The following is a 57,671-nucleotide window of genomic DNA, read 5'->3' as shown; positions in this document are numbered from 1 at the left end:
GGTTCTAAATCGCCAAAAGAATCTGCTAACCAAGCAGTGAAAACCATAAAAGAAGCGATTGAGCAAAAATATTAAAAGTAACAAAGCGATCTCTATTCACGATCAAATGGATATTTTTACTAGATGTGGTGATAGTAGACCACTAAATCTCATTTGGTCAACCAAATCATAAAACAAGTCATGGATCAATAGGTGAAACAGTTGAACGGTGTATTTTCTTTAACTGTTTCACATTGATTCGTGTGAATAACATCTACGAGCAGAGTTTTTTATAGCAACTGAGTGAGGACTACAAATGAATGGAAAATGGTTTTTGATAGCAATTATTGATGACTGTCATGAATAGCTACTATTTATAGTTACTATGTATAACTGCTATGAATAGTTACTTATAGATGGCTATTATGGATAGCCGACTGATTCATTTCCTTGCGCAAAGAATAAAATAGTAGTACTGGGGGTATCGTTATGCAAGACGAACAAAATAATATCAATGTAAGAAAAATTACACTTATGTCTCTCATACCTGGCTTAGGGCAATTTGCTAATGGTCAAGCGTTCAAAGGAATCGTATTTCTAGGTATTTTCGTAGCATTTATTCTACAACTGATAGTTGGTGGCTTCCACTCTTTGATTGGCTTAGTCACACTGGGAACGGTTCCGATGGAGGATCACTCCTTATTTATTTTGATTCAAGGAACGCTGCAACTAATCATTACGGTTATTTTTTTTATTTTCTATGGACTGAATCTGTTAGATGCCAAACGTGTCGCAGTTTTACGCAAAGAAGGTAAGAAAATCAACCGAACGATGAAGGAAGTTATACATAATATTGGTGATGAGGGTTTTCCTTATTTGCTTACACTTCCAGCCTATCTTTTGATGATTTTTACGATTATTTTTCCAGTTCTAGTCACATTATTTACAGCATTTACCAACTATGATTTCAAACATATCCCACCTGCTAGTTTGATTGATTGGATCGGAGTAAAAAACTTTTTTAGTATCTTCTTCTTAAGTTCTTACCGTAATACCTTTTTCTCTGTGTTTTCTTGGACTGTTATTTGGACACTATGTGCAACGACACTTCAAATCACATTAGGTATTTTTACAGCCGTTATTGCTCACCAAAAATTTATTAAATTTAGACGTTTTTTTGGTATTATTTTCCTTTTACCATGGGCGGTACCAGCATTTATAACAATTATGAGTTTCTCTAATATCTTCAATGATAGTGTGGGGGCGATCAACACCCAAGTGATTCCTTTTATCAATCATCTGCCATTCGTAGACATTAGCGCGATTTCATGGAAAACAGATCCATTTTGGACGAAAGTTGCGATCATTATGGTTCAAGGGTGGTTAGGATTCCCTTATATCTATGTCATGGTAACAGGTATTTTACAATCCATTTCTGAAGATTTATATGAAGCAGCAAAAATCGATGGTGCAAATGCTTGGAAACGTTTCTCTAATATCACGTTACCGGCTATTTTTCTAGTAGCAGCGCCAACGTTTATTACTCAGTATACTGGTAATTTCAACAATTTCTCGATGATTTATTTATTTAACAACGGTGGTCCTGGAAGTGTAGGAGGGGGCGCAGGTTCAACAGACATCTTGATTTCTTGGATCTATAAACTAACGACGGGAACCTCGCCACAATACTCCATGGCTTCAGCCATTACACTAATTATTTCTGCAATTGTCATTTGTGTTTCTTTACTTGTGTTTAAAAAGACTAATGCATTTAATATGGAGGACTAAGCGATGAAACAATTTAATTCAAGTGCTAAATTCCAACGAAGATTGTCACAATTCTTAACCTATGTTTTTTTGATTCTTTTGTCGATCATCATTATCTATCCATTGTTGATTACAGCCAGTACAGCATTTAAATCAGGTAATATCGCTGCTTTTAGTCTGGATTTATCCAGTGACTGGACACTAGAAAATTTTAGACGGCTATTCTCAGAAACGTTATATGGTACTTGGTATAAAAATACCTTGATTATTTCCATTTTAACAATGGTTATCCAAGTGACTGTTGTAACATTGGCTGGTTACACTTATAGTCGTTACCGTTTCATTGGGCGCAAATCAAGCTTGATGTTTTTCCTGGTGATTCAAATGGTTCCAACGATGGCTGCATTGACCGCTTTTTACGTCATGGCTTTTCTACTTAACGCCTTAGATCGATACTGGTTCTTAACAATGATCTATATTGGTGGGGGAATTCCGATGAATACTTGGCTAATGAAAGGTTATTTTGATACTGTTCCACTTGATTTAGATGAATCTGCTAAATTAGATGGAGCTGGTCATTTCCGGATTTTTCTACAAATCGTTTTACCGTTAGTTAAACCAATGATTGCCGTTCAAGCATTATGGGCCTTTATGGGACCGTTTGGAGACTTCATGCTCGCTAAATTTTTACTACGCACACCAGAAAATCAAACAGTGGCAGTTGGTTTGCAAACATTCATTTCTGATGTGACAAATCAACGGGTTTCATTATTTGCCGCAGGAGCGATCCTCATTGCATTACCGATTTGTTTATTGTTCTTCTTTTTACAAAAAAACTTTGTCACTGGTTTGACTTCTGGTGGCACAAAAGGTTAGGAGCAGGTTTTGATGCAAACATTTCCTTTGAATTACTTTTCTCATTTAAATAGTCCTAGACGTCTATTTGCTGGTAGAAGACAGTTGTCATGGCCTAAATTGAGTCTGATCTTTCTTTTCTTGGTCGCGTTGATGGTTATGCCGATTACCATGTATTATACCAATCAGGTAAAAGCAATCCCTATGGAGCAATTTTTGACAGTTCACCAACTAATTGATCAAGATGGAGTAAATAAATTTTCAGAATTACCCATGGAGAATGGGCAAATAAATCACTCACCAATAACGATTTATCAGAATAACGAAATACTGATTGGGTCAGGATTGACGAAAGAACAAAAAAACGAAAAAAACGCCTTTATTGATTTCGCAAAAAATCATTGGACAATCCAGCAAAAAGAACAGGGGCGTATAAGAACCTATCAAATGAATTACCAAGCGTCTTTCAATCCCGAATCAGTCCGAACGCCACAAGAGTTTCAAGCATTTTTAGAACAGGAATTTTACGCCAGTAATCGTCCAATGATTATTTTATCTTATAGTATGAGTTTAGGAATCATCTTATTAATAATGACTAGCTTCATTTTATTTGGTGCTTCTTTCTTTTTATGGCTAACTAGAAAGAGTCGTTTTTCTTCCATCCAAACATTCAAAGAAAGTGCCAATTTAATGTTGAATGTGATTGGAGTTGGCTCCATTATTGCCACGATTGTTGGATTCTTTTATTTTGATTTTGTTTTGATGTTAGGTATTCAATCAACTGTTTCAGTTCTTTTATTGCTATGGATTTTTGCTAAAACTGGCTTTAAAGATGAAGTCAAGGCCTAAAATCATCAACTAATTATGAGAAATTAAATGTGAAAATAATGAAAATTTGATAGGTAACAAAGATTTTTTTCTGAAAAATACCCTTCTGAGTTGATTCTTTTAATTTTTAGTATTAACGTTAAATAGTAGCAATTCTAAGGAGGAAAATCATGTTAGAAAAAACAGTATATAATCAATTATTTTCACGTTCTTTCTCCCTTCCAGTCGAAGTTACTTACTGGGATGGTACGACAAAACGCTATGGAGATACTGACAATCCTCCCCAAATCAAAATTAAGATCCATGAAGAAATACCAATGAAAGAAATCACAAATAACGCCTCTCTAGCTCTAGGTGAAGCTTACATGGATCATCGTATTGAGATTGAGGGAAGTATTCAAGCGTTGATCAACGATGCTTACCAACAAGCAAACAGCTTTTTAAGAGGGAGCGACTATTTAAAATGGCTTCCTAAAAAGCAAAAACACACAAAAAAACAAAATCAAGCAGATATTCATGCACATTATGATCTAGGAAATGATTTTTATGAAATGTGGCTAGATCCAACATTAACCTATTCTTGTGCTTATTTTGAGACACCTGAAGATACATTGGAACAAGCCCAAATCAATAAAGTTCACCACATCTTAGATAAACTTTTTATCAAGGATAATGATACGTTATTAGATATCGGTTGTGGTTGGGGAACCTTGATGTTTACAGCTATCAAAGAATACAATGTAAAAGCAACTGGTATTACCTTGAGTGAAGAACAATATAACCATATTACTAATCGGATCAAAGAAGAACATCTGGAAGATAAATGTCGGGTCTTATTAATGGATTATCGTGATCTAAAAGATGAAACGTTTGATCATATTACAAGTGTCGGGATGTTTGAACATGTGGGAGCAGACAACTTAAAAGAGTATTTTGGTGTCATCAAAAAATTACTAGCTCCTAAAGGAACAGCGTTGATTCACGGTATTACTCGTCAGCAAGGTGGGGCAGTTAATGCTTGGATCAACAAATATATTTTCCCGGGTGGATACATTCCAGGATTAGCAGAAATCGTAACAGATATTACGGATAATGATTTACAGTTAATTGATTTAGAAAGTTTGCGCCGGGACTATCAGCTTACTTTAGAACATTGGACAAATAATTTCCATAAAGTACAAGACAAGGTAACAGAAACTATGGGCGATTCCTTCTATCGAATGTGGGATCTTTACCTTCAAGCTTGTGCAGCATCTTTTGAATCAAGTAACATTGATGTTATCCAATACTTACTTGTTCAACCAAGTAATAATGATCTTCCAATGCATCGTGCATAAGGGGAGAAACCTAATAAAAAATATTAATTAAGATTCGCATGAATAGAGGCTTTGAAAGAAGCAACTCCTCCCTTATTATTGAGGAGTTGCTTCTTGAACGCCGTGAATCAGAGGTCGTAAAAACATCGGGTAGCTCTGATGACAATAAGAAAGAATTTTTTGAAACAGCTTCTCATGTTTTGAAAAATTCAGGCTTATTTCAAGGAGCTGATGTTTGAACACCGTTTATTCGTTTTTAGAGATACTAGAAGAGACTGAGACAACTTTTGTCCCAGTCCCTTTTTTATTGTGAAAATGTCTATTGCTCTCTAACATATTTTTTTGATTTTTTATTAGCTAAAAAATGAGATGATTATCGAGCTGATTTTGCCAATAGAATAGAACAGATATTGAAAGAGCAACCGTGCTAAACTGTATTTTTTGATGAATGAAAATGAAAAAATTATGATAATCAAAATTGCATAGACTATATGTGTCGTTCAATAAAGTGAAAAAAGATTTTCCATCAGTTCTCACTCTATGTATATAATCATTAAGTACATGTTGTTATTTTTTATCTATATTTAAATAAAAAACAATACATATATTTTCGTTGTTATAAAAGCATTTATAGAACTATAAATAACAATTGTTTATAAATAAATCGTTCATCAAACCTCCATATTGTGATATTATAAACATGAGCTGTGGGTGGCTAGTTTACTCAAGTTCAAGTAAAACGAGGGAGGTGAAAAGAGTGGAAAAAATTCTTATACCATTAAAACAACATGTAGGCGCTTCATCAAAGAGTATGGTAAAAATAGGCGAATATGTGCAACGTGGACAAAAAATTGCTAAACCAGATGGATTAGGAGCAAATATTCATTCTAGCTTTTCAGGCGTTGTATCAGAAGTAACCAACGATCAGATTGTGCTAAAGATTGATGAAAAGCAAAATTTTTCAAGTTATCTTCCTATTCCAGAAACATCCTCTTATATTCAAGCAATCAAAGAAGCCGGAATTGTCGGAGCTGGTGGAGCTGGGTTTCCGACAGATATAAAATTATCTTGTGAAATACCAGAAGGCATCTTTATAGCAAATGGTGCAGAATGTGAAGCTTTATTACTTCACAATGTAAAGCAAATGAAAAGTCAAATCAAACAATTGATTCGTGGAATAAAGTATTGCATGAGCATTACGAAAGCACCCAAAGGAATCATTGCCGTTAAAGGAAAACATCGAGAGTTAGTCATACAATTGTTAAAGTTTACCAACAATGAACCGACAATAGATGTTTACCAATTACCTGACATCTATCCTGCAGGCGATGAACGTGTAGTGATTCGTGAAGTGTTGAACATCACTTTAGACCCTGGTCAACTGCCAATCGAAATCGGAGCAGTAGTGGATAATGTTGAAACAATTAAACGCATTGTCGAAGCGATTGAACAGCGAAAACCATTTATTGATAAAGATCTTACGGTATCTGGTCGTGTAAAACAAAAGAAAACAGTCTTTAAAGATGCCCCAATTGGAACACCTGTCAAGCAATTAATTGATCAAGTTGGAGGATTTATTGAGCCCCATGGAGAAATTGTGATCGGTGGACCAATGACTGGTCATAGCGGCACGGAAGAAACCCCCATTACGAAAACCAGCGGAGGGGTATTGGTTGCTATGCCATTTCCTCAAGAACATCGAAAAATAGGACTATTACTTTGTGAATGCGGCGGTTCAGAAGAAAGAATGACTGAAATAGCTGAAAACATGGGTGCTGAAGTTGTTGCTACACAACGCTGTAAGCGAATGGTAAAAGTGAATGGAAGATATAGATGTACCTTGCCAGGTATATGTCCAGGACAAGCACAAACAGTCTTTGCTTTGAAAAAAGCAGGTGCTGAAGTTGTGATGACTGGAACTTGTTCTGATTGAACGAACACCGTTATTGGTGTAGCTCCTAGGTTAGGAGTTCCGGTTTATCATCATACAGATCATGTACTTCGGGCAGATGGGCACAGACTATATCGTAAATTACCTACAACGAAATAAATTTAAATTTTAGGAGGATTTAACGAATGTCTATTACGGCTGAAACTGCCCAAGAACATGCAAAAGATCTAGCTGTACTCTGTTGTCGTGCGGAAGCAGGCACAGTGATTACGCCAGAAAATCTAGAGGACCCCGCAATTTTTCTTGATCTAGAAGAATCAGGGTTGCTTGAATTTTCTGAAGATGTGTTAACAATTGAACAAGTACTTGGTACAACATTAAAAGAAACAACGGATGCGTTGATTCCATTGACAAAAGAATTACTGGAAGGTGTATCTGAAGGAATGAAAGAAGTTCATTTAAATGAAAAAAAAGAAGTTGAGACTTCTGAAACAATTGCGACGCCAATTCAAACTGCTTCATCTTCTGTAACAAGTGGTCAGACTATTAAAATTCATATTGCTGAAGGAAAAGGAATTGATTTAGAGCTTCCTTTAATGATGGCTGCTCAGTTAACCGAAACGGTAAATCCTGCACCGGAATCAATGATTCCTGAGCAAGTAACGCCAGTAATACCATCACCGGTTTTGGAAAACTCAAATCAGGTGAAAGAAAAAGTGATTCGTTCTGTACGACATGATCATCTAAAAATTGATCAGGTGATTTTTGGGGAAGAAACAAAAATCGAAGGAACAACTTTAATTTTACGAAAAATGACAGAAATTTGTGCTGAAGCAGTTGAACTGGAACAGCTCGTTGAAGATATGACTTTAGAAATCATTACACCAGATAAATACACTGAATATAGTGAAACGATTATGGACGTTCAGCCAATTGCCGCAAAAGTTGAAGGCGATCTTGGGCATGGAATTACCCGAGTACTGGATGGTGTCGTCATGGTTGTTACAGGGACGGATGCTAATGGAGTTCAAATCGGTGAATTTGGTTCTTCTGAAGGAGAATTAGATCGTAACATCATGTGGGGACGACCTGGAGCACCAGATAAAGGAGAAATCTTTATTAAAACCCAAGTGACAATCAAAGAACACGCGAATATGGAACGTCCGGGTCCGCTAGCCGCTCACAAAGCTTCTGATTACATCACTCAAGAAATTCGTGAAGCCCTCAAAAAAGCGGATGAATCATTGGTGATACATTCAGAAGAAATTATACAGAAACGTCGAATTGGCAATAAGAAAGTTTTGATCATCAAAGAAATAATGGGGCAAGGTGCGATGCATGATAATTTGATTATGCCCATCGAGCCAGTTGGAACATTTGGCGCAAAACCAAATGTTGACCTTGGCAATTTGCCAATCCTATTGGCACCAACAGAAGTATTAGATGGAGGAATCCATGCGTTAACTTGTATTGGACCGGCTTCGAAAGAAACTTCACGCCATTATTGGCGGGAACCGCTTGTTAAAGAAGCAATGGCAGATGAAGAAATTGATTTAGTCGGTGTTATGTTCGTCGGCTCTCCACAAGCGAATACTGAAAAATATTATGTTTCAAAACGTTTAGGAATGACTGTCGAAGCCATGGACATTGATGGTGCCATTGTAACCACTGAAGGTTTCGGAAATAATCATATTGATTTCGCTTCTCACATGGAAGAAATTGGAAAACGTGGAATCAAAGTGGTTGGCGACTCTTATAGTGCTGTTCAAGGAGCCTTAGTTGTTGGTAATTCTGAAATGGGCGCAATGGTTGATAATAATAAATCAAAACAAGGGATTGAAAATGAAATTTTATCAAATAATACCTTGTGTAGAGAAGACGCCATTCGTGATTTAGCTATGTTAAAAACGTTAATGGGTGGAGGAACAATTAAACCAGCTGAACGTAAATGGAATCCGAATGTCAAACAAAACAACATTGAGATTATCGAAAAAACAACAGGAAGAAAAATAGACCTGGAAGAAAATGAGCAATCTTTGCCGAAAAGTAAAAAACGTCAAGAAATTTATGAAAAAGAATAAAATAAGGTGCAAAATGGATAGAATCGAAAAATTAAAGTATGTCTCTACTGAACAAATGTTTGAAGGGATACTTGTTGAAGTTCGAGATGCGAGCGTAACTATTGATATCAAAGGACGACTAGGTCAATTAAAAATTCCGCGGCGCATGATTATTTCAGAGTACGATTTAAAAATAGGACAAGAAGTTGGATTTTTGATGAGTTATCCAGAGGTTTTGGAAGAAGCAGCCAATACTCATTACGTGGAAGCAATCACAGAACATGAACGTCGACGTTTAAAAAATCAACAGAAGAAAATAAAAATGAGAGAGGAAAATGAGTAGATGAGTTTAACAGTATTCGAAGGATTACAGTCAGAAATTTTTGTACCAATCACACCCAAATCCGTCTTTACGCCCGTTAAAAAAGAGCTGAAAGAAATGCGGATTGCTTTGGCAACGGCAGCTGGTGTCCACTTAAAAAGTGATACACGTTTTAATTTGGCAGGAGACACAACGTATCGTGAGATTCCAGATGGAGTACCAAGTGAAGATTTAATGGTCTCACATGGTGGATATGACAACGCAGACGTTAATCGGGATGTCAATGCAATGTTTCCGATTGATCGACTGCATGAATTAGTAAAAGCTGGCTTTATTAAAGAAGCTGCCCCTGTACATTATGGCTTTATGGGAGGCGGCGGTGACCAAGATGCCTTTAATGAACAGACGGGACCAGAAATCGCACAAAAACTCGTAGACGAAGAAGTTGAAGCAGTTGTTTTAACTGCTGGTTGAGGGACCTGTCATAGAACTGCCGTGATCGTGCAGAGAGCAATTGAGGAAGCAGGGATTCCTACTATTTTAATCGCCGCATTACCACCAGTAGTACGGCAAAATGGTTCACCTAGAGCTGTAGCACCACGTGTGCCGATGGGTGCTAATGCCGGAGAACCACATAATATTGACATGCAAACGGGTATTTTAAAAGATACTTTAGAAAGCCTAGTTTCAATTGAAACACCAGGGAAAATTGTGCCATTACCTTATGAATATATCGCTCATGTGTAAAGAGGGATCAGCATGCAAGGAGAAACATTAAAAATGAAAGTTTTCCATATGGAAAAAGTTTCCATAGGAAATCAATTTAAGCTTGATCACAATCAACTACAGATAAAAACTGAATTTGATTGTCTGTGCGAGGATGTCAAATCCTTGACGATCCGATTGTTAGAGCCAGATCAGTTAGACCTAAAAACAAATACTATCATGGATATTTTACCAATTTCTGCTAAAGTATTAGGCGTTTTGGGGACGGGTATCACCCATACATTAACAGGAGTGTCGGTCATAATGACCGGCACAATCGATGAGGGTGAACAGCTCCATGAGTTTGGTTCTTCTGATGGTGTATTGCGTGATCATTTATTTTTAAATCGACCGGGCACACCTAACGCAGAGGATTACATTATTTTGATTGACTTACTTGTCAAGAAAGGAACACCTTTCGATCGTGAGTTATGTTTAAAATTGTTTCGGATAGTTGACAATTATCTGCAGGAAATCCGAGAACAATTAAAGTTGCTAGATGGTAAGGAAGCAACGGAAACACATATCTATGAAGAAAAAAGAAATCCGGGAAAGCCAAAAGTGACGTTGGTCAAGCAGGTAGCTGGCCAAGGTGCGATGTACGATATGTTATTATTTCCAGATGAACCTAGTGGGTTTAAGGGTGGTCATTCGATTATCGATATGAATAATATGCCCATCTTTTTATCTGCCAATGAGTATCGTGATGGTGCCATTCGTTCAATGGTCTAATTGTTAGAAAAGGGGATTTTTATGGGAATAGGACCATCAACTAAAGAAACTTCTATGCACCTTTTTAAAGATCCTTTACTGGATGTTTTAAGCAAAGATCCTGACATTGATTTCCAAGGTGTTATTATTATTGGCACGCCTCAAAGCAATGAAATGAAGCATCTAGTCGGACAACGAACAGCTACTTGGCTAGAAGCGATGGCTACAGATGGCGTTGTTTTATCAACAGATGGTTGGGGAAATTCAGACATCGATTTTGCCAACACCCTAGAAGAAATAGGTTGTCGTGGCATCAGTGTTATTGGGCTCAAATTTATTGGGAAACAAGCCAAGTTTGTCGTAGAAAATGATTATACAAAATATGTGCTGGATTTTAATAAATCACAAGCAGGGATTGAAACGGAAGTGGTTGGAGAAAATACGATCACTTTCTATGATGCAGTTAAAGCGCTCGCTTTTATAAAACTAAAGATGCGTAAAGATAATCAAAAATTGAAGTAACGTGGAGGTTAGTATGAAAGTATCAAAAATGATATCAGTAGTAGATACCCATACAGCTGGTGAAGCCGCTCGGTTAATTGTAGGAGGCATTCCTAAATTTCATGGAAAAACGATGGCGGATAAAAAAATATACCTGGAAACACAAGCAGATGATTTACGTAAAATGCTAATGCATGAACCACGAGGACATAAAAATATGTTCGGGGCTTTTATTTGTGAACCGGTTCATGATGAGGCAGACTACGGGATTATTTTCATGGATTCTGGTGGCTATTTAAATATGTGCGGTCACAACACCATTGCGGCAATGACAGCAGCTGTAGAATTGGGCTGGGTAGATGTAGGAGAAGGCACCCGTGTGGTTAAAGTAACGCAAGATACACCTGCGGGGATTGTTTGCGGAGAGGTTCGTCTGGATGAAGATTACTCTGCGGAATCAGTCTCTTTTGAAAACGTGGAATCCTTTCTATATAAAGAAAATGTGGCAGTGAGTGTGCCCGATATTGGGACAGTTCATGTGGATATTTCTTTTGGCGGAAGTTTTTTTGCCATATTAAAAGCCGAAGAAGTTGGTTTAACAATTGAGGCGAAGAATGCGTCAAGATTTACTGAAGCAGGTCTAAAAATCCGCGAAGCGATTAATCAAAATATCGAGATCCAACATCCCCGATTAAAACATATTAAAACCGTTGACTTAGTCGAATTTTATGGTCCTGCTAAAAGTCCTGAAGCTACTTATCAAAACGTCGTGGTATTCGGGGATGGACAAGTTGATCGTTCACCTTGCGGAACGGGAACGAGTGCTAAATTAGCAACTTTGTATGCAAAAAATGAGTTGAAAATTGGTGAAAGTTTTGTCTATGAAAGTATTTTAGGAACGATGTTTAAGGGAGAAATTACAAAGGAAACACGTGTAGGAAATTATCAAGCGATTATTCCCAAAGTGACGGGATCTGCTTATATTACAGGATTTAATCAATTCCTTGTCGATCCTAAAGACTCATTAAAAAATGGATTTTTACTTGATTAAAATACACGGTATAACCATCCAAAATGTGAATTAAATTCTCTAGTCCTAGCCATTTACAGATGGTTACACAAAAAATGATGGGTTAGTAAAACTCTGCTTACTATTAAGGAGGTATCATGGTACAACTACTGTTGGGTTTATTAAGCGTTTTATTACTCTATTTCTTATTCTTTTTTGTTCTCGACTTACTTGCAAATAAAGGAAATTGGGGTGGAGGAAATTATCTTATTTCTGGAACAATTGGGTTAATTACCGATTTTTTAGATACATTAGGGATTGGTAGTTTTGCGCCAACAACCATGTTACTAGAATTTACCAAGCAATTAGATAACGATCGACAATTACCAGGAACGCTCAATGTGGCACACTCTATTCCGGTAATCATTGAAGCTTTTATTTTCATTACTGTTGTTAAAGTATCACCCATCACTCTGTTTTCATTAGTTGCAGCAGCAATTGTGGGTTCGTTTGTGGGTTCGAAAACAGTCAGTAAGCTACCTGAAAAAAAGGTGCAGTTTTTTATGGGGCTTGCTTTGATTGTGACAGCAATTTTAATGGGGCTAAAACAAGCTGGAATGCTGGATCTCTTAGGCTCTGGAAATGAAGCGACTGCTTTAACAGGTCTTAAGCTAATCATCGGCGTCATCGGTAATTTCCTTTTAGGTGCATTAATGACGATTGGCGTAGGTTTATATGCACCATGTATGGCATTAGTATACATGTTGGGGTTAAGTCCGCTTGTTGCTTTTCCTATTATGATGGCTTCTTGTGCAGGATTGATGCCCGTTGCTTCAGGTAACTTTATTAAATCTGGTGATTATGCGCGTAAAGTTAGTTTGGCAATTACGATTGGTGGAGTGATTGGGGTAATTATTGCTGTTAAATTCGTCACAAGCTTAGATTTGAATATGCTGACTTGGGTAATCATTGCTGTAATTATTTACTCAGGAATTACATATATGCGAAAAGGAATGTTTTCTAAAAAATAGAAAAGCTTAATCTAGTAGCAAAATGTGAAGGAGTGGAAAGAACTGTACAGCCACTTCTTCATTTTTAGTACACCAAACTAGCATAGTTATTTTAATGATTTGCCCGCTATTTTCTGATTGTTGGTGTAACTATAGAAGATGAAGCAGTAAGCAGTAGAGGAAAAGTCATCAATTATTACACTATATGAAAAGGAAGTGGATGCCAATGAAAAAAGAAATCGAACAATTAATTATTTGTGGTGGATGTAACGCTAAGATTGGTCCTGGAAATTTAGGAAATATTTTAGCAGACCTCCCTAAATCCCAAGATGAAAAATTGTTAGTGGGCTTTGATGCAACAGATGACGCAGCCGTTATCAAATTGACCGATGAATTAGCAATTATTCAGACGTTAGACTTTTTTCCTACTATGGTGACAGATCCTTATTTATTTGGCAAAATTGCTGCTGCCAATGCGATGAGTGATGTTTATGCGATGGGAGGGGATGTATTATCTGCCTTAAATATTGTTGCTTTTCCTGAAGAAAAAGAACTACAGGTTTTAAAAGAGATTTTAAGAGGTGGGGCTGAAAAAGTTCAAGAAGCAGGTGGAATCTTAGCAGGTGGGCACTCAATCCATGACCGTTCAGTCAAATATGGACTTTCTGTAACTGGCACAATTCATCCAAACAATATTTACAAAAATAATACTTGTCAAGAAGGAGATCACTTAATCTTAACAAAACCTCTAGGTGTAAGCATTATTACCATTGGTTATAGCGCCGGGGCAATAACCAAAGAAGGGTTTGCCAAAGCAACAAAAAGTATGGAAACCTTAAATAAATATGCGATGGCTATCATCAGAAAATATCCAATCACTAGTTGTACCGACGTAACAGGATTTGGGTTAGCAGGACATCTTCATGAAATGTTACATGACAATTTTTCAGCTGAAATCTATTCAGAAAAACTGCCATATTTTGAAGAAGCTTATGAAGGAGCAAAAGCCTTTCTTTTTACTGCTGGAGGACAACGAAACCGAAATTTTATGGAAAAAAAGATGGCCTTTTATGTCGATGACTTAGGGATCGAAGAGTTGCTATATGATCCACAGACATCTGGAGGATTATTGATAAGTATCCCAGCTAAAGAAGCAAAAAAATTAGAAGAAGAGCTGAAATCAGCCAATATCTTAGCCAAAGATTTTGGCGTTGTTACGAAAAAAAAGACAGCAGAAATCATGGTTTATTAAGAAAAAAAATGTTCGATTAGTCTAATAAACTGATCCCATGATTAACTACACATGGAAAGGAGAATCAAAATGGTTAAAATTAACGCATTGGGAAAAGTATGTCCCCTTCCAGTGATTGAAACAAAGAAAGCTTTGGAAGAAAACGATACAGTAGAAACAACTGTCGATAATGAGATTGCTGCACAAAACCTAAAAAAAATGGCGGGACAACTAGGTTATGATTATCAAGTAAAGCAAAATGATGCACAATCGTTTACTGTACGTATCTCCAAGATAAAAGGAGAGGTAGCTTCTATTTATGAACAAGAACTTACAAGAGAAAATAATATTGAAGACAATTATATAGTTGTTGTCGACACGAATACGATGGGGCAAGGGTCGAAAGAATTAGGGAAACAATTATTAAAAATGTTTATTTATTCTTTAACCGAACAACCTGATTTGCCCGAAAAAATCATTTTCTACAATGGTGGGGTCCATTTAGTAAGCGACAACTCGGATTCCTTGGAGGATTTACAGATTCTTGCGGAAAATGGGGTAGAAATTTATGCTTGTGGAGCCTGTCTTAACTATTATAATCTCAGTGAAAAATGTAAAGTCGGTGAAGTGACCAATATGTATCATATTGTTGAAATGATGCGACAATCTAAAAAAATCATCAAACCTTAAGGAGTAAACAATGAAGTCATATGGAGTGGTATTATTTCATTCGACACGTGAAGCAATGAGAGCTGAGCTGATGTGCCAATCAGCTAAACTATCTGTAAGAATCATTCCTACACCCGAAAAAATATATCTTAGCTGTGGTTTTTCTTTAAAATTTCCGCTAGAAGCTGAAAATCAGATACGTCATATTTTAGCTAAAAATAATGTGTCATCAGAAGGTTTTTATAAAGCGCTTCAAGTTGGATTGGATGTAACGTATTACTTATTATAAGGGGTAAAAGAAATGGCAAATATTGTAATTGGAACAGCTGGGCATATTGATCATGGAAAAACAACATTGATCAAAGCGCTGACTGGAATAGATACTGACACAACAAAAGAAGAAAAAAAAAGGGGCATGTCGATTAATCTAGGATTTGCTTACTTAAATTTACCAAATCAACAACGTGTGGGTTTCGTAGATGTTCCTGGCCATGAAAAATTTATTAAAAATATGGTTGCTGGACTACCTGGTCTTAATCTTATTTTATTAGTCATTGATGCTAGTGAAGGAATCATGCCTCAAACAAAAGAGCATATTGATATTTTGAATTTATTAGGAATCCACCATTTTTTAATTGTATTAACAAAAATTGATACGATTGATGCTGAATTGAAAGAACTAGTCATCGAAGATATACGTGATCAATTACTTCACACGCCTTTAGAAAAAGCGGAAATAATTGAAACCGATGCCATTAGCGGAAAAGGGATCAAACAATTACTAAAAAAAATCGAAGCCTACACGGAGCAAACATCAGAACAAGTAAGTAATGGAACACCAAGGCTAAATATCGATCGGGTTTTCAGTGTAAAAGGCTTTGGTACAGTAGTTACAGGCACTTTGCTGGAAGGGGAACTAACCGTTGGAGAAAACTGCTATCTCTACCCAAATAAGCGAAAAGTTCGGATAAGAAATCTGCAGGTACATGAAAATAACGTTCAAAAAGCATATGCTGGACAACGAACTGCTATCAATTTAGCAAACATTACCCGTGAAGAAGTCACGCGCGGGGATGTTTTATCAACCGCTGATTCTTTAGAGGAAAGCTGGATGCTGGATGTTAAGGTATCTTGTTTGGCAGAAACGGATGGGGGAATTAGTCTATGGGATCGGGTAAGAGTGCTGATCGGAACAAAAGAAGTAATGGCTCGTACTGTTCCATTAGGATTAGATTGGATTGGACCAAACGAAGAAGGCTTTTTGCAGTTACGATTAGAAGAAAAAGTTTCTGTAAAAGAAAAAGATCGTTTTATTCTACGCTCTTATTCACCCATGCATACGATTGCTGGAGGCGAAGTCTTAAACGCCGTTCCCAAAAAACATCGCCGATTCAAGCAGGCGATTTTAGAAAGCTTAAAAGCAAAAGAAAATGGCAATCTAAACAGTATGATAATTGATTTTATGTTAAATAAGAAACAGCCATTTACAGTAGAAAAAGAATTGTTGGCCTATCTGGGTATCACCCTTGATCAACTAAGCCATTCATTAGAAGAACTACAGGATAAAAGTCAAATCTTCTTTACCTCTTGTGGGTTTTTACTTTATGAAAGATACCAACAATTAGCAGGAAAAGCACAAAAGATCTTAGAAGAGTATCACAAAAAATATCGTCTACGGGATGGTATGCCTTTAGAAGAATTTCGTTCTAAAATACGAAATGGCTTGACCGAAAAAGAAGTTTTCGTCTTGATTCAATTATTAAAAAAATTCAACGTAATCAAAGAACAACAGAAACGATTATCTGTTTATGATTTTCAAGTACAATTTAATAGCTATCAACAAGTCGCCAAACAAAAAATTGAACGTTACCTAAAAAACAGTGGTTATATGCCGATAAAAAAAGAAGAGTTAGCCCTTTTAGACGAAAATGCTGAAGAAGTATTGGAAGCTTTAGATGCCACCAGCGCTGTTTTTTTAACCCACGAATATGTTCTGTCAGGAAAGATTTACCAACAAGCTATTCAACAAATCCGGACTTATATCAAGAAAAACAAGAAAATGACACTGGCTGATTTTCGTGATATGACAAACTCGAGCCGAAAAGCTTCCATGCTTATTCTAGAATCAATCGATAAACTCGGCATCACGAAACGAGTAGAAAATTATCGGATTTTAGGGAAACAAGAAGGAGACTAGTATGACTATTTATTTAGATAATGCAGCTACGACAGTCCAAAAGCCGGTTTGTATGAAACAAACAATGCTGGATGTGCTTGAAAGTGAGAGGTATGGCAACCCAGCTCGTGGCGCTCATAGCTATTCCATTCGTGCTTATCAATTAATAGAAATGGCAAGAGATACACTAAAAAGTTTTTTTCATACCGGGGATTTATATGAAATTATTTTTTCTGGAAGCGTGACTATTGCTCTTAATGCAGTATTAAAAGGGTTCATTCAAGCTGGTGATCATGTATTGACCACAAGTTGGGAACACAATTCCGTGCTGCGACCACTCTATCAATTAGAAAAACTAGGCGTTTCCTACGACATTATCAGTAGTCATCCGATCACTGGACAGTTGAATTATGAAGAATTTACTGAAAAATTAAACGCAAAAACCAAAGTAGTGGTCTGCAATCATGCAAGTAATGTGACAGGGAATCTTTTAGATATTGAATGGATAAAACGTTTTTGCCACAAACATCAGCTGTATTTAATCTTAGATATTTCTCAAACAGCTGGACATCTACCAATTGACTTAAGTGATGGGAAGGTCGCAGCGGCTTGTTTCACTGGACACAAAGCGTTACATGGACCACAAGGAACTGGGGGCATTTGTATTCACAAAAAACTGAAACTTACACCGATAATAACTGGTGGTGATGGTATGAAGTCCTTCTCTAAGGAGCAGCTGGATGAATTGCCAACAATGTTGGAGGCTGGGACAGCAAATGTGCCAGGAATTGCTGGATTAGCAGCCAGTGTAAGTTGGCTAATGTCCCAAGAGACACCATCATTGGGAAACTACTTCTACCAAGAAGCGACGAAGATTTCAGAACTAACGTTTTATGGAGATTTCACGAAAGAGCATATAGACGTTTTTTCGTTGAATATCAGATCTGCAGAATCAGCTTTAATCAGTGACATTCTGTGGGAAGAGTTTGGTATTGCCACACGTTCAGGCTACCATTGTTCACCGCTAATACATCAAGATTTAGGAACTAAAAATACTGGAACTGTTCGAGTATCCTTATCCCGTTTTACAACAGAAGAAGAAATAGAAAAAACCATAAAGGCGTTGAGAATAATTGCAAAACGATAGAAAGCAGGTAAACGATGGCTAGAGAAATACAACGACGATTAGCAGATTTGCCTTCAGTGGATCGTTTATTAAAAACTCCTGAATTGAAAATATTAGAAAAGAAGTATTCTTACGGAGTAGTAAAACAACAGGTACAAAGTGTTTTAGAACAAACTAGAAAAACTGTTTTAAAAGAAGAAGTGTTACCTCCAGCGATTGAAGAACTCTGTATTCGAGTGATTGAAAAAGTAAAACAACGAACATATTCGTTACAAAAAGTAATTAATGGGACAGGTACGATTCTGCATACAAATCTAGGACGTTCCTTACTTAGTAAGAAAATTGAGGAACAATTAAAGACAATAAGTTTTTCCTATTCAAATTTAGAAATGGATTTAACTAGTGGCAAGAGAGGTACTAGATACAATCATTTAACGCATATTCTAAAAAAACTTACTGGAGCAGAAGACGTCTTAGTGGTGAATAATAACGCAGCAGCTGTTATGTTAATTCTTGATACTTTGGCTACTGATAAAGAAGTATTGGTTTCTCGAGGGGAACTTGTTGAAATAGGAGGGTCCTTTCGTATCCCAGAGGTAATTACCGCAACAGGTGGGAAAATTAGAGAAGTAGGGACAACCAATAAAACGCATATTAGAGATTACCAACAGGCTTTGACTTCTGAAACTGGAGCGATTTTAAAAGTCCATACCAGTAATTATCGAATCATTGGATTTACAGAAACTCCTCACTTATCAGAGTTAGCTCACTTAGCACAAAAACATCAAGTCCCGTTAATCAATGATCTGGGTAGCGGTCTACTCATTGACATGCGACGCTTTGGCTTACCGTATGAACCGACTGTTCGAGAAGTAATCGAGCAAGGGTGTGATGTGGTCTCCTTTAGTGGAGATAAATTATTAGGCGGACCACAAGCCGGAATTATCGTAGGTAAAAAAACGTATATTCAGAGGATGAAAGAAAATCAGCTACTGCGTGCATTAAGAGTCGATAAAATGACTCTAAGTGCACTAGAAGCAACTTTAGAACTTTATCTTGATGAAGAAGAAGCCATTCGATCCTTGCCTACTTTGCAAATGCTATCGGATAAGATCGAAAATTGTTTGAATCGAGCCCAAATATTAGCTGAAAAGTTAAAAAAAATCGAGCAACTCGAAGTCGCTATCGAAAAAGATTATAGTACGGTTGGTGGTGGAACGTATCCAGAAAGCTTATTACCTACCTATGCAGTAACAGTAAAAAGTAAGCGATGGCATGCGGAAGAGCTGCAACGAAGACTAAGAAAAGGAATTGTTCCAGTGATTAGTCGGGTAAAAAATGAGCGAAACTATTTAGATATGCGCACAATTTTTGAAGAAGAACTTCATCAGGTGTTCGTCAGTTTAGAAAAGATTTTTTGTGAGGAAATAACATGAAATTAAAGAGAGAATTTGTGGTTGTTTCACACTGCATCTTGAATCAACATGCGGTGATACCTGGATGGGAACGGGCTCGTGGTGCTTTTCCTTTGGCCATTTTTTTATTAAATCAAGGCGTTGCGTTGCTACAATTGCCTTGTCCTGAATTTTTGACCTTAGGAAAAGAGAGACCACCAATGACTTATCAAGAATATGTTGCTATACCAGGCTATCGTCAAAAATGTCAAAGTATGTTGCAACCAGTCATTCAACAAATCAAAGAGTATCAAGCGAATGATTATCGCTATTTGGGAATCATCGGGATCAATGAAAGTCCTAATTGTTCCATCTCAGCACAGCGAGGCGTACTAATGGAAGAGTATTTTGAATTATGTAAGAATCATGGGATTGTTAATCCTTATTTTGAAGTTCCAACTTGGTATACAGAAGAATCACAAGGCGATTTATATCAGAAATTAAAACTATTTTTAGAAGGAAAAGTAAACGATGAATAATAAAATGAAAATATTGACTTTATGTGCAATGGCCGTTGTTTTAAATGTTGTTTTAGGTGAGGCTGTTTCACTAATGAAAATCCCCTTATTATTTTTAGATACGATGGGAACGATTTATATTTCAACCAATTTTGGTATGAGTTATGGGGTAATGACTGGGATTGCAACTAATTTATTAATGGGGATCATCAGTGGACCGTTGGCTGTTCCTTTTGTATTCGTAAATATTGTTGTAGCAATTATCTGTTCTTTACTAGCGAAGAATGGATTTTCTTACAAAAAAGCGCTAATAGCAGGGGGACTATTAGCCGTTGTTTGTCCAATGATCGGTGCGCCGATCCGTTTAGCTTTATTTGGTGGTTTTACCGGTTCAGGAACGGACATCCTCATTTTTGCTTTCAAGGCTTCCGGTAAAGAAATGATCACTGCAACTTATTGGGCAACTGTTGCAGGAAATATTGTGGATAAGATGCTTTCTTGTTTACTCGTTGCTTGGTTTATGAAACGTTTACCGCAACGTATCCTAGTAAAATAAAAAGAGAACAACTAACAGATATTAAAGCTAGTCCAGTCTTTTATAACTACAAACATTCTAGCATTTGATATTGATTGAACAAACGAAAAATGTTAGAATGTTTTTATTAGGGGAGTGGATGGGTTCTGGTGTTCCCTCTGGTCTTCAAAACCAGTATGAGGAGTTAAGAGCTTCTTGGGTAGGTTCGATTCCTACACATTCCCGCCAATTGAATACATACAAAGCTAAAAACATTGATACAGAGCCATTCTGTTGATGTTTTTAGCTTTATTTTTTTGTCGCCACTGCATTTGATTATTTTTCGAGGTAGTTCATTGCTTGATCACTGTTTTCATCAAGTGCAAGAAAGGAACATTCTGCTTCTCGCTTTTTGTCAACACTCATGTGATCAACATCACAAATTAGTCTCGACACGGCTATTTTTCCATGCTATATTTAATTTGAAAAGAAGAAATTAAAATATAGATGTGCGCATCTACTACATAAAAAGCCTTAATTATTAAGGATTTTTATCGTCTTTCTATTAATTCCCACATAGTTAAAGTTTTTATATGAATGCGCCGGAAAGGAATGAGAGCTTGATTTCATTTGAACACGTTTCAAAGTCTTTTGGAGGTACCATGATCCTAAATGATCTCAATTTATTTATACCAAAAGGTAAAATCTTTGGTATCATTGGACGAAGTGGTGCAGGAAAAAGTACAATGATTCGTTTAATAAACGGATTAGATCAACCAACAAAAGGTAAGATATCTCTATCACAAGATGTGAAAAGCAGCACAATATTTCAACATTATGCCTTATTGCAGTCAAAAACTGTCGCTGATAACATTCGACTTGCTCTGAGATTTAGCAAAGTCAATAAGCAGGAATACGACAAAAGAATTGAAAACGTTTTACGTTATGTATCGATGATAGAGAAAAAAAGTACATATCCCTCCCATTTATCTGGTGGGCAGAAACAACGAGTGGGGATTGCTAGAGCGTTAGTAACGGAGCCTTCGCTTTTATTATGCGACGAAATTACTAGCGCTCTTGATCCAACCGCTAAAAAAAGTATTCTAAATTTGTTAAAAAAAGTGAATGAGGAACTAGGAACCACCATCATTTTGGTCACCCATGAAATGGAGGCGATAAAAGAAATTTGTGATGAAGTGGCTGTCATAGATTCAGGAAAAGTTATTGAACAGGCAACAACCAAAAAAATGTTTTTAAGCCCTCAAAGCAATTTAGTTCGTGAATTTTTAGCCGATATGATTTATCCTAAGTATCCAAAAAAAGAATCGATTTCCTTTAATTATGTCCTTTACTTCCTGATGAATGCCACAAATTATGCTCGTTTTCAAGAAAGTAAAATGGAGGGGACGGTCTATGATATCAAAACCATACATATTAGCGGAGAACGTTTTTTTGCGATGTATTTTCTAACGAATAAAATTCCTGATAATGAATTTATTGACCAACTAATTAGTTATGAGAAGGTGACCGTTGATGTTTGAAATACTTTCATCAGAGATCATTCTCAAAGCAACTTATGAATCGATTTATATGGTCAGTATTTCTTTGGTGTTCGCTATCGGCTTAGGAGTTCCTTTAGGCATACTATTAGCAGAGACCAGAAAACAAGGTGTTTTAGCTAATTCTCCTATGTACACGGTGTTACAGACGCTTATCAACATCTTGCGTTCAGTGCCATTTATCATTTTATTGGTTGCTATTTTGCCTTTTACTCGCTTAGTTGTTGGAACTTCCATTGGAACAACTGCTGCTATTGTCCCGTTAACGTTATATATTGTTCCCTTTATGGGCCGTTTAATCGAGCAAGCCATTCTAGAAATCCCTCCTACAATTATCGAATGTGCCAAAACTTTAGGGGCAAACCGATTGGAAATCATTCTTTACTTTATTCTACCTGAAGCTCGACCGGCGATTATATTAGCCATTACTAATTCAATGATTGGACTAATTAATGCCTCTTCTATGGCGGGAACTGTTGGTGGAGGAGGAATCGGGGATTTAGCTATTTCCCAAGACTATCAACGATTTAATAGTGGGATGATTGTTGTAACGGTAGTTATCTTAATTGTTTTAATAAACAGTATCCAATTTCTGGGAAATTATCTTTATCATAAAATTAAATATTAAGGAGTAAACTTCATGAAAAAAATAGTGACTATAGTCTGTCTGTTCGTATTGGTTCTCATTGGGGGTGGTTGTCATTCAAAAGATCAATCATCACATGCTCAAAAAAAACATGAAATTGTCATGGGGGTAACTGGAGGACCGTATAACGATTTATTTGATGATGCGATTGCACCTATATTAGAATCGGAAGGATATACGATTAAACGAATTGAATTTTCTCAATTTATCCAATCAAATACTGCCTTAGGTGAAGGAAAGATTGATGTAAATGTTGCTCAACACTCCGCTTATATGAATGTTTTCAATAAGGAGAATGGGACTGATTTAGTTCCTTTAGTTGCTACACCCTCTGTTCCGTGTAATTTGTACTCTTCCAAATATACAAGTAAAGAAGAGGTGAAAAAAGGAATGATGATTGGGATTCCCCAAGATCCGAGTAATGCAGCACGAGCCTATGCAGTTCTTGCTAAAGCTGGTTTTATTCAAGTGGATAAACAAGTGAAAAGTACCGACTTGACTGCAAAAGCAATCACAAATAACCCCTATCAGTTAAATATCAAAGAGATGGACACGAACACTTTACCACACGTGTTGGATGACCTTGATTTTGAAGTCATACCTGGAAGCACAGTTGAAGATGCAGGAATTCGAGAACAACTTCATTTGATCGAGCTAGAAAAAATGGTGCCTGAATTACAAATCGTAGCTGCTGTGACAAAAGAAAATGAAAAAACGGATTGGGCAAAAGCAATTAAGAAAGCCTACCAATCAGAAAAATTTCGTACATATATCAATAGTCATAATAAAGATAATTACTGGATCATACCTGACATTTCTGAAACTGAGAATAGCAGCCAATAAAGGTATTACATATTAGCAATTGAAAGGAAGCACTGCGTTTTTACTTAAAACACGTTTTGCTTGTTCGTAGAAGCGGAGACAATTTTTTTCTTATTTTGATTTTTTAGACAAGACTGATTACTTTTTTAGTCTTGTCTTTTTTTGCTATTTAATGATTGATTTGTTCAAAAATGACAGAACAACTTTACTTGTGTATACTTAAATTAAAGTGATTTTTATTCAAGAAAGGAAATAAATTTTATGAAAACTAATGTTATTTTTTGTGGTCTATTCTCATTACTATTATTAGCAGGTTGTCAATCGAATCAGTCCACGCCAGAATCAACGCCAGCTCCAGCGACTACGTCAACAAGTACTGGTCAACAAACAACTTCTTCAACCGAAGCATCAAATCAAACAATGAATTCTGGGACGAATGCAACAAAAGAGATCAAAGTATCTGCACAAAAAGCGATTGAGTTGTTTCAAAAAGAATATCCAAATGCAGCGATTACCAGTTTAGAATTAGATAGTAGTTGGGGAAGTTTCTTCTATAAAATTGATGGTGTTGATGATCAAAATGAATACGAAATGAAGATCAATGCAGCAAACGAAGAAATCCAAAAACAAAATCCTGAGCGTTTAGATCAAGATGAACAAAATGGACAGAAGAAACAAGAAGACGCTTTGGACACAAGTAAACTTCTAAGTATTGAAGAAGCAGCAAAGATCGCTGAAAAACAAGCGGGTGGGGGAACAGCCACTGACTGGGATCTTAGTAAGGAACTTGGTACCACTTACTGGGAAGTGAAAGTGAAAAACGGGAATAAGAGTACTCAAGTAAAACTCAATAGTCAAACAGGAGAAGTTTTAGCAACTGAAAATGATGATTAATTGGCTTGAGCCTATTTGCTTTTGATCGACTTGATGATAAACTAGAAAAAATGATTCATCAAAGGAGAGAATGACTTGACCTTAGAAACGACTTTTTTTAATCATACTTTTGCTAACCCTTTTATGAATGCCTCCGGTGTTCATTGCATGACAACGACAGAACTAGTTGAATTGGAACAATCCAATGCTGGCGCTTTTATCACAAAGAGTTGTACATTGAATGAACGTGCTGGAAATCCAGAACCCCGTTATTTCGATGTACCTCTTGGAAGTATTAATTCCATGGGATTACCTAATCGTGGATTTGATTATTACTTAGATTATGCATTGAACTATGAAAAACAGCAGACACAACCGCTTTTTTTCTCTATTGCAGGCATGAGTGCAGCAGAAAATTTGGAAATGTTGACAATGATTGAAAAGAGTGACTTTCAAGGAATCACCGAATTGAATCTTTCTTGTCCGAATGTTCCTGGCAAACCACAGTTAGCCTATGATTTTGAGGCGACGGAAGATTTGTTGCAACAAGTTTTTGCCCGTTTCACCAAACCATTAGGAATCAAATTGCCCCCATATTTTGATTTGGCGCATTTTGATCAAATGGCTGAAATTTTGAATCAATTTCCTTTAACTTATGTAAATTCTATTAATAGTATCGGCAATGGTTTGTATATCGATCCTCAAAAAGAAGCGGTCGTGATCAAACCTAAAGAGGGTTTCGGTGGACTTGGTGGAGAATATGTGAAACCAACCGCTTTAGCGAATGTCCGTGCTTTTTATACTCGCTTGAAACCAGAGATCAAAATTATTGGTACTGGAGGCATTCGAAATGGACAGGATGCTTTTGAACATTTATTATGTGGAGCAACTATGCTACAAATCGGTACCGAACTTCACAAAGAAGGACCAAAAATTTTTGATCGGATCACGAAAGAACTCGAACAGATCATGACAGAAAAAGGGTATCGAACCATCGATGAATTTAGAGGGAAACTAAAAACGATCTAATCGTTAACGATTCTCTAAGTGATGAAATAAAAGACAACAATAAAAAATAAGCCAAAGAATCCAAACATAGTTTCTCTTATTTTGGAAATCTTTGGCTTATTTTTATGCGATCCGGTGGTTTTAGAATAATAACTGGTGATTAGCTTTTAGTCTATTCGTTGGTTTGCCATGAATAGTACCTTAGCTATTAGGATTCAATAGGTGTATATAATTACTGATAATAGCACCACCGTTTCTAACATGAAGCGTAATCATTCTTTTTGTTTGTTGAATAGAAATATGAGAAAATGGCACAAAGGTATGACAAATAAAAGGAGGGATTTACTTGAAAGATGGCATGGAGATCGTGAAAGGTCTAAAAAATAAGCAGTTCAGTTACAAGGAATTAGTCAAAGAGGTTAGCCAAAAAGTAGCAAAATTAAATCCAGAATTAAATGCGTTCGTTACTTTTGAAACAGATCAACCGATTAAAGATGAGGCACCAATTCTAAAGGATGAACAGCCTTTAAGCGGCTTACCTTTCCCGTTGAAAATGTTAGGACAGGAAAAGCAAGGTTGGTTAGCTACATCAGGCTCAAAGCTTTTTCAAACTCATCGCTCATCTAGAAATTCAAATTTTGTTTCGCAAGTTGAAAAAATTGGTCTTATCCCACTGGGGCAGACGAATGCACCAGAGTTTGGTTTTAAGAATATCACCGACCCACAACTTTATGGTCCAGCTAAAAATCCTTGGAATCTTGCGCATTCGCCAGGTGGTTCAAGTGGTGGGGCAGCAGCCGTTGTTGCTTCTGGCATTTTACCGATCGCTGGTGCTAGTGACGGTGGAGGATCAATTCGCATACCTGCTTCCTTTTGTGGTCTGATTGGCTTAAAACCTTCACGAGGAACGATGCCAGTTGGTCCTCATGCTTGGCGAGGTTGGCAAGGAGCAGCGATTGATTTTGGTTTGACCATTTCTATGAGAGACACCAAAGCTTTATTTGCAGGACTGCGAAGTATCCATTCAGGAGCGCCTTATCAAGTTTCGCCAGCGGAATGGCAAGAGCATCTACCAAAAAAACGGTTGAAAATCGCTGTTTGCACAGAATCACCGATCCACACAAAAATCAGCGATGAAGCACGACAAGCAGTGACCAATGCGGTGACATTTTTAGCACAAGAAGGCCATGAAATCATTGAAATCAATTACCCTCTTGATGGAAGAGCCTTGATTCAGTCTTATTATCAAATGAATGGAGCAGAAACAGCTAGTATGATTCACTCGATTGAATCTGGGTTAGGACGGTCGGTTGCTCAAAATGAACTTGAACCGATTTCTTGGGTACTACTAGAATACGGCAAGAAGGTTTCTGCAGCGAACTATATCCAGTCGCTTCATGTTTGGGATCATGCAGCAATCACAATGGAAGACCTATTTCAAACTGTTGATCTTTTTCTTTCGCCGACAACAGCATTTACTGCTCCAGAAATTTCCACTGATCTTCAAAGCGATGAAATTCGGGCAAAAATGGCTGGAATCAACGAATGCAATGAACAAGAAAGTTTAGCAGTTATTTCTGAAATGTTTGAGGAAAGTTTAAAGATCACGCCTTACACCCAACTGGCAAATTTGACGGGACAACCAGCAATCAGTTTACCCACACATATCAGTGAGGAAGGTCTGCCTTTGGGTATCCAATTCATGGCTGCCAGAGGACGAGAAGACTTGCTCTTTCAAATTGGCGAAATCTTTGAAAATCATCAAAAATTCTATTTACCGCCAAGTTATCAATAATAGTCAGTTGAAGAAAAGCAGTTGGGACTAAGAAAAATTTAGACTCGACTGTTTTTTTCTGGCTGTCAGCTACCTCGTGACGATATTTTGTCCCATTCATTTCGCAGGATCAAATTGAACAAAAACTAATTCTAAATATTTTTAAGTAAACGATTCAAATAATAATTAACGATAGATTTTTTGTTGGATCTAAGGTAGAATGGGTAGGCGAAAATATGTTCGGAGGTGGAGGAATTGAAAACTCCTTTAACGATCGAGATGGAAACTTCTCTTTATCAATACTGTATCGAACAAGGGGGCATTGTCGTAGAAGAGGTGACCATGCCTGACGACCATGGTATCGTGGATACATTAAGTTGTCTTACAAAGTTTGATGGTACAAGAGAGTGGCGTTGCTATGAGTTGAAAGTATCAAAAGCGGACTTTCGTTCCACTGCAAAATTATCGTTTGTCGGGAATTACAATTATTTTGTATTACCTCAAACACTTTTTGATGAAGTCAAAGCTGAAATCCCCACTGGTATCGGTGTTTTAGTTTATCGACCTTACGGGATAGCAGAAGAGATGCCAGCTTCTGGTACATTCATTATTGCTAAAAAAGCAATGAAGCAACCGTTAGCAGTGGCAGAAGAGGCGCTGCTCAACCGTTTTATGGCTTCATTATTTAGAGAAGTAAGAAAAGCCAAACAGATGGAACGAGGCGTCAAATATTTTCCAACTGATCAGTTGTATAAAGAATTAAAAAAACGTTCAGATTCTCAAGATCCATTTGCCAAAGAGCGTTACTATGAACGCTTTATTGAAGAAACAGAAAATCAAGCGATCCAAGATTTACAAGCAGAAATCAGCGCTTTACAGCAAGACTATGAGAATCTGCGACAAAAGCAGCAAGTTAGACGCTTGCCAACAGAGCCATTGGAGTGAATAAGCATGTACTATCCTTATTTGAGAGGGAAACAGTTTGATCTTTTAGCATTAAAAGAAATGATTCAACAGAATCTACTATCCAAAAAGGTTGTTCCCATCATTGAACCAGTTCGTGATTCAGCTACCTTTAAAAACGTTGTCGAGTTATTCCAAAAAGCAAATCACCCGCTGATCATCATCGATAATCCCCAAGTGGGTCAGTTCAAACTTTTTGATGAACATTTACATTTATGGGAAGAAAAAGAAAATAGTTCCATTCAACATGCAATGATCATCACGTCCGATAATTACCAACAGATCATGGAGCAACCACCTAAATTGATCATTTTTGATGGACAACATCAGCCTCGTGATCCAAAAATATGGAAAGAATTTTCAAAAATGGATACTCATTTTTTGTTACCAGACCATAGTCGGTTCCATATCTGGTTACCAGAAAACAAAATTATCATAAAAGAAGCCTTTAAACCAAGAAAACACGTAGAAGATTATAGCGAAAAAATTGATGATTTTTTTAGCGACGACTATTTGTTTTTTAAAGAAGAGGGGAATCATGGCTTTTCAGATTTTACGATTGAAGGAAGTCGCTATTTTGATAAAGGCTTTCCTAGTCGGGCATTAGCACTTCATCTGACCTATGTTGATGCATATGGTAATCTCAGAGTAAAACACTTTATTTCTGATACGAACGATTCAGCTAAGGATCAAGCACTAAAGTTTTTTGAAGCTGTTGAAAAAATGCAACAGTGGGTATTGAGGAACCAAGATCAACTATTGATTACAACGGGTATATTAGCCCTGCTTTCTTTGAAACAACAAAAAAAATTTCCTGGTTTAGGTGTATTGAAAAAATGGACATTGGTCCATCATTTAGAACTGCTCAGTTTATTATTAGACCAGCCGACTAATTGGTTACGCATGTATTCTAAAATAGAGGAACTACATTCGCTGATTTGTGATATTGGACATACAGAACGACAAAAATTGGTTTGATTCCCCTCACTAGTTTATGTTTTGAAGCTAGTGAGAGATTTTTTTGCTAATCAATCCTGTTTATCAAAATAAGATCATTCTTTGAGCATTTTTATTTGTCGCTTAAATTGGTTTTTGGTGGATTCTAACCCTTCATTATTTGCTAAAACAATGAGGTTTGGTCGTTTTTTTAACTCATCTAATTCCTTCATGTCTTGCTCAAAAAGAGCAAGCCTTTTTTTGATTTGATCCGGAGCATCTCCACGTTGTTCTAAACGCTGCTTCAATTTGTTTTTAGCGATAGTCACAAATACTGGTTGGATTTGTTCCCCAAATGCATGGAAGAGTGCCCAAAAACCAGCAGCTGTTAAAATCGTATAACAATCACCATTTTTCAACTTTTGAGCAATCTCCCTCTTAGTTGAACCATATTTATGTCCCGCATATTCATCCCATTCCACAAATGCCTGTTCAGTGATCAACTGCTCAAATTTGTCTTCAGAGAGAAAATAGTAATCTTTTTGATCGGTTTCACCTTTTCGAGGAGGACGAGTCGTCGAAGTAACAATTTTTTCTTTTGGTTCAAAAAGAGCATTAGCAATGGAGGTTTTTCCTGAACCAGAAGGACCAATAAATACATAACATTTGTTCATCATGAATCTCCTTCAAATCTTTATTTCCTTTATTAAACGATACACGAGAAAGTTTCTTTTAGCAATTGTTCTTTTCGCATAGATATTCCAGTTGTACGACAATAAATTTTGTCTTATAAAAAACACTCTCTTGAGTCTTTAGAAAATCGTCTAAAGAGCAAAGAGAGTGTTTTAAATATACAGTTCAATTAAATTTAATCATTTAGACTAGTAAACCAGTGACGATCGCACTTAAAAAGCTGACTAATGTGGCAGTCAACAAGATTTTTAATCCATGTTTCGCAACTAAGTTTCCTTTTTCTTCATTTAGACCTTTCATAGCACCCGAAATGATTCCAATGGAAGAGAAGTTAGCAAAAGATACTAAAAAGACAGATAAAATAGCTGTTGTACGTTCAGTAAAATGCAGGTTCCCAGTAGCTAGTTCTGTCATCGCAACAAATTCATTTGTCACAAGTTTCGTCGCCATGATACTACCCGCATCCACAGCTTCTTTCCAAGGAATCCCGCTGATAAATGCTAGTGGAGCAAAGATGTAACCAAGAATTTCTTGGAAAGAGATCCCAAAGATTCCACTAAAAATGGCATTGATCATAGCAATAAGAGCAACGAATCCAATCAACATAGCAGCAACTGTAATCGCTACATGAAAGCCGTCAAGAATATATTCTCCAAGCATTTGGAAGAAAGTTTGTTCTTTGTTTTCTTCAATGATCAACTCATCTTCTTTTTCTTCTAATTCATAGGGATTAACGATGGAGGCTAAGATATACCCACCGAATAAGTTCAATACCAGCGCAGTAATTACATACTTAGAATCGATCAACGCCATATAAGAACCTACGATCGACATCGAAACAGTCGACATGGCAGAAACGCTCATGGTAAATAAACGTTTTTCAGATAAGAAAGGCAATTCTTTTTTTATTGAAATAAAAACTTCAGATTGACCTAGTATTGCTGAAGCAACACCGTTGTAAGATTCTAATTTCCCCATACCATTGATTTTACTTAAACCCAATCCAACTGCCTTCATGAATAATGGCAAGATCTTGATATAACGCAAAATCCCGATGATTGCAGAAATAAAAACAATCGGCATCAAAACATTTAAGAAAAACGGCGCACTGCCTTTATTGGCTACCCCAGCAAAAACGAAATTGACTCCTTCACCTGCAAACGCCAGTAAATGATCGAATACTTTCGCTAACATGGAAACGACTGCTGTACCAAAAGTCGTTCGTAACAAAATAAAACCAAAAATAAATTGCAACACGATCATCAATAGTAAAGGTTTTACTTTGATGGCTTTCTTGTTGGTACTAATCAAAAAAGCAAGGCTAAAAATAAAAAGTAATCCAATAATTCCTAAAATCTGACTCAAACTATCACTCCTAATCAAAATTCCGTTTAATTTTACACGTTTTATCGTTAAAATACTAATTTTTTGCTAAGATTATCATCGCTTTTTTAGACTGAAACGCATACATTTCAATTGAAACGGATACAACAAAATAAAACTCTTAAAAGATTATCAGTTGCACTTTTTCAGGTGCAATTTAAATAAAATCTTTTAAGAGTTTATTCAGCTATTTGTTCATAAAGAAACAATGCTTATTGATAAAATAAATTTTCCGATGGATAGAAGGGAGCACTTGTGATATCAATGCCTAATTGTTTCAACGTTTGTTCATCATTTTTATTGACGATGACTGTCGAGTGAGCTTGAGCACCATCTAATTCAGCAAGTTTGTCATAAGCTACTTGAGCGATAGGGTTGGTTACCGCACTGATCGAAAGAGCAATCAGTACTTCATTTAGGCTCAATGTATCAACGGAAGAATGCAGTGCGGAAGACTTCATCCCTTGAATCCGTTCTAGAACAAGCGGCGACAACAATGGAATATTATCTGAGATATGTGCCAAATGTTTGATCGCATTTAAAATGACGGCAGCAGAAGCATTCATTAAAGAACTGGTGCGTCCTGTAATGATCACTTCATCGGGTAATTGGATCGCGATCACCGCAGAAGGATCGTTGCTGTCATTTTGAACAGTTTTTGCATACTCATGAGCAGGCAATACCACTTGACGGTCTTCAGGTTGAAGACCTACTTCTTCCATGATCAATTTAATTCGATTTACTGCTTCCTCATCGATCAATCCTTTTTTGAAATCACACTCTGTTTGGAAATAGCGGCGGATGATTTCTTGTCGAGAAGCTTCTTGCACAACTTCATCATCAACGATTCCGAATCCCACACGATTCACACCCATATCGGTAGGGGATTGATAGATTGATTCTTTACCAGTGATTTTTTCAATGATCCGTTTGATTACTGGAAAGGTTTCAACATCTCGATTATAGTTTACAGCAACCTTGCCATAGGCATCATAATGGAAGGAATCGATCATATTGACATCTTTTAAATCCACAGTGGCAGCTTCATAGGCAATGTTTAGTGGATGTTTCAATGGGACATTCCAAACAGGGAAGGTCTCAAATTTTGAATAACCTGCTGATTGTCCTTTTTGGCTTTCATGATAAAGCTGATTCAAACATGTTGCTAGTTTGCCACTACCAGGTCCAGGAGCAGTAACAACAACGATTGGCTTACTGGTCTCAATATATTCATTTTTGCCAAAGCCGTTTTCAGAAACGATTTTTTCAACATTAATTGGATAATCTTCAATTTCTGAATGTTTGTAGACTTTGATATTACGTCTTTCTAATTTATTGACGAAGACATTCGTAGCTGGCTGACCATTGTAACGAGTAATGACGACACTATTGATAGATAATCCGTAGCCACGCATTTCGTCGATCAAGCGTAAAATATCCATGTCATAAGTGATACCATAATCCCCACGAATTTTATTACGTTCAATGTCTCCAGCGTAGACGCAAATCAAGATTTCTGCTTGGTCTTTTAATTTTTGTAACAATTTGATTTTTGCATCTTCTTCAAAGCCAGGCAAAACACGTTTGGCATGCTTATCATCGACCAATTTGCCTCCAAATTCTAAATATAATTTGTCATAGTGATTCACTCGTTCAAGGATATATGCTGATTGTTCTTCGATATATTTCTCTGAATCAAAACCGATTTTTTTCACGAGATTCCCTCCTTAAGTACTAAAGCATTTTTTCATTTTTTTTGATTTTCGTCAACTAGTAACTAACACCGGATTAAAACAACAGATAAAATCTCAAATCTGGCTTGTTTCATCTTAAATTCATTGGTATGATAGTTTTGATAAGGAAGGTGTCACATGAAAAAAAGACAGAAAAAGAAAAACGCATATAAACAATATATCCGTTCGATTTTTACCGGTTATGAAAAAATGCTCGAAAATACTGATTTAGAAGAGATGAAGTTTACTTATTTGAATGAAGAAACACTATTATCTCGTGATGAAAATCAGCGCATTCACTTCACAACCAGAGATCTGCCTCAAAAATAAAAAAATTACTGAGTGAAAAAGAGTGGGGGGATCTGTAGTAACCCCCAAAAGTTAGAATCTAACTTTTGGAGGTCGCTTCAATCCTCTTTCCACTCTTTTGTTTTACTCTCGATACGTAAGATTATTCAATAGTGAAAGTACAATAATCAGACCTTATCAAAACGGTGGATAATCAATGAATATTGATTAAAAGATACATAGAGGAGGAAGCCCTTTGTAACATTTTTTTCTATAAAATGGTACTATTAAATTATCAATTCAATAGTAAGTAAACTCAACCTATTGTGCTTCTGTCCAAGAAAGTGGATAACTGTGAGGAGGTAATCAAAATGAAAGAAACACCACAAGAAAATAACGAAGAAATCATCATTCAGCAAGAAGATGACACTACTTTTTTTGATATCAAAGAAAAAGCTAGTACGAATCTATCTCAACTGTTAGAGGATTTACAAGCATTTGAAAGAGCTGTTCGTGAAGAAAACATTCCAGAAATCTATCAACTGTATAATGGTCATTTAAATGAGGAATTGAAAAAAAGTTCGAATGAAAACCATGAAATCGATCAGCTATTAATGCGGAAAATCCATGATCGCTTTATTCAAGAATTTCCATTTATGGAGCTAGTCGAAAAGATTTCTCCTACGATGAGTTATTACAAGATCGGTACGTATTATCACGAAAGGCCAACAATTGGCATCGATGCTAGTCTACCGGAAATTTTCGTTTTGCCCCAAATTGACGAAGAGTGGGGCACCTATGCAAACCAAGAACCGGATGACTACAGTCAACAAATTAACGAACTTGATGCTAAAGTCATCACTGCAAAAGCCGAGATCGATCGTCTGGATGAAGAATTAAAAGAAGTGGATCGCCAAATCTCTGATCTGGATGACACTAAAGGATTCTTAAATCGTAAAAAAATTGATGAAGAAATCCAAGAACTAAAAAAACAAAAACAAGCATTATCGAATGAAAAATTAGGCTGGATGCCTTATCTTGAAGCACCTGAAAAAATCCAAAATCAAAAAGCTGCTTTACTTAACGAAGCAAAAGCGAATCAATTACGTGCAGCGATCGTTGAAAAAGAACAACGACAAATCAATCGCTACTTCGGTGGGATAGAAGGGTTCAGTCAAACCATCCATCATTTCCTAATGAATTACTTAGGAAATGTTGACCCACATAAAAACCCAGAAGTATCGATGCAAGAGGGAGGGGTAGAGTAATGAATGAGCATGAAGAGTTAGAAAAAAATGAAGAGCTGGAAGCACAATCGTTAGCAGAAACGACTGTGACGGAAGAAGCAATAGAAACAGATCCTGAAAACTCCAGCAATCACTCTGCTTCTGAAGATGATTTGCTTGATGAAAATGAACAGGTCACTTCTGAACAATTAGAGGCAATTGAATCCAGTCATCCACATGAAGCGAGGGAAAATCAAGTCTATTTAGAAACAAAAGAAAAAGACCATCAAGACATTGTTCTTTTGATTGAAACAGCAGAGGCAGAATTAGCGGATTTACGCTTACGGAAATATCTACTTGAATCGGACTTTTCACAATTATTAGATGCTTTTGAACGCTATATCTTAAAAGCAGAACCTATTTCCCCGATTGGTAAGACAAGTTTGATCGAATACTTTACTTATGAATTGCTAAAACCTTTAAATGATATTGGTTTGAAATTCTCTAATACCACTTATGATACTTGGGAAACACGACATTTTTCGATCAACTATCGTTTGAATGATTCCAATCAATTAGTATTTTCTTTTGTTCTTCCGACGATTGATCAACGATACCAAGTGGAATCACTCAACTTATTGGAAGTTTCACCAGAAACGATGGAAATCACGGTTCAGGATGACCGTGTGTTATCTTTGATTCGTTATTGGTCTGTTGAACGGGTATTCTCTGCTGGTCAACTGACTATTTTCAATCATAAGTTCAACCAAATATTAGCTCATGCACGTCACTTAGGTTTCTTAGTCAAGCAAACCTTACTAGATAACACCCAACCGTTACATCTGAATCTTCAAAGTCAATTTGAATTGACTGACCAGGTACTAGATGACATCTTTATCGTAGCGATGAAAAATCCTCAATATGATTTTGAAAAAATTGGAGAAGAAAAATACCAAGTTCTATTAGATAAAGGACAATCCATGATCATTTCCAAAAATCAGAAAAACCAAACAATGCTTGAAGTTTCTTCTGGGGAGTACCATCGATCAGTGATTGATTTCTTTATCAATTACGAATTTTTGGTTCCTTTGATGGTTCGAAAGGCTTAGACAGGATATAAACGTGTGGCAATCCTTAGAGAGATTGTCGCATGTTTTTTGTTCCGTCTGCAGGCAATAGATCACACGGTTCTTCCGAGAGATAGTTAACTGAGAAACTGTTGAGAAGAAAAGAAAGAAGGAAATAAGATGGAAAATTTTAAAAAGAGCGGGATGTTCTCTGTGATTGCTGCATTAGGTGCGAATATTTTAGTTGCAATCAGTAAATTTGTCGGTTATGCCATTAGTGGAAGTGCGGCAATGCTGAATGAAAGTATTCATAGTATCGTCGATTGCAGCAATCAAATCCTTTTGCTTTTTGGGGATAAACGAGCGAATAGAGGGCAAAGCGAGTTACACCAATTTGGCGAAGGAAGAGCAAAATATTTTTTTAGCACAATTGTGGCAACCATGCTCTTTTTTGGTGGGGGAGCTTTGGGAGTCATGGAAGCTTTTGAAAAATTGACCCATCCTGCGCATGAAGTTGATAACTCATTGATCGTTATCATTATTTTAATCTTTGGATTAGCCATTGAAGGAACGTCATTACGTATCGCTATGAAAGAAATCCATGAGTTGAATACCGAAAAGTTATCATTGATGAAATTTTTGAGAGAAAGTCGTCACAGTGAAATTTTGATCATTTTTACTGAAGATTTTTGTGCTGTGATCGGACTCATTCTTGCTTTATTAGGAACAGTCTTGACGATGGTAACAGGAATTGCGGCGTTTGATGCGATTAGCGGCCTATTGATCGGATTATTGTTGATGGGAGCTGCCATTTTCTTAGCAAAAGAATTTTATAGTTTGATTGTTGGTGAAAGTGTGACAACGAGTGACTTGATTAAAATCAAGCAAGCCTTTGAGCGTCCGGAAGTCTCTCGTTTGATCGATGTAAAGACCGTTCATCTGAGCCCAACTGAGGTATTGGTAGCTGCTAAAATTGATATCTTTGATCACCCAGAGAATGAATCGTATGCAATCATCAATAACATTGAAGAAACGATTCGGCAGTCTTTAAATGATAAAAAAGTTTATATTTATATTGAAACTGATAAATATGACCCTGATTATCGAAGATGACCATGCTGATTCTTCAGCAAAACAATGCTTTTATGTTGCATAAAAATAACTTGTTTATGATTTAAAATTTCAATATTCAAGCTTAAAATGAGAAAAATATAATATTGTTTTTAGATAAAACGGCTACAATTTCGTTTTTTTATGTTACAATGAGTCCGCTGTTTATTTGTTGTAATTGAAGGAGACATTTTGATGAATAAAAAGAAAAGTGCGCCATGGCTTCAGGCTTTGCACGCAGTAATGCCACTTTGCTTAAGTTATATACCAGTTGGGTTAGCTTGTGGTGTCTTATTGCAAAAAGTGGGTTTTGATCCAATCTTAACCGGTCTGTTGTCCATATTAGTATTTTCGGGTGGAGCGCAATTTTTAGTTGCTTCGATGCTAACAACTCAAGCATCTTTTGCAACGACACTTTTGATGGTATTTTTCTTGGAATTACGTTACACATTGTTAGGGTCGAGTCTTTCAGGTTTTATGAAGAAAGAAAAGAGACTATTCTTGGCGGTATTTTCACAATCGTTAAATGATGAAAATTATGCGGTTAATTATCTTAAATATTCAACTGATCCTACATGGAATAAGCGTAAAGCTTTATATGTAAATTGGTTTTCGATGGCTTCATGGACAGGTAGTAACATGATTGGAAACATGTTTGGTTCTGTTATCCATGTAGATGCTGATCTCGTTCACTTTGCACTGACTGCGATGTTTATCTTCATGTTTGTCATGCAAATGAAAAATAAGCTGCTCATTTTTACAGGATTGTTTTCTGGTGTATTAGGCGTTACTTTCATGGTCATGTTCCAAAATACATTAGGTTTAATTGCTGCGACGGTGATCGCCTCTTTTGCAGGGTTTGCTTTAGAGAAAGCTTTCAAAAAAGAGAAGGCAAAAAAATTAAAACGATTAAAAAACCGTGGCAAACATGTCAATGAACCACTATTCAACTTCCCAGAACAGGAGAGTCAACATCATGACTAAGACGTATCTTATTCTTTTAGTACTTAGTTTATTCGTGGTGGCTTATGTGCCACGACTATTCCCGATGCTCTATTTTACCCATCGGAAAGTCCCTTCATGGTTTAGTGAATGGATGAAATATGTGCCTGTTGCGCTATTCGCAGCTTTAGCATTCAAGGATGTCTTTATTACCCATGAACATTTAGCCATTGCTTGGAATATCAAAATCTTAGCTATGGTTCTCGTAGTTGGCGTGGCGTATAAAACTCATTCTATGGCATTATCAGTAGTAACTGGACTTGCTTCGGTATTTTTGCTGTCGATGTTTTAAACAGTTCCAAAATTTTGCCTTCTCTTAGTTTTAGAGAATGGCTTTTTTTTTTTGCCTTTTTTATTAAAATTTTAAGGATGATTTGTCCTTCTTTGAATTTTTGCTATAATGGGAAAGGTATTGATTTAAATATAGATAGTTGAGGAAAATTTAATGAATAAAAAATTGATGCAAGGAACATTTTGGTTAACCTTTGCTAATTTGCTTTGTAAGGTATTAGGTGTTGTTTACTTGATCCCATGGCTAAGTATGATGGGGAACAATCAAGAAGGAATGTTAGCGACCACTTTATACAATGTAGGTTATTTACCTTATGGCTTGTTCCTGATGCTGGGAACAGTTGGGTTTCCTAATGCGATTGCTAAAAAAGTCGCTGTAGCAACGAAAGAAAATGATGAACAGGGCTGTCGAACGATTTTTCGCAGTACCATCAATATCATGTTTGTCATTGGAATCATTTCTGCTGTGCTGATGTATCTTTTTGCCCCGATGCTTGCAGGAATCAGCCCAATTGCAAATGTAAATAATGGGATCTTAGCAATTCGTAGTTTGTGTCCGTCATTGATCGCCATTCCAGTTCTTAGTGCAATGAGAGGGTATTTTCAAGGGAAAAACAATCTTAGACCTTATGGGACCTCACTAATCATTGAACAAGCAGTTCGTGTCCTGGTCATTTTAGCAGGAACGTTTTACTTACGCGTCTTGACCGATGGAACGATTTTAGAAGCTGTTCTGATCAGTACAGTGGCATCCTTCTTTGGTGGGTTAGCAGCAATTATCCATATGTATTTCGTTGGAATAAAAAATGATTATTTCAAATTAAAAGATTTCTTGATTTCTAGTCGCTATTTCAAGCATGAGAATCGGGCAGAGTCGGTATCGATCATTCGTGAAACTTTACCTTTCATCTTTGTGGGATCTGTTATTACCATCGTGCAAATGATTGACCAAGTGACGATGAAGCCGTTGTTGCATTTTTTCAGACCTGAAATCACGAATCAACAATTGGAATTTTTATTTAGTCGAGCGTCAGTTAATCCCAACAAGTTGACATTGATCTTGATTTCTATGGTTGGTACAGTCGCAATCAGCAGTTTGCCGATTTTAAGTACTTTGAGAAAAAAAGATCGTTTGCAAATTGAAAAGACAGTAGGAGATAGTTTTTCAATTGCTGTCTTGATTTTACTTCCTTCTCTTGCGGGGATGTCATTATTGGCGGGTCCATTGTATACCTTATTTTTTGGATATGATCCTGATAGTGTCGGCTATTTCCAATTTGCCTTACTCGCTTCATTATTCTTTTCATTGTTCACGATTCTTTCGACGATGTTACAATCACTTAACCATCATATGATTGCGATTCGGCTGACCGTTGAAGCGATTATTTTGAAAATTGTCTTTCAAGTGATTGGATTAGCACTATTTGGCGGTTATGGTATGAGTTTTTCAAACACAATGGCTTTTGCGATCGTGTTTATCAGAGGTTATTTCTATATGTGTAAAGAGTATCGAATCGCACCTCTAGCTAAAATCAGATTTTTCTTTCTTAAAACATTCCGCTCAACCTTGTTGATGCTGGTTCTTTGTTCGATTGTATTTATCCTATTGAACCTCCAATTGACGATGACGTCGAAAGCCCATGCTGTTGTTTATTGTGTTGGCCTTGGTGGAATAGGTGGGCTGACATTTCTCTTTGCTCAATTTGGCAGAAATGGGCTCCAATTTCTTAAAAACTTCCAGCATCGGCATCACTCAACCAAAAATTAGGAACAACATCCAGTTCATGATAATTTTTTAAAGCTACAGAAAGTGAGAGGGACGTGATTGTTTCTCTCACTTTTTGAGTGAGAGGTTCAAATGTCATCTTTCTTATGATATAGTTAAATAGACTGGTAAAATTCTTTGAAATGAGGAAATTAAATAAATGAAACTTGCAGTAGTTACTGACAGTACGGCTTATTTGCCTGAACGAATCCAAAATCATCCTGATTTGTTCGTTATTCCGATCCCTGTCATTTTGGATGGGAAAATCTACAATGAAGGAATAGACATAGAAGCTGACGAATACTATGGGCTTCTAAATAAAAGCAAAGACTTCCCGACCACTTCACAACCTGCAGTTGGAGAAGTACTGGCGCTTTACGAAGAACTGAAAAGAAAAGGATACGATACCATCTTAAGTATCCATTTATCCTCTGGGATCTCCGGCTTTGTCAACACATTACATGCTATGAAAAACGACATTGACGGTGTAAAAATCGTTCCTTATGATTCTAAGATCACGAGTATGCCAATGGGTCACATGGTAGAAGCTGCTCTAGATTTAAATCAAAAAGGTCAATCTCTTGAAGAAATTATTGCACATATCGATCGTATCCGAGATAATACGTATGCTTATCTCATCGTGGATGACTTGAACAACTTAGTACGCGGTGGACGCTTGACTAATGGGGCTGCATTGATAGGTGGATTGCTTAAAATCAAACCGATTTTGACTTTTTCAGAAGGAAAAATCGTTTTATTTGAAAAAATCCGTTCAAGTAAAAAAGCTTTCGCTCGTGCCGAAAAAGTCATCGGCATGCGAAATGAGGAAATTGCACCACCTGTTAAACTTTATGTGATTCATGCAAATAATTTGGAAGTTGCCATACAAGAAAAAGAAAAATTACAAAAGCAATACCCGCATGCTGACATTGAGATTGGTCATTTTGGTCCAGTGATTGGTAGTCACTTAGGAGAAAAAGCAATCGGGCTTGCCATCTCTGCGCAATAATTTAGATTATTCAATTCAATGCAAGCATCGTCTCTCATTCATTGGGATACGATGCTTTTTTTGCATTTTTTCTATATAAGGCGTATAATCCTTAAAAGTTTAGTAAATGAGTAAATCACTAGGTTAGTAATTTACTAAAAGAGAAAGGATGGATTTAGATGGAAATCCCAACAAATTTAAAACACAAACCTGTTATTGTCGTTGAAGACTATGATCAAGTTGATGGTAGAAATGCTTTGCATACGGATGCTAAAGGACTATCTTTAGGGTTAGCACAATGGAATGATCGTGGAAAAGTTGATATTTCAGGCAAGGTATGGCGCCATACGGGTGAAAAATGGTCACGTCAATCGGAAGAACTACCAATCACTCGGATCTTAGATCTAGCAATTTTAGCTGCGCAAGGGAGTTTGTATTTTCAAGATGCGTATCGCTATGAAAAATTTTATGATCCTGAAAATCCAGTTGTCGATATTATTGGACTTCAAGGGAATCGAATGACGGTTGAAGTGGATACCAAAAATCCTAAGATCGATGAAGATATTATGCTCTATTATGACACGTTACAAAAAGATGGCGAATTGATCGGAGAACGTTTCCGAATTTTAAAACGTCTATTAGATGATTTAGGGTATTAAGGAAAAAAGGAGTGAGGTACATTGGAAGATTTCTCACTGACAAAAGACCGTCAATTTTCAAGTGTTGAAAAACAAATGATTTGGCAAAAGCCAACGAGTCATCGAACCAGTCAAGAAGAACAAAGAATCGCAGCTGAAATCTTTGAAAACTGGAATGATCCTGAAATGAAGATCAGTAACATCTTGCTTGAAGGGGATGCTGGGTCAGGAAAAACGCAACTGGCTAAAGCTCTTTCGGCTGATTTACAACTTCCTTATACGAAAATAACTTGTTTTGCGGATATGGATAAATCAGATGTCTTTGGTGCTCTATTGCCTATTGTTGAGTGTGACGTAGATGAAGATCAAGAATTGATTGATGCAATCAACCAAACAGAGACATTAGAGGCTGTCTTACGGTTAATCAAAAATCACTATAATATTAGTACAGAAATGGCTAAATCCAAACTGGCTAATTTCATCAAGCGGATGGAACAAAATGAAAATAGTAACGTTCGCTATAAATATTATCCCTCTGAAATTGTTCGTGCGATCGAAAAGGGGTATTTGTTAGAAATCCAGGAGCCAACGGTGATCCGTGATGCTTCCGTATTAGTTGCTTTAAATTCCGCTCTTGAGCCAAATGGATTATTGAATTTACCCACGGGTGTCGTCGTCCGTCATCCAGATTGCGTCATCATCATCACAACCAATCGGAACTACCAAGGTAATCGTCCGTTGAATGAATCTTTGAGAGATCGGATGCAACATGCTGAGAAGATGGATTTACCTTCACTTGAAGTGATGGCTGAGCGAGCCTTAGGTAAGACAAAGATTCAACAACCTGAACTGCTCTTGAAATTAGCGGAGATCATTCGTTTATTAGATGATACTGCCAAAGCGAATGCCATCAAGGGAGTGGCTGGTATGCGTTCTTACTTTTATTGGGCAAATACTTGGAAACAAGGGCAAGATCTTTTCCAATCGATTTATCCTAAAGTTCTCTATAAATTGACCACTGTTCCAGAAGAATTGGAGATATTAACCCAAGCATTAGAACAAAGTGGGCTTCTTGAAGAACTTCGTGAATTATTACGGCAAATAAAGTGGGGACGTCTTTCAGAAGAAGCTTCAAGAAATCGAGGCAGAATCCTTAACGATGAAGAAGCTGATGAACGTAATATCGATCAACTAGCAGAAGAAACGTTGTCTTTAATGGAAAATGAGTCGCCTGAGATCGAAGAAGAAACTCCACCAGTGGAGAATGCTGAGATTGAAGAGGAAAAAAAGGCAGAGTCTTTCTCATTTGAACAAGAACGAAGTCAAGAAGTTTCAGGTCAGGGGCAACAGGAGCAACAAGCAGAAGATAATTCAGAAAAAATGTCTGCCTCTGATATGGAGGCTTACGACAAAGAAATCAAACGTGAGTTAACGAAAGAAGCACGACAAATAATGAAGGGGACGATGCACGAAAAAGAAGGACTGATCGTTCATCGACCAAGATTTGAACTCAAAGCACAAGAAGCAGAACAAATCAGACAACAAGTTTTACCGATCGTTGAAACATTAAGCCGTCAAATTTTAGATTTGTTGGAAAATGATGAATCAACGACTTATCAAAAAGGAAAATATGAAGGACAACGGTTCAATGCGAGTCGTGTGGCCTATAATGACCTAGGTTATTTTGATAAGAAAAATCCACCCCACGAACAACCTTCATTGGCAGTGGCTTTAAGGATTGATGAATCTGGTTCAATGATTCGAGATGAACGAATCGAAGCAGCAAAAAAAGCAGCGATCGCCATCGCAGAATTTGCTAAACGTGTAAATATTCCTTTAATGATTTATGGAGATACAGCAGATGTCTCAACGAGAGAAAAGACCTCGATTTTTTCTTATAAAGAATTTAGTGATGATTTCCAATGGTTAGATGAGAAGTTAGTGACGATGAAACCACGACAAAACAATCGTGATGGTGCCAGTTTGAGACTAATTGCTAACAAACTAAGCCAAGAAGTTGCCACGACTAAATTGCTGATCTCGATTAGTGATGGCCAGCCTAAAGCTTTGCCAGACTATACTGGGAAGAAGGCAAGGGAAGATATCCAAAGCGTTCTGTCTGAATATGACCGTCAAGGAGTCATCTTTGTGGCTGCTGCGATTGGACAGGATCAAAAAGAAATCAAAGAGATATATGGGGAAAATCGTTTCATTGATATGACAGACATCAACGAGTTACCACAGCAATTGATCCAATTGATTGCTCGCTATTTGTAAATAGCTGAAAATAGCTGGAGTCACGTATAAGTCCATTCATCGACTAAGAGAGATTGTGACAGAAGTTCCTAGCTCTGAGAACAAGCCGAAGAATTCGAAAATAGTTCCTATTTTTGGATTTTCGGCTTGTTTTTTTGTTAGAGCGACTGCTGGAACAACGGGAAGAGGGCATGAACGCATTGTAGCGAATGGTTAAACTCCATTTAGTTTATCTATCAGACTCTTTTTGATCGTTTCGACTGTTAAATCCTCACATTCTGCAAACCAGATAACGAAACAAAAAAGGAAACTGTTAAAGAGAAAACGATGTTATCGGTAACATCAACAAAAAATAGTGGCATTGTTTTATAATAGAGAAAAAGAGAAGGGAAGAAGACAATGACTCAAACAAAAGCTTGGTGGAAAGAAGCGGTCGGATACCAGATTTATCCTGCCAGTTTTATGGATAGTAATGGAGACGGCATTGGGGATCTCAATGGGATTCGTGAAAAGCTTCCTTATTTAAAACAATTAGGGATTGATTTTATTTGGATCAATCCAGTTTATTCTTCGCCTTTTATTGATAACGGTTACGATATTAGTGACTACCAAAATATTCTAGAAAAATTTGGAACAATGGCCGAATTTGATCAATTACTGGCAGAAGCACATCAACAAGGGATCAAAATCATTATGGATCTTGTGATCAATCATACCTCTGATCAACACGAATGGTTTATTGAATCAAAGAAATCACTGGATAATCCTTACCGAGATTACTATATTTGGGTAGATGGAACACCTGAAAATGCTCCGAATGACTGGCAATCGATTTTTGGTGGCTCAGCTTGGGCATATGATGAACAAACGAAACAATATTATCTGCATGTCTTTGCTAAAGAGCAACCTGATTTAAATTGGGAAAGCGACAAGTTAAAAAATGAACTTTTTTCTATGATTCGCTGGTGGTTAGATAAAGGGATCGATGGGTTTCGTTTAGATGCGATTTCCCATGTGAAAAAAGATGAATATTCTGTTAAAGCAACTGAAAACCCCTTTTCTCCTTTTCAAAATGTTTCCGGGATCGACGAACATTTAAATGAATTAAAAGATGTTTTTGATGACTATGACATTATGACTGTTGGCGAAGCTAGCGGGGTGTCGGCTGAAGAAGGTCCAGAATGGGTCGGCGCTGATGGGTATTTTGACATGATCTTTGAATTTGACCATATCTCGATTTGGAAGCACGAAAAAGAAGGGAAACTTGATGTTATCAATTTAAAAAGAGCGTTAAGTGCCTGGCAAACCGCTTTAGACGGTAAGGGTTGGAATGCACTTTATATGGAAAATCATGATACACCTCGTTCAGTTTCTGTTTTTGGTGATCCTGAACATTATTGGCAAAAATCAGCAAAAGCAGTCGCAATGATGTACTTTTTCCTGCAAGGCACGCCATTTATTTATCAAGGACAAGAAATCGGTATGACGAATATGCCGTTTACTGCCATCGAACAAATCGATGCCGTCGATTCAAGACGTCTTTATAACCAATTGCTAGAAGAAGGAAAATCTCCTGAGGAAGCTATAGATATCGTTGCTGATACAACAAGAGACAATAGCCGAACACCTATGCAGTGGGGATCAGAAAAATATGCCGGATTCTCAACAAACGAACCTTGGCTGATGGTAAATCCCAACTATCAAACACTTAACGTAGAAGAACAAGAAAACGATCCTTCGTCGATCTTATCTTTCTACAAACAAATGATCCGCATCCGTAGTGAAAATCAAGGATTGATCTATGGTTCATTCAAAGAATACCTCGCTGAACACGACCAACTCTATGTTTATGAACGATCATTTACCGATAAAAACTATCTGATTATGGTCAACCTTACGAGTGAAGTAGCGGAATATTCATTACCGAATGAAGTTGATGTTCCTTGGGAATTACTTCTCACGAATCAAGAAGAACGTGTATTTGAACGAGTGGGTAAGCTTGATCCTTATGAAGCGAAATTATTTGTAAACAGTAAAAAAAGAAACTAAAAAAAGTTTGTCTTGAGCTTTCTAATGAAGTCCAAGGCAAACTTTTTTGACATACTGTATGAAGTTGGGCGACTGTACCTTTATAGAAATTAGATAATAAGTGAATATTTTATAATAAAGAATAACATTTACATAAATATTAGGTAGGTTATCAGTTAATTGATTCTTTTAAATCACTTCATACTCAGCTCGCGGACCACCAATGTATTTTGGACGTGAACGCAGAGCTGTAACATGCGCGGCTCCTAATGTTTGACTGCTTGGTCGAACAGGTACTTGAACGTGTTTGACATGCATACCAATGGAAGTATCACCGATATCGATCCCAGCTTGCGCTACCACATGTTCCACTTCTACTGGATCATCGAATTGGTCAAACGCTGCTACTGAACAAGCGCCACCAGCGTGTAAGGCTGGTACAACAGAAACAATTTCAAATTGTTTTTGCTCTGCTACGGAGCGTTCGACGACAAGGGCTCGATTAATGTGTTCACATCCTTGAACAGCTAAAGCGACTCCTAAAGGTTGCAATATTTCTCTAATCGTTTGGATAATCCACTGTCCAACTGGAGCACTTGAGTTTTTACCAATTTGTCCACCGACCACTTCACTGGTACTACATCCTAATACAAATAAATCGCCAGATTTTAAATTTGCTTCTGCTAATACCTCGTTGACCATTTTGGTTAATTCTTGTTTTAAAGATTCTTCTGTGATGCTCATTTTATTCTTCCTTTCATTACTTACTTTCTTTTTGTACTCTCGTTCGTTTTAGAGCTTGAGTGAGTGGTAAAGCCAATCCAACCCCTATAATATTTTGAAAAATATTTCCAGGAATAGAAGCTACCCCCGCAGGCCAATCATATAAAAACCAACCTGCTAAAAAGTAGCCACTAATCATCAGACAACTACCGATAAAAAGACCGACAAATCGACCTTTGCTTGTTTTTTCGGCAAAATAGCCACTGACCAATCCTTGCAAACCATGGATCAATAAGGAAAAAAGGGCCCATTGCGGATAACCTGACAGTAAATCGATGAATAAACCACTTGAGGCACCGACAACGAACCCACCAAATGGACCAAATAATAAAGCAGTGGTGTAGATGCCAGCTTCGCAGAGCGTGACAAAGCCGTTAGTTGCTGGTATTGGAACCAAAATTGTTAAAGATAATGCTACTGTTAAAGCGATCAGCATGGCATATATTGTCATTCGTTTCGTATTCAACGATTAAATCCCTCCTTTGATGTTACCGCCAGACCAGACACTGCCCGTTTGATCATTCATTTCAACACCGTTTAAAATACATTGATAAACGTAAGTTTTACTTCGTTGAATGGCTTGTGGGAGCGTATAGCCATGGACGAGATTCGCTGTAATAGCAGAAGAAAAGGTACATCCTGCGCCATTCACCGTTGATCGTGTTAATTTTTCCATTGTAAAAGTGGTTAGTCCGTCATGACTGTACAAAACATCGATTGCTTCATCGCCATGGATCCCAGAGCCACCTTTAACAACGACCGCTTTGCTTCCTAAAGTATGAATAAATTTGGTTGTCTCTATCACTTCATTGATGCTTGAAATTTTTTTCTTTCCAGAAAGGAGAGCCGCTTCTTTAAGATTGGGCGTGACAAGATCAACAAGGGGGAAGAGTTCTTTCACTAAGCACTCAATATACTGTTGATTCGCTAATGAAGTAGTTTCTTTAAAAGCTAAAACCGGATCAAGAACGATTGGGATTTGAGGGTGCTTTTTTAAAAAATCTCGGACGATCATGATTGCTTCAAGAGAATGCAATAAGCCAATTTTGATACCCGCTAAGTCTGTCATCTTCTGGATCGAAGCAAGTTGCTGTTCCAACCACTTAGCAGGTAGATTTTCTAAGAGGAATGCGTTGTTTTCGTCTAACATGCCTACACAGGTGAGCGCGCTCATTCCAAAAAGTTGAAAATTCTCAAAAGTTTTCAAATCGGATTGAATTCCTCCACCGGCAAAAGGGTCAGAACCACCAATTGTAAGTATTTTTCTCATTGTTTTCCCTCCACGAAAAGAGTATAACGAAAGTTGTTAGAAAAGAAAACAGCCAATTGGCATATTTTTATGTCATCCAATTTTGCGTAGTCTTTAGATCACCAAAATTTATCTATCATCTGAATGAAACAAGTACACTGTATTGTTGGCAACTTAACAGCTAGAAGAAAACATAAGCTATGCATACTCAAATGAACAACTTCATTAGATATTATTATCAATAAATTGAATCTTTTTTTGTCATTCCTACAATTTTAACAACTGAAAAATGGTTAAACAAAAGAGAACACTGACGTTATACCTGCTAGGTAAGAGGATAACGTCAGTGTTCTGTTTATTATGCTTTTAATTCTTTTTCAATTTGTAGTCGACGGACTTTCATTGTCGCAGTCCGTGGGATATCTTCATAATCTCTGATAATCGGCGTATTCAATCGAGGTAACTCATGCACTTGTTTCCACCAACGATCCCAATCCATTTCGTGATTAGGAGCAAGAGAGATCAATGGTTGTGGTGCATTGTTTTTATCACGAACGATGACCACTTCCGATAGAAATTCTAATGAGTCTAACAAGAAATCTTCGATCGCTAAATTGCTATTGATTGTATCGATCAAATCCACTTGACGATCCTTTAAGAACAAATGCCCCTGTTCATCCATGCTGCCGTAATCACCGCTGTCCCACCAAGCACCATAAACATTTTCTTGGAAACGAGCATCTTCTTTATAATAAGTTAATGCACGACCTTTTGATAATAAATGGATGTGTCCATCTGTATTAGCAGGTAAGACGTTCCCATTTTCATCTGCGATCCGCGCTTTGGTTAAGTCGCCAAGTCCCACACCCATGTCTCTCGCATTACTCGTTTTTAAACTCTCTAATGTATGAGCTTTTAAAATCATCGGTCCGCATTCGCTTTGGCCATAAACTTGTAAGAAAACAGCTTCTTGATTAGGAGAAGTGCGTAAGAATGTTTCCATAGTAGAGTTGTTGATCGCATCAAAAGTGGAATGGTAATAACGAATACCAGCAAAAGCTTCTGGATATTCTTTCGCTGTAAAGCTCCACTGAACAAAGTTGTTTGGATGTGTTTCAAGTGCAATCGGTGGATTTTCTTTTAACATGGCCACAACGTTTTCCCCTTGAGCATCCGCTAACGGCATCATTGGAAAGCCCATCGCCATCAATGAAGAAATACCAATATTGAAGCGAGAATGAACAGGAGAGATATGGAAAGCCACAAGTTTTTTCTCTGCGATCTTAGTAAAGACAGTTTTTTGCCATTTGGTGCGCCAGCCCATTGAATGAGCAGAATGACAAATCAATTTAGGAATACCTGTGGTTCCTGAAGTATGGGTCATATAAGAAATTTCATCGTTCCCCAATTGATTTTGTGCCACTGGTTCTGCTGGTTGAGTCAATAGTTTAGAAACAGCAATTTGTTTTTCTTTTGATCCATTTGAAATGCCAGCCACTCGTTCAGCCGTTTCATCATCAAAAAGGATAAATGGATCTTCTAAACGGTCGACAAAGACTTCTAAAGTGGGGGTAGGGAAGTGATAAGAGATCATTGCTGGTACCGCCCCAAGATAAGCTGTTGCTACAGCTAATAAATAAGTATCAAAAGCTGAACTTTTGTAGATCATGACCTTATCACCAAGTCCGACACCCAAATGAGCTAATTGATAGGCACGAGTCAAAACGAGTTGACAGGTATCTTTGTAAGTGCTTTTAAAACCAAGTTCCGGAAAAGCTGCTAAGGGTTGGTCAAAGATGATTGGTACATCTGGTGTAGCATTCGCTGCTTCTTGAAAATTAGAAAAAAGATTTAGTGGGGAATAAGCGATTGTTTCCATAAGTCACACTCCGATTTCATTTAATAAACAAGTTGGTAAGCAAAGTAAGAAAAACTTGTGAATTAAATCATTTACTTTGCAAATTCAGCTATAATCTTAGCACAAACCCTAAATAAAAAACAGCTTTCTTTGTGAAAAAATGAATTATATTTCGTTATTTCATTTTTTGATACTTGTTATTTCCTTGTAAGAGAATTCTAACATCTTTTGATGGACTTCTTCAAATGAATGTTCATTGATATAACGATTACCATAAAGGAAATTGACGATATCCAGATCATCAAAATAAAGGGAAACGTAGTACCCGTAAGTTTTACGACATAATTCTGGCGAAATATTTTTATATACAGTGATTTTACTTAGTATTTGGCGAATCGTCCGTGGAGAGATTTGCTGGTCATGAGATGAACGAAAAGCAAAAGAATCAGGTCCTGTCCCAGTATCAGTTATTGCTAAATAGTTTTTAATGAATGGCAGTGCTTCATTGGGAATTGGCGACTGATTAAGACGATTTTTTTTACGGCTAAGATGAATGATTTGTTTATTTAAGTCAATATCTTTTCTTTTTAACTCAACGACTTCATGGATCTTTAACCCGCAATATAAAAGAATAGCTGCGATCGCTAAATTTCTTGGTCGGTTCCTTTTTTCAAAGCGTGCTTCTCGTGAAGAGTTAAAGCCTTTCATAGGAATAAACAGATGTTCAAAGTCTTGAAACAAAGAGGCGTCTATGAATCGAGGCGCTGCAGCAGTAGTTTCAGGAAGCGTTTTTCCTAATAGAGATATTTCTTCAGTCAATAACCCTTTTTGATACAAAAACCGTAGAAAATGATTTAACGAATATTGTTTTCGCGAAAGACCATAATAGCTATTTTTAAATAACTGGTTTGTTTGTTGATCAGCTGTGGTCTGAAACGAACGAGTATGCTGATAGACTTTATCTAAAAAATTTAAATAGTCTTGTTTTTCAAGACGAAGAATAACTTCATCCGTGATCTCTTGATCTAAAGCTTCGTGAAGATAATCCGTGAATAAATGAAAATCTTTTGCATATTCATAACGACTGCTTAATGAAAGCTTTTTTTGATTTTCTTTTAAAAATTCTTGGAAAATAGGAGGAAGCTGTGCGATGCGTTGTTTTAACTTTTCTTGAATGTGTTTTCGTGTTTTTTGATCCATAAAAGAACCTCCTTTTTGTTCAAACTGGTGTTCTATTTTATTATTGTAGCTTATTTTTCGTTTTTCTTCTATTTCCTTTTACTGATATCTATTTATACCAACGTTTATTTGCTCATGATTCATATATATAGTAACATCGCCAACTATAAGAAAAACTGTAACCAATAAACAGAGAGACAATGATCTTGTAGTATGAACGAATTGTTTCATGAGTTTTGTTTAGTGACATTTTGTCACTGTTGCGCTATACTTTTCGATAGTGACAAAATGTCACTATCGAAAAAGGAAAATGTAGGAGGGAAAGTAATGTTTTTAGCAATGAAAGAAATGAAATACGCAAAACTACGATACGGACTCATTATCGGTATCATGTTCTTGATTGCTTATGTCGTTTTCATGCTATCAGGTCTAGCAAGTGGATTAGCAGAAGAATTTAAAAAAGCGATTGATGATTGGGGTGCTCAAGAAATCGTTTTGTCCGAAGATGCTAATCAAGTGTTTGCAGCATCTCAATTGACAAGAGGTGACCTTGATCAAGTAAATGCGAAAGAAAAAGCACCGATTGGCTTATTCAGTGGAGCAATCAAGGGCAAAAACAAAGAAAATGTGACAGTCTTTGGTACGACTAACGATGCCTTTTTATTACCTAAAATCACAGATGGTCGGATGTTTGATAAGAAAAATGAAATAATTATCTCCCAAAATCTGGCACAAGATCAATATAAGTTGGGAGATCAAATCAAAATCGGTAGCGATGACCAAGCATTTACGATCGTTGGAATTTTTCCTGCCACTTATTATACGGTCTCACCAGTCATCTATACAGATCTAGAAACTTGGACACAATTAAAATATGGAGCCCAACCGTTTGCTTCAGATGACAAAAAGCCGATCAATGCGATCGTGACCAAACAATCAGCTGTAATTGATAAAGATGGCGCATCAAAAGATTTACAAAAACTGACAATTCCTGATTTTATTGAAAGTCTTCCAGGTTATTCTGCACAAAATATGACACTAAATGCAATGGTTTACTTCTTGTTTCTTGTCGTAGCAGCAGTAGTTGGCATTTTTATGTATGTCATCACTTTACAAAAAACAGCGATCTTTGGCGTAATGAAAGCTCAAGGGATTCGCAATTCATTTATTGCTAAATCATTGATTGCACAGTCATTTGTTATTGGAGTCATTGGTGTCGCCTTAGCAGTTCTAGCTGCTTATCTAACTAGCTTGTTTTTACCAAGTGCGATGCCATTCGCTATTTTCTGGACACAATGGTTGCTATATAGTGGGGTCTTACTCGTTGTAGCAGTTGTAGGCGGCGTCTTCTCAATACGCACGATCACAAAAGTGGACCCAATCACCGCCATAGGAGGGTAAAAAATGAAGAATATTTTAACGATGAAAAATATCGTCAAGACTTTTGGTAGTGGACATACCGAAGTGACTGCACTAAAAGGAATTAATTTTAATGTCAAACAAGGAGAATTTGTCAGCATCATCGGTCCCTCTGGTTCAGGAAAGAGTACTTTCTTAACCATTTCCGGTGGGCTGCAAACACCTACTTCTGGAGAAATCACCATTAATGGTCAGTCTTTTTCCGATTTATCTGAGAAAAAAAGAGCCGATTTACGTTTTAAAGAAATTGGGTTTATTTTACAAAGTTCTAATTTGATTCCATTTTTAAAGGTCAAAGAACAATTTTATTTAGTTGATCGAGTCAGCCATCAGAAACAAAACGAAACAGTGATTGATGACTTATTGAAATCATTAGATATTTATGATCTAAAAGAAAGCTATCCTCGAGATTTATCTGGTGGGGAAAGACAACGTGTAGCGATTGCTCGTGCGTTGTTCAATGACCCTAGTTTGATCTTAGCAGATGAGCCTACCGCTAGCTTAGATACAGATCATGCCTTTGAAGTAGTCAAGTTACTTGTCAAAGAAGCACATGAAAAACAAAAAGCAACAGTCATGGTTACACATGATGCTCGGATGATCAAATGGAGCGATCGTGTCTACCGAATGAAAGATGGTGATTTGATCGAAGAAACGGAGGGATGGGATGCCTAAATCGACATTTCTTAATCTGCCGAATGAGAAGAAACAACGGCTTATTGAAATTTTACTTGAAAATTTTTCAGCTCGACATATTAGCCAAGTAAAAGTTGCAGATATTGTCGAAGATATGGCTATGTCAAGAGGGGCCTTTTATAAGTACTTCGAAGACTTGGAAGATGCCTATACCTACACGATCCAGTATTATTCGATTCAAATCCATCGAGATATTCTGAAATATATCAGTCAAAACAAGCAAGACTTTTTTCAAGGAATTGAAAATTACCTTGCGTGGTGTAGTGAACTGGAACAAAAAAGTAGTTATTGGCAGGCCATCCGCTTTTTAACGAGAAGTGATGATTTTACCAATCACCAAAGAACCAAGCCTTCTGCTGAATCAGGAAGATTAAAGGAATGGTTTAAGTTACTGAAGGCAAATGGTTTTCACATTACTTCGGAAGAAGAAGCAATTAGCTTTTTATATTTCGTCATGGACCTTGTGATCAATTCATTGACGGATTACATTGCGAATGACTGGACTACTGATGAGTTGTTGCAAGATTATCGTTACAAGGTAAAATGGCTGCAAAGAGGTTTGAACACCGAACGAAGTGAATCTTGAATCCACTCGATTCATTTGTTAGCCGTTTCTTTTTAACTGGTAAGTAGTGTCCGTATTCAGAAAAACACTTCGATACTTCTTTGTGTCATCATCGATAACCAAATAAAAACCTTCGATAGAAAGTTCTTATAGTTGAGAGCAACGATTTTTCCTTTTTGATTCTCCGTGATAGAATTTTTATTGTAAGAAAAGAAAAGGGATGACACAGATGAAGAAAATTATACTATTTGGTGATAGCATTGCTGCTGGATTGTACCAAGGGGAGGTCGTCCATGCATTGGACCATGCGTTATCAACGACCTTAAATGCTTTAGGACAAGCTGATTTTAAGATCATTAATTTAGGAAAAAGAGGAGATTCAACGACAAGCAGCCTTGAACGATTGTCTCAACTTCCCCAAGATGAACGTACAGCTGACTACGTCGTTCTTAATGTTGGCGTTAATGATGCAATCAATCAAAGAGATAACCAAGAAACCTATCGAAAAAACTTGGAACAATTGATCAACTTTTTTAAACATAGCCAAGTGATTTTGATAGGGCCTAGTTACGTTGATGAAAAGATCAAAACCCAAACAATTCCTGAGATCTTAGTAGAGTATACTCAGATCGCAAAAGAAGTAGCAGATGAGAACAAAGTAAGTTTTATTGATTTTTATCATTATGAAAAATCTTTTGAGGACCCAACACTTTACTTGCAAGACGATGGGTTGCATCCTTCGAAGTTAGGCTATCACTTGCTAGGTGCTTTGATTGCACAATGTATCCAGCAAAAAGAACAAAAATAATCTACAGACCGAGTACCTCAATCTTTGCAGTACTCGGTCTGTAGATTTTTAGTTTCAAGTTTTATCATGACAAAAAGAATGAAGCGCGCTCTATTGGCTTTGACACACGGTAATAAACAACTGTTTTCTAATGGCGATATTCCTTCAACAAACCTTTTTTGATCAAGTCTTGTTTTTGTTTGAGATTCTGGATGTTTTCTTGATAGTTTTGTGCATACATCACGGAATAAAGAGTGTTTAAAACATAGTCGAAGGCAATTTGTGAGGAAAATGTTGCCACTTTAGCAAAATCTAATTCATCTTGCGTAACGATGAGTTTCATCGTTGCTTGTTTTGCCATTTCTGAATGTTCATTTCCAGTGATCAATACAGTTTTAGCACCCACATGGTTTAAATGCATCATAATTTTTTCATAATGGTGAATCCTTCCACTATAAGTTAGAAAGATGGCACAATCCTTTTCCGTTAAATTAGCTGCATTCCAAGAAGAATCACTATACTCTTCAGCTAATATCAAAAATTTATTGATCTTGATTAGTTTATTTTGAAATTTGCGTGCTGTGATTTGAGAATCCCCTTTGGCAAAAATAAACATGCGATTCGCTTGATTCAATGCTGTGGCAATCGCATCAATTGACTGTTTCTCCAATTGAAGCTGTGCTTTTTTGATAGATTGGATCGACAAATCGGCCATTTTTTTAGCGATCGATTGACTATCATCTTTATCAGTAAAAGGAAAGTTTGGATCAATGATTTGATTGAACTGGGCTTTCATCTGATGGACTTCACGACCAAATTCAAAACGAAATTCTCTAAAACCAGAAAAACTCAATTTTTTACATAAGCGAATTATGGCTGAATGCGAAGTATACGTCGCTTTTGCCAATTCCTCGATCGTCATATAAACAGCTGTTTCTCTGTTTGCTTTGAGATAATCAGCAATTCTTTTTTCTGTTGTTGTAAATGCTTCTTGTCGTATCAATTGGTCTTCGATTAACATATGCTCACCTTCCTCATCCATCTTACTGAATATCCCTCTTTTTGACTACTATTTTTTGTGTAGGTTAAACATACCTGTCGATTATTTACTTAAAAAGATCACTTTCTTGAACATTTTTTTCTAACTGCGCTCAAATTAACTTTTAAAGGGACCGGTCATTTATACTGATAGTAGTTAAAAACAAAAATTGGAGGAAAACGTATGTTAACAATTGCCTATCTAGGAAATGGAAAAAGTACCAACCGCTATCATTTACCTTTTTCACGAAAACTAAAAGATAAGATCAAAATCAAAACGATCTATTCACGTTCAGAACCCACTTGGGAAACATTTGAGGATATCCATTACACCAATCAATTGGAAGATCTATGGAACGATCCAGGAATCCAACTAGTTGTCATTACGACACCGAGCCAATTTCATTATGAATATGCTAAATTAGCCTTAGAGCATGGAAAAAATGTCCTGGTTGAAAAACCGTTTGCTGAAACTTCTGCAGAAGCGAAAGAGTTATTTGAGCTAGCGAAACAAAAAGATTTATTTATCCAGTGTTATCAAAATCGTCGTTTTGATTCTGATTTCTTGACCGTACAAAAAGTGTTGGAAAGTGGAAAATTAGGCGATATTTTAGAAATTGAGATGCATTATGATTATTTCAGACCTGAAGTTCCTGAATCGGCAACGGAATTTTCAACAGTCAATAGTTATCTCTATGGTCATGCTTGTCACACAGTAGATCAAGTAATTTCTTACTTTGGCGAACCAGATGACATCCACTATGATGTGCGCCAATTATTAGGAACGGGACGAATGAATGATTATTTCGATTTAGATTTTTATTATGGAACAATGAAAATCTCTGTCAAATCAAGCTATTTTCGTATTAAGGAACGCCCAAGTTTTGTGGTTTATGGGAAGAAAGGGATGTTTGTAAAACAGACAAAAGATCGACAAGAAGAGCATCTTAAACTATTTTATTTCCCAGACCATCAAGATTTTGGTATTGATTTACCAGAACACTACGGCACACTTACCTATATGGACCAAAATGGAAACTACCATGAGGAAAAAGTGATTTCTGAAGTAGGTGACTATAGTCGGGTCTATGAGGGCGTCTATGAAACGCTCATAAACGGAGCCGAAAAAGTAGTGAAAGACGAAGAAACACTTCTACAAATGAACATTTTAGAAACAGGGATCAAAGAGATCCAGGAAAAAGAAGCGCAAGCAAACAGATAAACCATTCGCTGTTTATGATCATTCTGAAGGATTAAGCAAAGATTGATGAGAAACAAAAAAACAAAACCATTAAAATATGATGGGGAGGACACCTCATGTTTTGACAGTTATTTTGTTCTTATGTACTATAAAATAAATAACTGTAAGGAGGAATTCTCATGACAAATTATAACGGCGAAAAAGGCAAACGTCTAAGAGGTTCGATGGCGCCTAAAACCGATGATGAAGTAGCATTAGCAGGGACAAATTCTGGTGAAACAGAAAACAAACAAGAATCGTTATCTGGCACAAACTCTGGTGAAGCCAAAGATGTCGCTTTATCTGGTTCTAATTCGGTTGAAGAGGAAGAACCAAAGAAACCGAATGCTTTTGAAAAAGAAGTGGAAAAATTAGCGGAAGAAGTAAAAGAAAAATTTGAAGAATTGACATCTAAAAAAGATACTAAAAAATAGATTTGTCAGTTGCTAGTGATCCTATGAAAAAGACAGCTTTTACGCTGTCTTTTTTTATCCAAAAACTATTTTTCCGATTTTAGAAAAAAATGGTGTCTGCGCTTACCTTCTTTGTATTATGCTTTATTTATGAGAATAATTTTTTCTCAGCTAAACATTAGGAGGTAATATATGGAAAATTTTGGGTTACAGTTAATCAATTCGAGTGTGCTTGGACAAACCGATTTCATAAGTCTATTCACGACTTATTTATCAGATTATATGTATTTGTTCTTAGGTGGAGCCGTTCTATTTGTTATTTTGATGTTGTTATTAAGTAAAAAAATGTCCGATAAGCCTGCAAATAAAAGCGGATCTTCAAAAGGTGCTTCTAAGCAAAGCCAATATAAACGAATGAAATAGATCTTATTTTACTTTGAACAGATTGTTAGTTTACTAATAATCTGTTTTTTTGTTATAACTATAAAAAAATATTATAGTAACTATAAATATCATTATATTGAAAAATGTTTCTATCAGAACTATAATTTTCATGAAAATAACATATGAGATGAAAAGGAGCGTGTATCAACATGAGAAAAACCAGTAGAAAAGTAGTGATCGTTGGAACAGGCTTTGTGGGAACAAGTATTGCTTATGCCATGATCAATCAAGGAATTGCGAATGAATTAGTCTTGATCGATGTCAACCAAGAAAAAGCGGAAGGGGAAGCTTTAGACCTTTTAGATGGTA

The 57,671-nt window shown here is 36.8% G+C and carries 57 protein-coding genes and 1 tRNA gene (2 of these 58 cut by a window edge); 49 read left to right on the top strand and 9 right to left on the bottom strand.

The annotated features are described in order from the left end of the window. From IGJ27_RS06535 to IGJ27_RS06390, 30 genes are all read left to right on the top strand, one after another. Window positions 1–75: the final stretch of an extracellular solute-binding protein gene (locus IGJ27_RS06535; RefSeq protein ID WP_010737611.1), read on the top strand. 1,185 nt of this gene lie to the left of the window's left edge; the window shows 75 of its 1,260 coding nt (coding positions 1,186–1,260); its start codon lies off the left edge, out of view; its stop codon occupies window positions 73–75. Between the two features lie 393 nt (window positions 76–468). Beyond that, complete coding sequence (locus IGJ27_RS06530) at window positions 469–1,767, top strand: carbohydrate ABC transporter permease (protein ID WP_010719129.1); 1,299 nt, start codon at window positions 469–471, stop codon at window positions 1,765–1,767. Window positions 1,768–1,770: 3 nt separating this feature from the next. Beyond that, window positions 1,771–2,622 carry a sugar ABC transporter permease gene (locus tag IGJ27_RS06525; protein WP_010719130.1) on the top strand — a complete coding sequence of 284 codons (852 nt, stop codon included), beginning with the start codon at window positions 1,771–1,773 and terminating at the stop codon, window positions 2,620–2,622. Window positions 2,623–2,634: 12 nt separating this feature from the next. Beyond that, entirely contained in the window at window positions 2,635–3,450 is an 816-nt protein-coding gene (locus tag IGJ27_RS06520) for a maltodextrose utilization protein MalA (RefSeq protein ID WP_053765999.1), read from the top strand. 149 nt (window positions 3,451–3,599) lie between these two features. Further along, a complete protein-coding gene (locus tag IGJ27_RS06515; protein ID WP_178305947.1) occupies window positions 3,600–4,766 on the top strand; it encodes a class I SAM-dependent methyltransferase in 1,167 nt (388 codons plus the stop codon). A 736-nt stretch (window positions 4,767–5,502) separates the two neighbouring features. After that, window positions 5,503–6,795 carry a proline reductase-associated electron transfer protein PrdC gene (gene prdC, locus IGJ27_RS06510; RefSeq protein WP_256733963.1) on the top strand — a complete coding sequence of 431 codons (1,293 nt, stop codon included), beginning with the start codon at window positions 5,503–5,505 and terminating at the stop codon, window positions 6,793–6,795. A 26-nt stretch (window positions 6,796–6,821) separates the two neighbouring features. Further along, window positions 6,822–8,717, top strand: a complete 1,896-nt coding sequence (gene prdA, locus IGJ27_RS06505) for a D-proline reductase (dithiol) proprotein PrdA (RefSeq protein ID WP_034698016.1) — start codon at window positions 6,822–6,824, stop codon at window positions 8,715–8,717. Between the two features lie 13 nt (window positions 8,718–8,730). Further along, window positions 8,731–9,039: a CBO2463/CBO2479 domain-containing protein gene (locus IGJ27_RS06500; protein ID WP_010719135.1), complete on the top strand. Its 309-nt coding sequence runs from the start codon at window positions 8,731–8,733 to the stop codon at window positions 9,037–9,039. Beyond that, entirely contained in the window at window positions 9,040–9,765 is a 726-nt protein-coding gene (gene prdB / locus IGJ27_RS06495; protein ID WP_438791698.1) for a D-proline reductase (dithiol) protein PrdB, read from the top strand. 12 nt (window positions 9,766–9,777) lie between these two features. Beyond that, window positions 9,778–10,515: a proline reductase cluster protein PrdD gene (prdD, locus tag IGJ27_RS06490; RefSeq protein ID WP_010737604.1), complete on the top strand. Its 738-nt coding sequence runs from the start codon at window positions 9,778–9,780 to the stop codon at window positions 10,513–10,515. 21 nt (window positions 10,516–10,536) lie between these two features. After that, window positions 10,537–11,016 carry a glycine/sarcosine/betaine reductase component B subunit gene (locus IGJ27_RS06485; protein WP_063627132.1) on the top strand — a complete coding sequence of 160 codons (480 nt, stop codon included), beginning with the start codon at window positions 10,537–10,539 and terminating at the stop codon, window positions 11,014–11,016. A gap of 13 nt (window positions 11,017–11,029) precedes the next feature. Further along, the gene (locus IGJ27_RS06480) at window positions 11,030–12,046 is read left to right on the top strand and encodes a proline racemase family protein (RefSeq protein WP_034698004.1); all 1,017 of its coding nucleotides are present in this window, start codon (window positions 11,030–11,032) and stop codon (window positions 12,044–12,046) included. Between the two features lie 116 nt (window positions 12,047–12,162). Beyond that, the gene (locus IGJ27_RS06475; RefSeq protein WP_010737601.1) at window positions 12,163–13,035 is read left to right on the top strand and encodes a sulfite exporter TauE/SafE family protein; all 873 of its coding nucleotides are present in this window, start codon (window positions 12,163–12,165) and stop codon (window positions 13,033–13,035) included. A gap of 199 nt (window positions 13,036–13,234) precedes the next feature. Next, window positions 13,235–14,266, top strand: a complete 1,032-nt coding sequence (gene selD / locus IGJ27_RS06470; RefSeq protein WP_161652416.1) for a selenide, water dikinase SelD — start codon at window positions 13,235–13,237, stop codon at window positions 14,264–14,266. Between the two features lie 69 nt (window positions 14,267–14,335). Continuing rightward, window positions 14,336–14,935, top strand: coding sequence for a sulfurtransferase-like selenium metabolism protein YedF (gene yedF / locus IGJ27_RS06465; RefSeq protein ID WP_178305949.1), 600 nt, complete (start codon window positions 14,336–14,338; stop codon window positions 14,933–14,935). Window positions 14,936–14,945: 10 nt separating this feature from the next. After that, window positions 14,946–15,203, top strand: coding sequence for a DUF3343 domain-containing protein (locus tag IGJ27_RS06460; protein WP_010737598.1), 258 nt, complete (start codon window positions 14,946–14,948; stop codon window positions 15,201–15,203). 12 nt (window positions 15,204–15,215) lie between these two features. Beyond that, window positions 15,216–17,111: a selenocysteine-specific translation elongation factor gene (gene selB / locus IGJ27_RS06455; protein ID WP_178305950.1), complete on the top strand. Its 1,896-nt coding sequence runs from the start codon at window positions 15,216–15,218 to the stop codon at window positions 17,109–17,111. Window position 17,112: 1 nt separating this feature from the next. Continuing rightward, window positions 17,113–18,237 (top strand): aminotransferase class V-fold PLP-dependent enzyme, encoded by a 1,125-nt coding sequence (locus IGJ27_RS06450; RefSeq protein ID WP_178305951.1) that lies wholly within the window; start codon window positions 17,113–17,115, stop codon window positions 18,235–18,237. Between the two features lie 14 nt (window positions 18,238–18,251). Then, on the top strand, window positions 18,252–19,652 hold the full coding sequence (gene selA / locus IGJ27_RS06445) for an L-seryl-tRNA(Sec) selenium transferase (protein ID WP_178305952.1): 1,401 nt from the start codon (window positions 18,252–18,254) through the stop codon (window positions 19,650–19,652). After that, complete coding sequence (locus IGJ27_RS06440) at window positions 19,649–20,149, top strand: CD3072 family TudS-related putative desulfidase (protein WP_178305953.1); 501 nt, start codon at window positions 19,649–19,651, stop codon at window positions 20,147–20,149. The genes selA and IGJ27_RS06440 overlap by 4 nt, the downstream gene beginning before the upstream one ends. After that, the gene (locus IGJ27_RS06435; RefSeq protein ID WP_010737592.1) at window positions 20,142–20,684 is read left to right on the top strand and encodes a CD3073 family putative ECF transporter S component; all 543 of its coding nucleotides are present in this window, start codon (window positions 20,142–20,144) and stop codon (window positions 20,682–20,684) included. Before IGJ27_RS06440 ends, IGJ27_RS06435 begins: the two co-directional genes overlap by 8 nt. A 110-nt stretch (window positions 20,685–20,794) precedes the next feature. Next, window positions 20,795–20,891: transfer RNA gene (locus tag IGJ27_RS06430), tRNA-Sec, on the top strand. 413 nt (window positions 20,892–21,304) lie between these two features. Next, on the top strand, window positions 21,305–22,183 hold the full coding sequence (locus IGJ27_RS06425; RefSeq protein ID WP_113821174.1) for a methionine ABC transporter ATP-binding protein: 879 nt from the start codon (window positions 21,305–21,307) through the stop codon (window positions 22,181–22,183). Further along, window positions 22,176–22,829 carry a methionine ABC transporter permease gene (locus IGJ27_RS06420; protein ID WP_178305954.1) on the top strand — a complete coding sequence of 218 codons (654 nt, stop codon included), beginning with the start codon at window positions 22,176–22,178 and terminating at the stop codon, window positions 22,827–22,829. The genes IGJ27_RS06425 and IGJ27_RS06420 overlap by 8 nt, the downstream gene beginning before the upstream one ends. 12 nt (window positions 22,830–22,841) lie before the next feature. Beyond that, entirely contained in the window at window positions 22,842–23,690 is an 849-nt protein-coding gene (locus IGJ27_RS06415; RefSeq protein ID WP_161652410.1) for a MetQ/NlpA family ABC transporter substrate-binding protein, read from the top strand. 240 nt (window positions 23,691–23,930) lie between these two features. Continuing rightward, window positions 23,931–24,563 carry a PepSY domain-containing protein gene (locus IGJ27_RS06410; RefSeq protein ID WP_081127594.1) on the top strand — a complete coding sequence of 211 codons (633 nt, stop codon included), beginning with the start codon at window positions 23,931–23,933 and terminating at the stop codon, window positions 24,561–24,563. 75 nt (window positions 24,564–24,638) lie between these two features. Continuing rightward, window positions 24,639–25,571, top strand: coding sequence for a dihydroorotate oxidase (locus IGJ27_RS06405; RefSeq protein ID WP_010719146.1), 933 nt, complete (start codon window positions 24,639–24,641; stop codon window positions 25,569–25,571). Between the two features lie 325 nt (window positions 25,572–25,896). Next, entirely contained in the window at window positions 25,897–27,345 is a 1,449-nt protein-coding gene (locus IGJ27_RS06400) for an amidase (protein ID WP_178305955.1), read from the top strand. 234 nt (window positions 27,346–27,579) lie between these two features. After that, window positions 27,580–28,269 (top strand): hypothetical protein, encoded by a 690-nt coding sequence (locus tag IGJ27_RS06395; protein ID WP_010719148.1) that lies wholly within the window; start codon window positions 27,580–27,582, stop codon window positions 28,267–28,269. A gap of 6 nt (window positions 28,270–28,275) precedes the next feature. Further along, on the top strand, window positions 28,276–29,265 hold the full coding sequence (locus IGJ27_RS06390) for a sce7725 family protein (RefSeq protein WP_178305956.1): 990 nt from the start codon (window positions 28,276–28,278) through the stop codon (window positions 29,263–29,265). Between the two features lie 74 nt (window positions 29,266–29,339). Here IGJ27_RS06390 and IGJ27_RS06385 read toward each other — a convergent pair whose 3' ends face one another. From IGJ27_RS06385 to IGJ27_RS06375, 3 genes are all read right to left on the bottom strand, one after another. Continuing rightward, window positions 29,340–29,897: a guanylate kinase gene (locus IGJ27_RS06385; protein ID WP_178305957.1), complete on the bottom strand. Its 558-nt coding sequence runs from the start codon at window positions 29,895–29,897 to the stop codon at window positions 29,340–29,342. 202 nt (window positions 29,898–30,099) lie between these two features. After that, on the bottom strand, window positions 30,100–31,281 hold the full coding sequence (locus IGJ27_RS06380) for a NupC/NupG family nucleoside CNT transporter (RefSeq protein WP_010719151.1): 1,182 nt from the start codon (window positions 31,279–31,281) through the stop codon (window positions 30,100–30,102). Window positions 31,282–31,511: 230 nt separating this feature from the next. Beyond that, entirely contained in the window at window positions 31,512–33,014 is a 1,503-nt protein-coding gene (locus tag IGJ27_RS06375) for a DUF1846 domain-containing protein (protein ID WP_094940296.1), read from the bottom strand. 156 nt (window positions 33,015–33,170) lie between these two features. Here IGJ27_RS06375 and IGJ27_RS06370 point away from each other — a divergent pair, with 156 nt between their 5' ends. From IGJ27_RS06370 to IGJ27_RS06320, 11 genes are all read left to right on the top strand, one after another. Then, complete coding sequence (locus IGJ27_RS06370) at window positions 33,171–33,362, top strand: hypothetical protein (protein ID WP_010719153.1); 192 nt, start codon at window positions 33,171–33,173, stop codon at window positions 33,360–33,362. A 329-nt stretch (window positions 33,363–33,691) separates the two neighbouring features. Beyond that, window positions 33,692–34,588 (top strand): viral A-type inclusion protein, encoded by an 897-nt coding sequence (locus tag IGJ27_RS06365; RefSeq protein ID WP_178305958.1) that lies wholly within the window; start codon window positions 33,692–33,694, stop codon window positions 34,586–34,588. After that, window positions 34,588–35,655, top strand: coding sequence for a hypothetical protein (locus IGJ27_RS06360; RefSeq protein WP_010737581.1), 1,068 nt, complete (start codon window positions 34,588–34,590; stop codon window positions 35,653–35,655). Before IGJ27_RS06365 ends, IGJ27_RS06360 begins: the two co-directional genes overlap by 1 nt. A 138-nt stretch (window positions 35,656–35,793) precedes the next feature. After that, the gene (locus tag IGJ27_RS06355; protein WP_126343921.1) at window positions 35,794–36,726 is read left to right on the top strand and encodes a cation diffusion facilitator family transporter; all 933 of its coding nucleotides are present in this window, start codon (window positions 35,794–35,796) and stop codon (window positions 36,724–36,726) included. A gap of 192 nt (window positions 36,727–36,918) precedes the next feature. Further along, window positions 36,919–37,707: an AzlC family ABC transporter permease gene (locus IGJ27_RS06350; RefSeq protein WP_010719157.1), complete on the top strand. Its 789-nt coding sequence runs from the start codon at window positions 36,919–36,921 to the stop codon at window positions 37,705–37,707. Beyond that, window positions 37,700–38,017: an AzlD domain-containing protein gene (locus IGJ27_RS06345; protein WP_010737579.1), complete on the top strand. Its 318-nt coding sequence runs from the start codon at window positions 37,700–37,702 to the stop codon at window positions 38,015–38,017. The genes IGJ27_RS06350 and IGJ27_RS06345 overlap by 8 nt, the downstream gene beginning before the upstream one ends. A 153-nt stretch (window positions 38,018–38,170) precedes the next feature. Beyond that, window positions 38,171–39,784 (top strand): polysaccharide biosynthesis protein, encoded by a 1,614-nt coding sequence (locus IGJ27_RS06340; protein ID WP_178305959.1) that lies wholly within the window; start codon window positions 38,171–38,173, stop codon window positions 39,782–39,784. A 157-nt stretch (window positions 39,785–39,941) separates the two neighbouring features. Next, a complete protein-coding gene (locus tag IGJ27_RS06335) occupies window positions 39,942–40,790 on the top strand; it encodes a DegV family protein (RefSeq protein ID WP_010719160.1) in 849 nt (282 codons plus the stop codon). 158 nt (window positions 40,791–40,948) lie between these two features. Further along, the gene (locus tag IGJ27_RS06330) at window positions 40,949–41,428 is read left to right on the top strand and encodes a DUF6530 family protein (protein ID WP_010719161.1); all 480 of its coding nucleotides are present in this window, start codon (window positions 40,949–40,951) and stop codon (window positions 41,426–41,428) included. 21 nt (window positions 41,429–41,449) lie between these two features. Continuing rightward, window positions 41,450–43,684, top strand: a complete 2,235-nt coding sequence (locus IGJ27_RS06325) for an AAA family ATPase (RefSeq protein WP_178305960.1) — start codon at window positions 41,450–41,452, stop codon at window positions 43,682–43,684. Between the two features lie 378 nt (window positions 43,685–44,062). After that, window positions 44,063–45,712: a glycoside hydrolase family 13 protein gene (locus tag IGJ27_RS06320; protein WP_178305961.1), complete on the top strand. Its 1,650-nt coding sequence runs from the start codon at window positions 44,063–44,065 to the stop codon at window positions 45,710–45,712. Between the two features lie 168 nt (window positions 45,713–45,880). Here IGJ27_RS06320 and IGJ27_RS06315 read toward each other — a convergent pair whose 3' ends face one another. The 5 genes from IGJ27_RS06315 to IGJ27_RS06295 all read right to left on the bottom strand — a co-directional run bounded on the left by IGJ27_RS06315 (window position 45,881) and on the right by IGJ27_RS06295 (window position 50,781). Beyond that, entirely contained in the window at window positions 45,881–46,435 is a 555-nt protein-coding gene (locus IGJ27_RS06315; RefSeq protein WP_034697955.1) for a TIGR01440 family protein, read from the bottom strand. Window positions 46,436–46,451: 16 nt separating this feature from the next. Next, on the bottom strand, window positions 46,452–46,940 hold the full coding sequence (locus tag IGJ27_RS06310) for an ECF transporter S component (protein ID WP_010737573.1): 489 nt from the start codon (window positions 46,938–46,940) through the stop codon (window positions 46,452–46,454). A 3-nt stretch (window positions 46,941–46,943) separates the two neighbouring features. Continuing rightward, window positions 46,944–47,744: a hydroxymethylpyrimidine/phosphomethylpyrimidine kinase gene (locus IGJ27_RS06305; protein WP_034697951.1), complete on the bottom strand. Its 801-nt coding sequence runs from the start codon at window positions 47,742–47,744 to the stop codon at window positions 46,944–46,946. Between the two features lie 337 nt (window positions 47,745–48,081). Then, complete coding sequence (locus IGJ27_RS06300) at window positions 48,082–49,602, bottom strand: AMP-binding protein (RefSeq protein ID WP_178305962.1); 1,521 nt, start codon at window positions 49,600–49,602, stop codon at window positions 48,082–48,084. Window positions 49,603–49,761: 159 nt separating this feature from the next. Continuing rightward, complete coding sequence (locus IGJ27_RS06295) at window positions 49,762–50,781, bottom strand: tyrosine-type recombinase/integrase (RefSeq protein ID WP_178305963.1); 1,020 nt, start codon at window positions 50,779–50,781, stop codon at window positions 49,762–49,764. A 306-nt stretch (window positions 50,782–51,087) separates the two neighbouring features. On the opposite strand from IGJ27_RS06295, the gene IGJ27_RS06290 reads away from it, so the two are divergent. The 4 genes from IGJ27_RS06290 to IGJ27_RS06275 all read left to right on the top strand — a co-directional run bounded on the left by IGJ27_RS06290 (window position 51,088) and on the right by IGJ27_RS06275 (window position 54,248). Next, window positions 51,088–52,161 (top strand): ABC transporter permease, encoded by a 1,074-nt coding sequence (locus IGJ27_RS06290; protein WP_178305964.1) that lies wholly within the window; start codon window positions 51,088–51,090, stop codon window positions 52,159–52,161. A gap of 3 nt (window positions 52,162–52,164) precedes the next feature. After that, on the top strand, window positions 52,165–52,854 hold the full coding sequence (locus tag IGJ27_RS06285; RefSeq protein WP_010719170.1) for an ABC transporter ATP-binding protein: 690 nt from the start codon (window positions 52,165–52,167) through the stop codon (window positions 52,852–52,854). Further along, the gene (locus IGJ27_RS06280; protein WP_053766029.1) at window positions 52,847–53,461 is read left to right on the top strand and encodes a TetR/AcrR family transcriptional regulator; all 615 of its coding nucleotides are present in this window, start codon (window positions 52,847–52,849) and stop codon (window positions 53,459–53,461) included. The genes IGJ27_RS06285 and IGJ27_RS06280 overlap by 8 nt, the downstream gene beginning before the upstream one ends. Before the next feature lie 208 nt (window positions 53,462–53,669). After that, window positions 53,670–54,248 carry an SGNH/GDSL hydrolase family protein gene (locus tag IGJ27_RS06275; RefSeq protein WP_178305965.1) on the top strand — a complete coding sequence of 193 codons (579 nt, stop codon included), beginning with the start codon at window positions 53,670–53,672 and terminating at the stop codon, window positions 54,246–54,248. Window positions 54,249–54,375: 127 nt separating this feature from the next. Here IGJ27_RS06275 and IGJ27_RS06270 read toward each other — a convergent pair whose 3' ends face one another. Continuing rightward, window positions 54,376–55,248, bottom strand: coding sequence for a MurR/RpiR family transcriptional regulator (locus IGJ27_RS06270; RefSeq protein WP_178305966.1), 873 nt, complete (start codon window positions 55,246–55,248; stop codon window positions 54,376–54,378). 201 nt (window positions 55,249–55,449) lie between these two features. On the opposite strand from IGJ27_RS06270, the gene IGJ27_RS06265 reads away from it, so the two are divergent. From IGJ27_RS06265 to IGJ27_RS06250, 4 genes are all read left to right on the top strand, one after another. Next, entirely contained in the window at window positions 55,450–56,487 is a 1,038-nt protein-coding gene (locus IGJ27_RS06265) for a Gfo/Idh/MocA family oxidoreductase (protein WP_178305967.1), read from the top strand. A gap of 158 nt (window positions 56,488–56,645) precedes the next feature. Then, entirely contained in the window at window positions 56,646–56,939 is a 294-nt protein-coding gene (locus tag IGJ27_RS06260; protein WP_034697939.1) for a hypothetical protein, read from the top strand. 171 nt (window positions 56,940–57,110) lie between these two features. Then, complete coding sequence (locus IGJ27_RS06255) at window positions 57,111–57,341, top strand: hypothetical protein (protein WP_010719176.1); 231 nt, start codon at window positions 57,111–57,113, stop codon at window positions 57,339–57,341. 170 nt (window positions 57,342–57,511) lie between these two features. Beyond that, window positions 57,512–57,671 carry the 5' portion of an L-lactate dehydrogenase gene (locus IGJ27_RS06250; RefSeq protein ID WP_063627106.1) on the top strand. Its footprint extends 785 nt past the window's final position, so 160 of the gene's 945 nt are visible here — the first part of the coding sequence; the start codon lies at window positions 57,512–57,514; its stop codon lies beyond the right edge, outside the window.

Origin of the sequence: Enterococcus sp. DIV1726a (assembly GCF_051710985.1) — a bacterium.
GTDB classification, from domain to species: Bacteria; Bacillota; Bacilli; order Lactobacillales; family Enterococcaceae; genus Enterococcus_B; species Enterococcus_B hirae.
Note: the sequence above shows the minus strand (reverse complement) of the source record. Positions and strands in the feature narration are given on the sequence as shown.

Bases quoted from the DNA above. Each gene is read 5' to 3' on its own strand.
- IGJ27_RS06530 (WP_010719129.1), top strand. From the start codon at position 469: ATGCAAGACGAACAAAATAATATCAATGTAAGAAAAATTACACTTATG.
- IGJ27_RS06525 (WP_010719130.1), top strand. From the start codon at position 1,771: ATGAAACAATTTAATTCAAGTGCTAAATTCCAACGAAGATTGTCACAA.
- IGJ27_RS06520 (WP_053765999.1), top strand. From the start codon at position 2,635: ATGCAAACATTTCCTTTGAATTACTTTTCTCATTTAAATAGTCCTAGA.
- IGJ27_RS06515 (WP_178305947.1), top strand. From the start codon at position 3,600: ATGTTAGAAAAAACAGTATATAATCAATTATTTTCACGTTCTTTCTCC.
- prdA (WP_034698016.1), top strand. From the start codon at position 6,822: ATGTCTATTACGGCTGAAACTGCCCAAGAACATGCAAAAGATCTAGCT.
- IGJ27_RS06500 (WP_010719135.1), top strand. From the start codon at position 8,731: ATGGATAGAATCGAAAAATTAAAGTATGTCTCTACTGAACAAATGTTT.
- prdD (WP_010737604.1), top strand. From the start codon at position 9,778: ATGCAAGGAGAAACATTAAAAATGAAAGTTTTCCATATGGAAAAAGTT.
- IGJ27_RS06485 (WP_063627132.1), top strand. From the start codon at position 10,537: ATGGGAATAGGACCATCAACTAAAGAAACTTCTATGCACCTTTTTAAA.
- IGJ27_RS06480 (WP_034698004.1), top strand. From the start codon at position 11,030: ATGAAAGTATCAAAAATGATATCAGTAGTAGATACCCATACAGCTGGT.
- IGJ27_RS06475 (WP_010737601.1), top strand. From the start codon at position 12,163: ATGGTACAACTACTGTTGGGTTTATTAAGCGTTTTATTACTCTATTTC.
- selD (WP_161652416.1), top strand. From the start codon at position 13,235: ATGCCAATGAAAAAAGAAATCGAACAATTAATTATTTGTGGTGGATGT.
- yedF (WP_178305949.1), top strand. From the start codon at position 14,336: ATGGTTAAAATTAACGCATTGGGAAAAGTATGTCCCCTTCCAGTGATT.
- IGJ27_RS06460 (WP_010737598.1), top strand. From the start codon at position 14,946: ATGAAGTCATATGGAGTGGTATTATTTCATTCGACACGTGAAGCAATG.
- selB (WP_178305950.1), top strand. From the start codon at position 15,216: ATGGCAAATATTGTAATTGGAACAGCTGGGCATATTGATCATGGAAAA.
- IGJ27_RS06450 (WP_178305951.1), top strand. From the start codon at position 17,113: ATGACTATTTATTTAGATAATGCAGCTACGACAGTCCAAAAGCCGGTT.
- selA (WP_178305952.1), top strand. From the start codon at position 18,252: ATGGCTAGAGAAATACAACGACGATTAGCAGATTTGCCTTCAGTGGAT.
- IGJ27_RS06440 (WP_178305953.1), top strand. From the start codon at position 19,649: ATGAAATTAAAGAGAGAATTTGTGGTTGTTTCACACTGCATCTTGAAT.
- IGJ27_RS06435 (WP_010737592.1), top strand. From the start codon at position 20,142: ATGAATAATAAAATGAAAATATTGACTTTATGTGCAATGGCCGTTGTT.
- IGJ27_RS06425 (WP_113821174.1), top strand. From the start codon at position 21,305: ATGATCCTAAATGATCTCAATTTATTTATACCAAAAGGTAAAATCTTT.
- IGJ27_RS06420 (WP_178305954.1), top strand. From the start codon at position 22,176: ATGTTTGAAATACTTTCATCAGAGATCATTCTCAAAGCAACTTATGAA.
- IGJ27_RS06415 (WP_161652410.1), top strand. From the start codon at position 22,842: ATGAAAAAAATAGTGACTATAGTCTGTCTGTTCGTATTGGTTCTCATT.
- IGJ27_RS06410 (WP_081127594.1), top strand. From the start codon at position 23,931: ATGAAAACTAATGTTATTTTTTGTGGTCTATTCTCATTACTATTATTA.
- IGJ27_RS06390 (WP_178305956.1), top strand. From the start codon at position 28,276: ATGTACTATCCTTATTTGAGAGGGAAACAGTTTGATCTTTTAGCATTA.
- IGJ27_RS06385 (WP_178305957.1), bottom strand. From the start codon at position 29,897: ATGAACAAATGTTATGTATTTATTGGTCCTTCTGGTTCAGGAAAAACC.
- IGJ27_RS06370 (WP_010719153.1), top strand. From the start codon at position 33,171: ATGAAAAAAAGACAGAAAAAGAAAAACGCATATAAACAATATATCCGT.
- IGJ27_RS06365 (WP_178305958.1), top strand. From the start codon at position 33,692: ATGAAAGAAACACCACAAGAAAATAACGAAGAAATCATCATTCAGCAA.
- IGJ27_RS06360 (WP_010737581.1), top strand. From the start codon at position 34,588: ATGAATGAGCATGAAGAGTTAGAAAAAAATGAAGAGCTGGAAGCACAA.
- IGJ27_RS06355 (WP_126343921.1), top strand. From the start codon at position 35,794: ATGGAAAATTTTAAAAAGAGCGGGATGTTCTCTGTGATTGCTGCATTA.
- IGJ27_RS06350 (WP_010719157.1), top strand. From the start codon at position 36,919: ATGAATAAAAAGAAAAGTGCGCCATGGCTTCAGGCTTTGCACGCAGTA.
- IGJ27_RS06345 (WP_010737579.1), top strand. From the start codon at position 37,700: ATGACTAAGACGTATCTTATTCTTTTAGTACTTAGTTTATTCGTGGTG.
- IGJ27_RS06340 (WP_178305959.1), top strand. From the start codon at position 38,171: ATGAATAAAAAATTGATGCAAGGAACATTTTGGTTAACCTTTGCTAAT.
- IGJ27_RS06335 (WP_010719160.1), top strand. From the start codon at position 39,942: ATGAAACTTGCAGTAGTTACTGACAGTACGGCTTATTTGCCTGAACGA.
- IGJ27_RS06330 (WP_010719161.1), top strand. From the start codon at position 40,949: ATGGAAATCCCAACAAATTTAAAACACAAACCTGTTATTGTCGTTGAA.
- IGJ27_RS06320 (WP_178305961.1), top strand. From the start codon at position 44,063: ATGACTCAAACAAAAGCTTGGTGGAAAGAAGCGGTCGGATACCAGATT.
- IGJ27_RS06315 (WP_034697955.1), bottom strand. From the start codon at position 46,435: ATGAGCATCACAGAAGAATCTTTAAAACAAGAATTAACCAAAATGGTC.
- IGJ27_RS06305 (WP_034697951.1), bottom strand. From the start codon at position 47,744: ATGAGAAAAATACTTACAATTGGTGGTTCTGACCCTTTTGCCGGTGGA.
- IGJ27_RS06300 (WP_178305962.1), bottom strand. From the start codon at position 49,602: ATGGAAACAATCGCTTATTCCCCACTAAATCTTTTTTCTAATTTTCAA.
- IGJ27_RS06295 (WP_178305963.1), bottom strand. From the start codon at position 50,781: ATGGATCAAAAAACACGAAAACACATTCAAGAAAAGTTAAAACAACGC.
- IGJ27_RS06290 (WP_178305964.1), top strand. From the start codon at position 51,088: ATGTTTTTAGCAATGAAAGAAATGAAATACGCAAAACTACGATACGGA.
- IGJ27_RS06285 (WP_010719170.1), top strand. From the start codon at position 52,165: ATGAAGAATATTTTAACGATGAAAAATATCGTCAAGACTTTTGGTAGT.
- IGJ27_RS06280 (WP_053766029.1), top strand. From the start codon at position 52,847: ATGCCTAAATCGACATTTCTTAATCTGCCGAATGAGAAGAAACAACGG.
- IGJ27_RS06275 (WP_178305965.1), top strand. From the start codon at position 53,670: ATGAAGAAAATTATACTATTTGGTGATAGCATTGCTGCTGGATTGTAC.
- IGJ27_RS06270 (WP_178305966.1), bottom strand. From the start codon at position 55,248: ATGTTAATCGAAGACCAATTGATACGACAAGAAGCATTTACAACAACA.
- IGJ27_RS06265 (WP_178305967.1), top strand. From the start codon at position 55,450: ATGTTAACAATTGCCTATCTAGGAAATGGAAAAAGTACCAACCGCTAT.
- IGJ27_RS06260 (WP_034697939.1), top strand. From the start codon at position 56,646: ATGACAAATTATAACGGCGAAAAAGGCAAACGTCTAAGAGGTTCGATG.
- IGJ27_RS06255 (WP_010719176.1), top strand. From the start codon at position 57,111: ATGGAAAATTTTGGGTTACAGTTAATCAATTCGAGTGTGCTTGGACAA.